Raw genomic sequence first — 57,523 nt, 5'->3', positions numbered from 1 at the left:
AATTGCGTATACTCAACCTCATTATTCTCTATGAGGAATCTGTTATGGTTCAGCGTGTCACCATCGCTCCACAAGGCCCGGAGTTTTCGCGTTTTGTCATGGGTTACTGGCGTTTGATGGACTGGAATATGTCCGCGCGTCAGTTAGTGAGTTTTATCGAAGAACATCTGGATTTGGGCGTCACTACCGTTGACCATGCGGACATTTATGGCGGTTATCAATGCGAAGCGGCGTTTGGCGCGGCGCTAACGTTGGCGCCGCATTTGCGGGAAAAACTGCAAATCGTTACCAAATGCGGTATTGCGACCACCGCCAGAGCGGAAAATAGGCTCGGTCATTATATTACCGATCGCCGCCATATTATTCTGAGCGCCGAACAGTCATTAAAAAATCTGGCGACAGATTATCTGGATATGTTGTTAATTCACCGTCCCGATCCGTTAATGGATGCGGATGACGTCGCCGAGGCGTTTCAACATCTACATCAAAGCGGCAAAGTGCGCCATTTTGGCGTTTCTAATTTTACGCCAGCGCAATTTACGTTGCTGCAATCGCGCCTGCCGTTCACCCTGGCGACCAATCAGGTGGAGATCTCGCCGGTTCATCAGCCTTTGTTGCTGGACGGCACATTAGATCAATTACAGCAACTGCGTATTCGTCCGATGGCCTGGTCATGTCTTGGCGGCGGTCGGCTGTTTAATGATGAGGCTTATCAGCCGTTGCGCCAGGAACTTTCCGTTATCGCGCAAGAACTCAACGCCAGTTCTATTGAACAGGTGGTCTATGCCTGGATTTTACGTTTGCCGTCGCAGCCGCTGCCGATTATTGGCTCGGGTAAAATCGAACGCGTACGCGCCGCACTAGAAGCGGAAACGCTGTCATTGTCGCGTCAACAGTGGTTCCGAATCCGCAAGGCGGCACTGGGTTATGACGTGCCGTAATCGCCAACTCGTTGACTTTCCGTTCATGTTTTCGCCAGTGGTTTACACTTAACAGACGACCACATGTAACGGAGGTTTTATGAAGCGATTAAGTTTAGCGATGGTGACGCTGCTGGCCTGTGCGGGTGCGCAGGCCGCCAGCGAGAAAGTAGAGATGAACCTGGTGACGGCGCAAGGCGTAGGACAGTCTATCGGCACCGTCGTCATCGATGAAACCGAAGGCGGCTTAAAATTTACCCCACACCTTAAAGCGTTACCGCCGGGCGAGCATGGTTTTCACATTCATGCCAACGGTAGCTGCCAGCCCGCGATTAAAGACGGCAAAGCAGTTGCCGCAGAGGCCGCTGGTGGTCATCTGGACCCACAAAATACCGGCAAGCATGAAGGACCGGAAGGCCAGGGGCATCTGGGCGACCTCCCGGTGTTAGTCGTTAATAATGATGGTATCGCCACCGAACCGGTTACTGCGCCGCGTCTGAAGTCTCTTGATGAAGTGAAAGATAAAGCGCTCATGATCCATGTGGGCGGCGATAACATGTCCGATCAGCCGAAACCGCTCGGCGGCGGCGGAATGCGTTACGCCTGCGGCGTCATTAAATAACCCGGAGACAGTGTTCCCTGCGCTGGAGCCTGTTCCAGCTGCGACAGCGAACAGTGTAAACGCCAGATAATCGCCGCCAGCTCATGCGCGGCGGGCTGATGATGATGTGCGAGCGTGTCGCAGATACGCTGTAATTCCTGTAGCGAGACGGCAAGCGGGCGTTGCTGCACGCCGCGCTCGCTCATCACATCACGCAGCAGGGATATACAAATATCCCGCACCCGGGAAAGCGGATCGGAACGCGACTCCCAGGCGCGCAGCTGCCACACCACATGCGAGCAGTTCAGCAGTACCACTCCCCAACGTAATAACCACCGGCGCGCCAGCGCATCCTGGCTATTGCTGAGCTGACTGACGTGATGATAGGTCAGCGATTCAAACTCGCTTTCGCTATGGGAAGGATGACGGCTAAGCTGATCGACGAAATCCCGGCGTAGCGCGCGGATATGGCGGCGACTTTTTACGGCATCGGAACCGGGGCGCAAAATCGCAAACGCCAGCCAGGAAATCGCGACGCCGACAATCTTGGCGGTATTATCGTTAAGGAAGTCGGCGAAGTCGTACACCGGCGGATTGGTCACGGCGATGAATGAGCCCATAAAAACGATAAGCTGCCCCCACAGTCCCGCCAGCTTAGGCATCTGCAGTTTAAGCAGTTGCATCGTGACGAACAGCGGAAAAAGGAAAAGCAAGAATTGCCACAGATCGGTGATTTGCACCATCAGGCCAAATTTCACCACGAAGCTGAATAAGGACAGCAGCACTAAAGTTCGCATCAATAAGGTGAGCGACTTAAACGGCGTGGCGACGATGGAGTAGAGGACACAACTGATCGCCGCCAGGGTTAATGCGCCGGGCCCGGATTCCCATTGCGCGCCAATACTCCAGGCGCCAATCACCGTGAGCGTGCAAAAGGTACGCACGCCGCTCCAGATGGCCTCTGCGTTATCCGTATGCCGCGCAAGGCCGGGAGTGCGGCGGATATGGATTTGATCCACCGGCGCGCCGCTTTCGATCAGATATAACTGGCGGCTGCTGCGCAGATATAAGTGGCAAAAATAGCGTAATCGCTGCCAGAACGCGAGGTGACGATAATCCTGTTCATCCTGCGGGCGTAGCGGCGCAATAATCCGCGCCACGGTGTAGCTGTCCGCGCGCGGTTTCGCCAGCGCAGCTAAGAGTTGTTCAATAACTTCGCGGCTGTTTTCCGGCGGCGTCGGCCAGTTTAAAAGCATTCTACGCAGACTGGAGATCACGCTGGTTAGCCGTAATTGCTGGTGTAACAATGCATTTAGCAATGCATTCTGGCGGCGAAAACGGTAGTGACTCCAGAAGGCCTGAATACGCAGCAGGTTCATGGTCAGGATTTGCCCAATGACGCCCTCATGCGCGGAGCGGATGGCGTCGGTAGTCTCCGGCTGCCAAAGTAGACTGGCATGTTCCAGCAAGCGCGCATGCATGTTTTTCAACGCGGTGAGCAGGGCTGTGCCATCCGATGTGCTGGGCAGGATCATCATCATCATGCCGCCACAGAGGATGCCGACGATAACTTCACATACACGTGCCTGGGCGATATCCCACAACTGCGTGATTTCTACAATATTAACCATCGGGAACGCGATGATTGCCGCCGTGTAGCCGGACAACTGGAAAGCATAAGCGGCATTATTGGTAAAATGCGCGCAGGCCCAGGTACAAAAACCGATCCAGGCGGCCATGCTAAATAAGAATAACCAGGGTTCATTCAGCGTATGGCCGGCAATAATTAACGCGGCGGTCGCGCCGAGTAAACTCCCGGCAATACGCCCCAGACTTTTACTGATTACGCCGCCTACGGTCGGAAAGCTCACCACTGCGGCCGAAGTCATCGCCCAGTAGGGCTCATCCAGATTGAGATAATAAGCGAATGTCAGCGCGAGACACATAGCAATGGTATTGCGCAACGCGTAACGCCACTGGCCGGAGGTCGCTTTAAACCAGGGCGTATTTCGCAGGGCCGGCAGGGAGAGTTTCATTACCGCTGTCCAATGGCTACGCTGCAGGTAGTGCCGGAGACGAGCGTGATATCCTGCGGCAAAGCGTCAAATTCGATACGTACCGGTACGCGTTGCGCCAGACGTACCCACGGTACGTTGGGTTTGATATCGGGCACTAAACCGGAGTCGCTTTCCACGCTTTGGTCGTAAATAGCGCGCCCGATACTGCCAACGTGACCCTGTAACTTAATATTGCCACTATACAGTGTTATTAATGCAGGCTCACCTTCGCGGATATGGCGTAGTTTGGTTTCTTCGAAATATCCCATTACATAAAATGAATGGCTATCTACCAGGGCGAAAAGTGGCTTACCGGTACTGGCATAATCACCGGTACGCGTGGAAAGGTTGGTCACCCAGCCGGATACCGGCGCTTTTACTTCCGTCTGGCTAAGCTGCCACTGCGCCTGTTTTAACGTTGCCAGTGCGACATCTACGTTGGCCTGCATCGCTTTAACATTCAGATTGGCGCTATCCAGATCTTCAGCAGAGATGTAGTTACGCGATAAATGTCGACGTCGGTCGGCTTCATTATTCGCTTTTGCCAGATCGGACTGCGCTTTGGCCAACTGCGCCTGCGCGTTAAGTTCTGCAATATGGAAGGGCGTTTTATCAATGACAAAAAGAACGTCCCCGGCGTTGACGAACTGATTATCTTTGATATTGAGTTGGGTAATGCTGCCAGAAACCTGCGGCGTTACGCTGACCTGTTCCGCGCGGATTTTACCATCGCGTGTCCATGGCGATTGCATATAGTAATTCCATAACCACCACGCGGCCAGAACGGCGACGACGGCGACAATGAGAGTAGAAAAATATTTTATTGTTTTTAACGACATATTTACCACACGATCAGTAAAACGAGGCCCAGACATACGCAAAGCGTAAAGAGGGAGAGATCCATTAACAGGGGATGCCAGATTTCATCAGAGTATATCCGGTCACGCAGGAGTCGGTGAATAAACAACCAGATAACGAACCCAAGCGCAAAGGCTTTAAAGAATGGCGGAAAGTAAACAGATGCTCCCAACATGAGATCTTGTAAGGGCAATCCTGTGGCGTTGAGTATACACTTCACAAGCAATGTTCCTTTGCGTCAGACATCGATGCTTTAGTTTTAGCCAAAACTGAAGCTACAGGTGCCAGGTGCGCACTATGTCTGAAAAAATGTCTATTGGTAAGCAAATTTAGCAATACATTTGTTTTGGGAATACAAATACTGCACACTATTCTAAAATCAGCATAATAACTTAGCAAGCTAATTATAAGGAGATGAAATTGGAATCGCCACTAGGTTCTGATCTGGCACGGTTGGTGCGCATTTGGCGTGCTCTGATTGACCATCGCCTCAAGCCTCTGGAATTGACGCAGACACATTGGGTCACGTTGCACAATATTCATCAATTGCCGCCTGACCAGTCGCAGATTCAATTGGCTAAAGCGATAGGCATTGAGCAGCCATCGCTGGTACGCACGTTGGATCAACTTGAAGATAAGGGGCTAATTTCGCGGCAAACCTGCGCCAGCGATCGTCGCGCTAAGCGCATTAAACTGACCGAAAAAGCGGAGCCGCTGATCGCTGAGATGGAAGCGGTCATTCATAAAACGCGCGGTGAAATTTTGGCTGGGATTTCTTCAGAGGAGATTGAGCTTCTGATTAAACTTATCGCCAAACTTGAACACAACATTATGGAATTGCACTCTCACGATTGAGGTGCAGGGGCATACGTGTGGCCATGTGACCACACGTAAAGCCTGGTTTAGCGTGGAGAGACAGTAACCTGGCTGCCATTGCTGGCCAGCACGACACGCTGACCTGCCGAGAAACGCGTATTTCCTTGTTTCTGCACAACCATAATGGTGTTGCCATCGTCTTTACGAATTTCCAGTTCCACACCCTGGGTTTTATTCATTGCGCTCTGGACGCCCTGGCCCGCTACGCCGCCAGCCACCGCGCCTGCCGCGGTCGCCAGTGAACGACCCGTACCGCCGCCGATAGTGTTGCCGAGGAATCCGCCCAACACCGCGCCGCCGATAGCGCCAATCACGTTAGAATCATCACCGCCCTGAATTTGAACCGGACGAACGTTAACGATAGTACCGTACGTTACATTCTGAACTTGTTTAGCCTCGGATGCGGTATAAACATCACCCGAAAGGCTATCATTGTTAACACACCCCGCTAAGGATAACCCCATCAGTGAAACGGCCAGTACACGTTTAATCATTTACCCATCTCCTGTTCTTCACGAAACGCTATTTCAGCATCCCTATAGCTAAATTATATGGCATTTATGCAGTTAAGGTCATATCTTCTGCCAAAAGAATGTAAAAATCATAATCAGAAGTTAATTAACTAATCTTAAACGAAGTGGGAAGCAAGAAAAGATAGGTCATTGATATCCGTGGACGGCACGGCAAAAAACGTGACGCGGGCATCGCATTGCAAAATACGTTATGCCGAGTGTTAAGGCTTAACCCAGCTTAATAAGGAAGAGGTATGAAATCGGGCCGTTTTATTGGCGTTATGTCCGGGACCAGCCTTGATGGCGTGGATGTTGTACTGGCGGCAATTGATGAAACAATGGTAGCGCAACAGGCAAGTCTCACCTGGCCCATTCCCGTTCATCTGAAAAAAGGCATTCTCGATATTTGCCAGGGACAGCCGCTTACGCTTTCGCAACTCGGCCAGCTGGATACCCAGTTAGGCCGGCTTTTTGCACAGGCGGTTAATGCGCTGTTAGCGCAACAACGTTTGCAGCCGCGGGATATCGTCGCCATTGGTTGTCATGGGCAAACGGTCTGGCATGAGCCGACCGGCGAGGCCCCGCATACGCTGCAAATTGGCGATAATAATCACATCGTCGCCCATACGGGGATTACAGTGGTCGGCGATTTTCGGCGGCGGGATATTGCGCTGGGCGGACAAGGCGCGCCGCTGGTGCCCGCTTTCCATCACGCGCTGTTGGGACATCCGACGGAAAAACGTATGGTCCTGAATATCGGCGGCATCGCCAATTTATCTCTGCTTTTCCCCGGACAGGCGGTGCGCGGGTACGACACGGGGCCGGGTAATATGTTGATGGATGCGTGGATTTGGCGACAATGCGCGCAGCCCTACGACAAAGATGCGGCATGGGCGAAAGAAGGTCAGGTTATTCTTCCCTTGCTGCAAAAGATGTTGCGCGATCCGTACTTTGCTGCGTCGGCGCCCAAAAGTACAGGACGCGAATATTTCAACTATGGCTGGTTAGAACGTCATCTTACGGCTTTCCCTGGTGCAGACGCGCGCGATGTGCAGGCCACGCTGGCTGAGCTGACGGCGGTCTCCATCGCCCAACAGGTGCTGCTCAATGGCGGCTGCGAGCGGCTGATGGTCTGTGGCGGCGGAAGCCGGAATCCGTTAGTGATGGCCCGTCTGGCGGCGTTGTTGCCCGGTATCGAGGTTTCGACCACCGATAAGGCGGGGATTAGCGGCGATGATATGGAAGCGCTGGCCTTTGCATGGCTTGCCTGGCGAACGCTCGCGGGCCTGCCGGGAAATTTACCTTCCGTGACGGGGGCTACAGAAGCCAGTGTTTTAGGCGCTATTTACCCGGCTAACCCAATAACTCAGAGTTAACTGAATTTTTCCCGGACCCTATATCGGTAAACTAGCAAGGTCAGGAAGGGGCGTTTGCCCTTCCAGAAGCAGGAGAGCTTTCGGGATATGCCTATGAAAAAGATCGCAATAATGTGTTTACCTGTGCTGCTGACCGGCTGTAGCGTTTATCAACAATTTGTTGAACGTATGCAAACGGATACGCTGGAATACCAGTGTGATGAGAAGCCGCTTACCGTTAAAGTCAATAACCCGCGTGAAGAGGTCAGTTTTGTTTATGACAATAAGCTGCTGACCCTGAAGCAAGGAATCTCGGCCTCGGGCGCGCGTTATACCGACGGGATTTATGTTTTCTGGTCGCAAGGCGAGAGCGCCACGGTCTATAAACGAGACAGAATTGTGCTTAATAACTGTCAGTTACAAAATCCGAAGCGTTGAGATTTTCAGTATGGGGGCGCACAATAGCGCCACCCACTGATTATTTCTGATCAACGCCATGTCTGATAACGACCAATTGCAGCAGATCGCGCATCTGCGCCGTGAATACACGAAAGGCGGCTTGCGTCGCCGCGATTTACCCGCTGAACCGTTAACCTTATTTGAGCGCTGGCTTGGGCAAGCGTGCGACGCCAGACTGGCCGATCCGACGGCAATGGTCGTGGCGACCGTAGATGACAAGGGGCAACCGTACCAGCGTATTGTATTGCTCAAGCATTATGATGAAAAAGGCCTGGTCTTTTATACCAACCTGGGAAGCCGCAAGGCGCATCAAATTGAGCACAATCCGCGTATTAGTCTGTTATTTCCCTGGCATATGCTTGAACGCCAGGTGATGGTGACAGGCAAAGCCGAGCGTCTCTCCACACTTGAGGTGGTGAGGTATTTCCACAGCCGTCCGCGCGACAGCCAGATCGGCGCATGGGTCTCTAAACAATCCAGCCGCATTTCCGCGCGCGGTATCCTCGAAAGCAAATTTCTGGAGCTTAAGCAGAAGTTTCAACAGGGCGAAGTGCCGCTACCCAGCTTCTGGGGCGGTTTTCGCGTGAGTATCGAACAGATGGAGTTCTGGCAGGGCGGCGAACATCGTCTGCACGATCGCTTTTTATACCAACGCGACGACGGCGCGTGGAAAATCGACCGTCTTGCGCCCTAAAGATGCAAAAATCTTGTTTTAAGCACTGGTGCGGATGAATCCGCCGTTTTATGCTATGTCTCTTTCGCGTCTGGCGAAAAGTCGTGTACCGGCAAAGGTGCAGTCGTTTTATACATGGAGATTTTGATGGCAAGCAGTAACTTGATTAAACAATTGCAAGAGCGGGGGCTGGTAGCCCAGGTGACGGACGAAGACGCGTTGGCAGAGCGACTGGCGCAAGGCCCGATCGCGCTCTATTGCGGCTTCGATCCTACCGCTGACAGCTTGCATTTGGGGCATCTGGTTCCATTGTTATGCCTGAAACGCTTCCAGCAGGCAGGGCACAAACCTGTTGCGCTGGTAGGCGGCGCGACCGGTCTGATTGGCGACCCGAGCTTCAAAGCCGCCGAGCGTAAACTGAACACTGAAGAGACCGTTCAGGAGTGGGTGGCGAAAATTCGTAAACAGGTTGCCCCATTCCTGGACTTTGATTGCGGCGAAAACTCCGCCATCGCGGCCAATAACTATGACTGGTTCGGCAGCATGAATGTGCTGACTTTCCTGCGCGATATCGGTAAACATTTTTCCGTTAATCAGATGATCAACAAAGAAGCGGTGAAGCAGCGTCTGAACCGTGACGATCAGGGTATCTCTTTCACGGAGTTCTCTTATAACCTGCTACAGGGGTACGACTTCGCTTGTCTGAATAAACTGCACGGCGTTGCCTTACAGATTGGCGGTTCTGACCAGTGGGGGAACATCACTTCCGGTATCGACCTGACCCGTCGCCTGCACCAGAATCAGGTATTTGGTTTGACCGTTCCACTGATCACCAAAGCTGACGGCACGAAATTCGGTAAAACCGAAGGCGGCGCTGTCTGGCTGGATCCGAAGAAAACCAGTCCGTACAAATTCTACCAGTTCTGGATTAACACCGCAGATGCCGATGTTTATCGCTTCCTGAAATTCTTCACTTTTATGGACATTGAAGAGATCAATGCCCTGGAAGAAGAAGATAAAAACAGCGGGAAAGCGCCGCGCGCGCAGTATGTGCTGGCCGAGCAGGTGACGCGCCTGGTTCATGGTGAAGAAGGGCTGGTCGCGGCGAAACGGATCACTGAATGTCTGTTCAGCGGTTCACTGAGCGCGCTGAGCGAAGCTGACTTTGAGCAGTTGGCGCAGGACGGCGTACCGATGGTTGAAATGGAAAAAGGCGCCGATCTGATGCAGGCGCTGGTAGACGCCGAGCTCCAGCCGTCACGTGGTCAGGCGCGTAAGACTATCGCCTCCAACGCTGTCACTATCAATGGTGAAAAACAATCCGATCCTGAATACATCTTTAACGATGAGGACCGTCTGTTTGGCCGCTATACCTTATTACGTCGCGGCAAAAAGAACTATTGTCTGATTTGCTGGAAATAAGGCATTAAGTAACAGGGAGTGAGAAATCACTCCCTTATTTTTGATGTTCAGGTAAAAAAATGAAGAATATCCTCGCTATCCAGTCCCATGTTGTTTTCGGACATGCGGGCAACAGCGCCGCCGAATTTCCCATGCGCCGTCTTGGCGCGAATGTTTGGCCGCTGAATACCGTTCAGTTTTCTAACCACACGCAATATGGTAAATGGACCGGCTGTGTCATGCCGCCCAGCCATCTGACTGAGATTGTCCAGGGGATTGCGGACATTGGCCAATTAGCGCACTGCGACGCCGTACTTAGCGGTTACCTGGGATCTGCCGAGCAGGGAGAACACATTCTCGGTATTGTGCGCCAGGTTAAAGCGGCAAATCCGCAGGCAAAATATTTCTGCGATCCCGTGATGGGGCATCCGGAAAAGGGCTGTATCGTGGCGCCTGGCGTCGCAGAGTTCCATGTGCGTTATGCGCTACCCGCCAGCGATATTATCGCGCCTAACCTGATTGAACTGGAAATTCTCAGCAAACATAGCGTGAATAATGTGGATGACGCCGTGCAGGCGGCGCGTGAACTGATTGCTCAGGGGCCAGAAATTGTACTGGTAAAACATCTCGCCCGCGCCGGTTACAGTTCAGAACGCTTTGAAATGCTGCTGGTGACAGCGCAGGAAGCCTGGCATATTAGCCGTCCGCTGGTGGATTTCGGTTCACGTCAGCCGGTTGGCGTTGGCGATGTCACCAGTGGTTTATTGCTGGTCAAACTTTTGCAGGGCGCGACGTTGCAGCAGGCGCTGGAGCACGTTACGGCGGCAGTCTATGAGATTATGATCGCCACCAAAACGATGCAGGAGTACGAACTGCAGGTCGTGGCGGCCCAGGACAGGATCGCTAACCCTGAACATTACTTCAGCGCAACGCGGCTGTAATTATTGCTGTTAAAAAGAGGCCGGATGGCGGTACAGCGAGCTATCCGGCAACATGACATTAATTCAGTCCTTCCGCTTTAAGCGCTGCCGCAACGGTCGGTCTTTTTGCGACACGCTGCATATAACTTTCAATATGCGTTAACCCGTCCATATTCAGTTTTACGCCATAGGCCCAACGCAATACGGTAAACAGATAAGCGTCTGCAATGGTAAAACGCTGGCCGCAAATCCACTGGTCGTCTGAAAGCGACTCATCCACATACTGCAATTTCTTTTCCAGACCGGCGCGAACGGCGGGTTTGAGTGTTTCTGGCGTGTCAGGGCGGAACAGAGGGGTAAAGCCTTTATGCAGTTCCGTTGCAATATAGTTGAGCCATTCCAGCGTATGATAGCGAGCAAGACTACTTACCGGCGCCAGAAGCTGGCGGTCGGGAACGCTGTCGGCGAGATACTGCATAATGGCGACGCCTTCAGTCAACAGTGTGCCGTCATCCAGCAGCAGAGCTGGAACCTGTCCTTTAGGGTTGACTGCCAGGTAATCATCACCATTTTCCAGGCGTTTTTTTGCGAGATCGACGCCATCAAGCGTAAAGTCTTTGCCAATTTCGCGCAGGGTAATATGGGAAGCAAGAGAGCAGGCACCCGGTTTGTAGAACAGTTTCATCGGTAACTCCTTTTTGCTGAGGTTTAAAGTATGGTAGTGCGGGGACGAGCAAAAAAAAAGCCGCTAACGCACAGTTAGCGGCCTGAATGTTGTTTCCCGGAAAATTAAACTGTAGCGGCTTTAGAGCCTTTTTCAGCGTTATCATCGTCCTGGGTCATACGGTTCAGCTTAGGCGCTGTCAGCAGCATCAGGATGGCGATAACGGCGGTTGCTATGCCAATCTGCATAAATACGCGACCATAGACTTCCAGGGACATCAGTGGGTCAGTCACGTCGCTCGGCACAGCCATCAGGTTGGCGACATAACCGCCGATGATGTTAGCGCCTGCCGTTGTCAGGAACCAGCTACCCATGATGAAGCCCATCAGACGCTGCGGAACCAACTGTGCGACCATTGCCAGTCCCAGACCGGAGATCATCAGCTCACCGATACTTTGCAGGCCGTAGCTTGCGATCAGCCAGTTTACGGATACGATGCCGGCATCGTTCGCAAATTTGGCGCCCAGCGGCAGAATCAGGAACGCGCCGGAACACAGCACCATACCAATGGCGAATTTCATCGGCATCGGCAGCGTATCGCCCATCCTGTTATAGATAGCGGCCAGAATCGGGCTGCCGATAATGATCCAGAATGGGTTCAGCGCCTGATACTGTTCCGGTTCGAACGCGATACCGAGAATAGAGTGCTCGACGTTACGAATGGCAAAGAAGTTCAGCGACGTCGGCATCTGGCTGTACAGTACGAAGAAGATAATCGCCTGCAGCATCAAAATAAAGGCGACGATCATTTTACGGCGAGCCGCGCCGTGCATGGAAAACGCTTCTTTACCGAAGATAATGACGATGCCAAGAGCGATTACGCCCAGCACCATACGCGCGATGTCCTGGTTGTGCAGCAGCCAGGTGGCGACCGCAATCAGAACGACAATACCCACGATTGTCAGCAGCAGATTACGGAAGTTGATCGGTTCAAAGTCGGGTTTGGAACCGTAGCTTTTCACCCAACGCTGGCAGAAAGCAAAGTTAACGACGGTTATCAGCATACCGACGACGCTAAGCGCAAACGCGGTGCTCCAGCCATAACGCGCCGCCAGCCACGGCGTCGCCAGCATAGAGAAGAAGGAGCCGATGTTGACGGACATATAATACATCGTAAATGCGCCGTCGAGACGCGGATCGTCCTTCGCGTAACAGGTAGACAGCAGGGAAGACGGGTTAGCTTTAAACAGACCGTTACCCACAGCGATAGCCGCCATGCCCATATAGACGATGCCAGCGTCATGACCAGACCATGCGACCAGCGCATAACCGATAGCCAGCACCACGGCACCCAGCATAATAACGCGTTTGGTGCCCAGAATTTTATCACCTAACCAACCGCCAATGGCGACCAAGCCGTACACCAGCGCACTGAAGGAAGAGAAAAGGGTGATGGAATCCGCTTCTGACATACCCAGTTGTTTTACCAGGTAGACGGCCATAATGCCTTGCAGGCCGTAATAACCAAAACGCTCCCATAACTCTATCGAGAAGATGAGATAGAACGCCTTCGGTTGTTTGAAAGCGTTCAAACTGACGCTTTCAGTTGGTTTTTTGTTTGCAGTAGACACTTTTACCTCTTTTTTACGCCCCGTATTAACAGGGATTGTCTGGCGCGTGATGAGTCAGACTCATCCGTCCGATTGTTATATTGGAGGGGAAACGGCAGGTAATGTTCACTATCTTTCCTCTCCAGACAAGAGCTTTGTAATAATCTGTTACATATAACTCTTCTGGTTGAATCGTCCGATGTCAGAAATGTTATCCAGCGTTAAATTTCTTCATTTGAAGAATGGCAGATTTTTACACTGCAAAAAGGCCATTGGTTTGGGTGAAAGGCGATATCTTCTGCTATTTAAGGTGAAAAGCAGTGATATAGGCCATTATCTGAAAAAATGGCAGAGTAATATTTTGTAGTGAAAACGGGGCGTCAGTCTATCCGGTTGTAAATGTAACCTTAGATGTCATTAAATTTCACATGAAGTTATCAAAGTGATCCTGATCACGGATAGATAGAAATTTTTGCGATTAAAAAAATGATTAACCTGACGTGGAGGGAAAACGAAAGCACATTACATCAGAAAAAGGACAGAGACTGGAATGATTGATGGCTAAAATAGATCCAGGCCGAAGGTGGGAGCGCGCTGGCGTGACGGACGCACTCCGACCATATCAAATATCGACTTTTTCTTTGTATTCGCAAAGGTCTTCAATGAGGCAGGAGCCGCAGCGGGGTTTTCGAGCGATACAGGTATAGCGGCCATGCAAAATTAACCAGTGATGGCAGTCCACTTTGAACTCATTCGGCACTACTTTCAGTAACTTCTCTTCTACCTGCTCGACATTTTTACCCGGCGCGAACTGTGTTCGGTTGCATACACGAAATATATGCGTATCAACGGCGATGGTCGGCCAGCCGAAGGCGGTATTTAGCACCACGTTAGCGGTTTTACGGCCCACGCCGGGAAGCGCTTCCAGCGCCGCCCGATCCTCCGGCACTTCGCCATTATGCTTGTCCAGTAAAATACGGCAGGTCTTAATCACGTTTTCCGCTTTACTGTTAAATAAACCGATGGTTTTGATATAGGATTTCACGCCTTCTACGCCCAGTTCCAGCATCGCGGCTGGCGTATTGGCGACCGGGTAAAGTTTGGCGGTAGCCTTGTTCACGCTGACGTCGGTTGCCTGCGCGGAAAGCAACACGGCAATCAGCAACTCAAACGGCGACGTGAAATTGAGTTCCGTTGTGGGGTGCGGATTGTTGTCGCGCAGGCGCGTCAGAATTTCCAGCCTTTTTGCTTTGTTCATCAGACTTTCCCTGTTTCACCTGCCGGAACAGCGGAAGGCGCGGTTTCGGCGCGGCGTTTCTTCATTTTTTCATCAATAAGATATTTTACCGCCAGCATGAGCCCCAGGCCGATAAACGCGCCTGGCGGCAGCATCGCCAGCAGGAAAGGCGAGTCGGTGTGAAATATCTCGACCCGTAATACTTTTGCCCAGCCTCCCAGCAGGCTATCCGCGCCATCGAAAAGCGTACCATTCCCGAGGATCTCGCGCAGCGAACCCAGCACGAACATCGCGCCTGTCGCGCCCATGCCGATGGAAAAACCGTCCAACGCGGAAAGCCACGGTCCTTTTTTCGCGGCAAACGCTTCGGCGCGACCGACAACAATGCAGTTCGTTACAATCAGCGGAATAAAAATCCCTAAAGACTGATATAAACCGAACGCATACGCATTGATCAGCATCTGTACTGCGCTTACCACCGAGGCAATGATCATAACGTAAATCGGGATACGGATTTCTGCCGGCGTCCAGCGACGTAGTGCGGATACCGTAAGGTTGGTCAGCGTTAATACCAGCGTTGTGGCCAGACCCAGCCCCAGAGCGTTGGTTGCCGTAGACGTCACCGCCAGTAAAGGGCACAGGCCAAGTAGCTGCACCAGAGCAGAGTTATTTTTCCATAACCCCTGAACAACAATGTCTTTTATTTCGCTCATGGCTATTCTCCACAGGCGGTTAAATGGGGGAGCTGAGCGGGCAGTGATTCGGCGTACAGCCCGGCGCGTTTAACCGCATTCACCACGGCGCGCGGCGTTATTGTCGCCCCGGTAAATTGATCAAAATCACCGCCATCCTTTTTCACCGCCCAGTGCGTATCATTTTCACCGCTGATGGTTTTACCGCTAAAGTGGGTAATCCAGTCAGACAAACGGCGCTCAATTTTATCACCTAACCCTGGCGTCTCATGATGTTCCGTCACACGCGTCCCCAGGACGGTACCGTTGAAATCTGCGCCAACAATAAGCTGGATAGCGCCGGAATAGCCATCTGGCGCGGTGGCCTCAATGATGGCTGCTACGGGTTTATCATCCTTGCGAGCGATAAAAACACGATGTGTGCCTTTGCCGAGGGCGGGCGCATCGACCAGATAACAGCTATCTTGCAGATTATTATTGTAACGATCTGGCGGCAATACCTGATCGAACAGGGCATGCTGTTGTTGCAGCGCTTGTTCGTGGATGGTTGATTTTGTCATCTGATTAATCACCGCAGTCAATCCCGTAGAACCTGCGGCAAAAAGCGCCAGCGTAATACCGTGTTTACGAATCGTTTTCAGCATGGTTTATCCTTTGCGATGTCCATAGACGCGGGGGCGCGTGTAGTAGTCGATCAGAGGAACCGTGATATTCGCCAACAGGACAGCAAAAGCAACGCCGTCCGGATAGCCGCCGAAGCTACGAATCAGCCACACTAATACCCCAGCCAGCGCGCCGAAAATTAAACGTCCACGGTTGGTCGTGGAGGCGGTAACCGGATCCGTCAAGATAAAAAATGCGCCCAGCATGGTGGCGCCTGACAGCAGATGAAGCTGCGGCGAGGCCAGCGTAGCGGGCGAAAAAAGCCAACCTAACGCGGCGCATAGCGCCAGCGTCAGTAGAAAACTGACCGGGATATGCCAGCGGATAGCTTTTTGCCACAGCAGGAATACGCCGCCGACAAGCCAGGCGAGGTTAACCCACTGCCAGCCCACGCCAGCCAGCGCGCCGCTGTATATCGGGTACTGCATGATTTGCTCAACGGAGTGCCCGGCGCGCAAGGACGTTTTAAACGTATCCAGCGGCGTCGCCTGGCTGATACCGTCAATACCAATACGTAGCAGTGTCATATCGCCGCCGCTGGCGGTATGCCCGGTAAAAATCATCCGCAACGTGTCCAGCATATCGGGCGTTGTTGCGGCTATTTCATAAGGCGGCAACCAGCTTGTCATTTGCACCGGAAAGGAGATTAAGAGCACCACGTAACCGATCATTGCCGGATTAAAGGGGTTTTGTCCCAGCCCGCCATATAACTGTTTAGCGATAATAATGGCGAATCCGGTTCCCAGCACGACCATCCACCAGGGCGCGAGCGGAGGGATGCTGACCGCCAGCAAAAGCCCCGTCAATAACGCGGAATAATCCTGTAGGTGACTGGCGACCGATTGTTTGCGCAGTCTAAGGACAATGGCTTCCGCGACGAGCGCCGTGATGGCAGCCAGAACGATCTGGAAAAGCGTTCCCCAACCAAAAAACCACGTCTGCGCGGCAATCCCCGGCAGAGCGGCGATTAATACCAGCAACATGATTCGCGATGTCTGGCGCTGGTTATGGGTATAAGGCGAGCTTGCGATTCTGAATACCATTTAATCCTCGTTAACTACCTGCTGCTGTGCTGCTTTTTTTGCCTGAACGCGGGCGATCGCCGCAGCAACCGCGGCTTTACGCGGGTCGGCCGGTTCGACAGGTTCGCTTCCGGCCTGCTGCTCCTGCTTGCGGGCTTTGGCGCGGGCGATAGCCGCCTCCACCGCGGCTTTGCGCGGATCGACCGGTTCGCTTCCGGCCTGCTGCTCCTGCTTGCGGGCTTTGGCGCGGTCGATAGCCGCTTCCACTGCGGCTTTACGCGGATCGACCGGTTCGGCAGGTTCGCTTCCGGCCTGCTTCTCCTGCTTGCGGGCTTTGGCGCGGGCGATAGCCGCTTCCACCGCGGCTTTGCGCGGATCGACCGGTTCGGCAGGTTCGCTTCCGGCCTGCTGCTCCTGCTTACGGGCTTTGGCGCGAGCGATAGCCGCCTCCACCGCGGCTTTACGCGGATCGACCGGTTCGGCAGGTTCGCTTCCGGCCTGCTGCTCCTGCTTACGGGCTTTGGCGCGGGCGATGGCTGCCTCCACTGCAGCTTTACGCGGGTCGTCGCCGGGTATCGCGCTGTCAGCCATCGGATGAGCGGCTTGTTTAGCGCGCGCTTGCGCTTTACGCGCTTCACGGGCCGCGATGACGGCGCTATTGTCTGGCAGACTACCCGCCTGAATAACCACCGGTTGCGTGGCCTGCGCCTGTTTCTCTTTTACCCGCGCCAGCGCAGCGGCAATGGCATCCTGATCTTTTGCCGCTGGTTGTACCGCTGCGCTCTTATGACGTGCAAGGCGGGCGGCTTTTTCGCGCTCCAGTCTTGCCTGACGAGCCTCAAAACGTGCTTTGGCTTCGGCGGCGCGTTTTTCTTCAAGCCTGATCGCATTAATCTCCGCTTTTTCCTGACGGAAATATTGGACGAGCGGAATATTACTGGGGCAGACCCAGGCGCAGGCGCCGCATTCTATACAATCAGCAATATGGTGAGCGGTAGCCTTGTCATGCTGCTGCCCTTTGCTGAACCAATAAAGCTGCTGCGGTAAAAGGTCGGCAGGGCAAGCGTCAGCGCAAGCACTGCAACGAATACAGCTTTTCTCTTCCTGAGGCGCTCCCATTTCAGTCACGGATGGCGCCAGCAAGCAGTTGGTGATTTTTACGACCGGTACGTCAAGCCAGGGAAGGGTGAATCCCATCAACGGGCCGCCCATGATGACCATCTGGTCAGCAGAAGGGCAGAACCCGGCATCGTTAAGCAAATGACGAACGGGAGTGCCGAGCCGCGCCCAGACGTTACCCGGACGGCTTACCGCTTCACCCGTTAAGGTGACAACGCGTTCTGTGATCGGTTCGCCGTCAACCACGGCGCGTTTAACGGCATAAGCCGTACCGACGTTTTGCATCAGCACGCCAATATCAGAGGAGCGCCCGCCGTGGGGAACCTGTTTTCCCGTCAGTATTTGGGTGAGCTGTTTTGCGCCGCCGGAAGGGTATTTGGTTGGGATCACACGTAACGAAATATCGTGGGCGTCAGCCAGTACGGCGCGCAGCATGGAAATAGCCTGCGGTTTGTTATCTTCAATGCCGATTAAAACCTCACGCGGTTGCAGAATATGCGCCAGGATGCGAATACCTTCCACAATCTGCGCGGCGCAGTCCTGCATCAGACGATCGTCCGCCGTAATGTAAGGTTCGCACTCTGCGGCATTGATAATAAGCGTGGTGATTTTATCGCCGCCGCCCTGCAATTTAACGCCGGTGGGAAACCCCGCGCCGCCAAGCCCGGCAACGCCATACTGATGAATGCGTTCAATGAGCGCTTCACGGCTGTGGGCGCGGTAATCAGACCAGCCCTCGCGTTCAATCCAGCGGTCCTCGCCGTCGGCATCAATGATGACGCTTAACTCCGCCAGCGCCGAAGGATGCGCCGTCGAGTGGGGCGCAATAGCGATAACCGTCCCGGAGGTGGGCGCGTGTACCGGCAGCATTCTCCCACGTCCACGGGTAAGCGCCTGGCCGCGCAGCACGCGATCGCCGACGCTAACGCACAGCTCTCCCTCAGCGCCAATGTGCTGTTTTAAGGGGATAACGAAGCGCGGCGCTAAAGGCACCTGGCGCAGCGGCGTGCCGTTTGACTGGGTCTTCATTTCGGGCGGATGAATACCACCGTCGAAATCCCAGATTTTATCTTTTCTGAAAGCGGAAAATAGTTTAAGCATGTTGTTCCACGGGAATGATGCGAACGGGAATGGTGTTCAAATCCCATTTCCAACTGTCGGGCGTCTCATTCACCGGACGTAATTCGATGCAGTGCGTCGGACACGGATCGACGCACAGATTACAGCCAGTACAGAGATCGCTCATGACCGTGTGCATGGCGCGCGTTGCGCCAACGATGGCGTCAACCGGGCAGGCCTGAATGCATTTTGTGCAGCCAATGCAGTTATTTTCATCAATAACTGCCAGCATACGTACTGGCGCAGCCTGCTGTTCTTCACCATCGCATGGTTGCGGCTCTACGTTTAGCAGCTCTGCCATTTTCAGCATGACGGCTTCGCCGCCGGGCGCGCAACGATTGATTTTCTCGCCCTGGAGACCCACGGCTTCGGCGTAGGGGCGGCAGCCGGGATAGCCGCACTGACCACACTGGCTCTGCGGCAAAATCGCATCGATTTTTTCAACAACCGGATCATCTTCAACCGCGAATCGGCGGGAGGCATAACCCAGAATGGCGCCGAACACCAGGCCCAGAAGGGTCAGGGCGCCAACGGCAATCCAGATAGTATTCATTACAACTTCACCAAACCACTAAAGCCCATAAAGGCCAAAGACATTAATCCTGCGGTAATCAATGCTATCGCGTTACCACGAAAAGGGGCGGGCACATCCGCTACGGCAAGGCGTTCGCGGATGGCGGCAAACAGAACCATCACTAATGAAAAACCGACGGCGGCGGAAAATCCGTACAGCGCCGACTGAAGAAAGTGATGACCGAGATTAATATTCAGTAATGCTACGCCCAGAACCGCACAGTTAGTGGTAATCAGTGGTAAGAAGATGCCTAACAAGCGGTATAACGCCGGGCTGGTTTTCCGTACAACCATTTCGGTAAATTGCACGACCACAGCAATGACGAGGATAAAGGCCAGCGTCCGCAGATAAATCAGATCCAGCGGAATAAGTATCCAGGTGTCGATAAGCCAGGCGCATATCGACGCCAGCGTCATGACAAAGGTCGTCGCGAGGCCCATCCCCATGGCGGTTTCCAGTTTTTTGGATACGCCCATAAAGGGACAAAGGCCCAGGAATTTGACCAGTACAAAGTTATTGACCAGTACAGTTCCGACAAAGAGCAGCAGGTAATCAGTCATGTTTCGGCCTGAAATAAAAAAGCCGCCTATTATCTGTCAAACTACCACAGGCGACAACAGGTTAACTGTAGGGTTATTACGGATTAACAAACGTTGTTTTAACGCGCGCTGAACGTTTGAGATAAGGCACAATGAGCGCCGTCGCCAACAGTGGGAAGAGTAACTGACGCACGGCAAAGGCATCTGAGACGGGCGAAAAGGCAAATGCTTTAACCGCCAGTAACACCGACACCAGCAGCCAGATAATGTAATGCTTCGGCACGCAGCGTCTGCGCTTGAAGAATGCGATCGTCAACCACAGGGTATAGTACCACATGGCGATAGCGGTAATAAATGAAATGCCCCATAGCAGTAAATTACCGGTTTCCTGTCCGCTAAGCGTCTTGAACGTTTGCGGTGTGGCAAGCGCCATAACGTAGAGTAATAACGCCAGCGAGGCGCTCAACAACGCGACTAACAGCCAGGCTAACGGGCCAAGAAGCCAGCCTCCAATTCGTTGTGGCGGTGTTGTAGTCATATCTTCTCCGGGGTTACGCGCGTTAACGGTCATGCCGCTCATTTTGGGGCAAATATTATAAGGTTTTTGATGTTAAACGCTACTCTCTTTATTGCACATAGCGCCAGACGGATTGCGGAACCTGACCTACATCAAACAGGCGTCCTCCGGAAACCAGTTCGGCACGGCGGTGATCTGCAGCGCGATACATATTAACAATGTCCATGTCATCAGTAAGGGTATAGTTAAGGTGGTCGAACAGTTTTTCCAGACTTTCGAGCGAACTAATTTTGCGGAATTTTAATAGATAATCCTGAACAGTCATATAAAGTTGATCCATATTAAATATAATGCCAACGGAGTAGTCACTGATAAAAAATAAACAAAACCGCACCAGTGAGAGGTCAGGGGTGCAGGTAAAAAGGGAATATTCTTACCGGTAAAGAGTCAGGCGCCACATGGCGCCTGGGGCGAAAGGTTAACGCGCTTTCCTACAACAGGCAATAAACGTCAGACCAGATAGGACATATTTCGTTTTTTTTTGCCGGTTTTTGACTTTTCTTTGCACCCCCCGGGGCGCCGCTTACCGTACCACGCGAAAATGCCTTTACATTATCTGACGCTTACTTCTTCTGAACGGAAGCCGTGGGCTCTGGTGGTTGGTAATTGTCAATATGGTTGGCAATACCTAAAAGAATGACTGAGATAACGAGAACTATCCACCCAGTTAATTCAATAAGACGATTCATTATTGACGACATTTGCTTTGATTTATCCATAAACACAGGGGGTAAATGTTACTTTCCTGGCGAACGGTCGGCAAGAGGGAGGGAAACGTTTTCAGCCTCTGTTCTGTAACAAGTTAATCATTTGATGCTACGTTGATGGTCAGGACGCTATTGCGGCTAATCGCACGATGGTGTGGAATAGCGATATCTAAAACCGGAGGCAGTGAGATGAATGACAAAATCCGCGTTGGGTTAATCGGTTATGGCTACGCCAGTAAAACCTTTCATGCGCCCTTAATTATGGGAACGCCAGGGCTAGAGCTTGCGGCGGTATCCAGCAGCGATGAAACAAAAGTGAAAGCAGACTGGCCGGCGGTTTCCGTGGTCTCTGAGCCCCGACATTTATTTAACGATCCGCATATCGACCTGATCGTGATCCCGACGCCCAACGATACCCATTTCCCGCTGGCGAAAGCTGCGCTGGAAGCCGGTAAGCATGTGGTGGTTGATAAACCCTTTACCGTGACACTGTCACAGGCGCGAGAATTGGATGCGCTTGCGCGGAGCACTGGTCGGGTACTTTCCGTCTTCCACAACCGACGCTGGGACAGCGATTTTTTGACGCTGAAGGCCTTGCTGGCGGATGGCGTGCTCGGCGAGGTGTCCTTGTTTGAATCCCACTTTGATCGCTTCCGTCCCCAGGTGCGCGACCGCTGGCGCGAGCAAGGCGGGCCAGGAAGTGGTATCTGGTACGATCTGGCGCCGCACTTGTTGGATCAGGCCATTCAACTTTTTGGCCTGCCGGTCAGCATGACGGTGGATTTAGCGCAGCTGCGTCCGGGTGCGCAATCTACAGATTATTTCCACGCGATTTTATCCTACCCCCAGCGCCGCGTGATTTTGCACGGTACGATGCTGGCCGCGGCGGAATCCGCGCGATACATCGTTCATGGTTCGCGCGGTAGCTATGTAAAATATGGCCTCGATCCCCAGGAAGAACGGTTAAAAAACGGCGAGCGTTTACCGCAGGAAGACTGGGGATACGACATGCGTGACGGCGTATTGACCCTGGTTGAGGGAGAGACGCGCAAAGAAGAGAACTGGCTTACGTTGCCGGGTAACTATCCGGCATATTATGCCGCCATCCGCGATGCGTTAAACGGTAACGGTGAAAATCCCGTGCCGGCAAGCCAGGCGATTCAAATTATGGAGTTGATTGAACTGGGCATGGAATCGGCAAAACATCGCGCGACGCTGTGTCTTGCCTGAGATGTCGCATTTCTCCGCCTGTGATAGCATTAAACCGCAGGCGGAGAGAGGACGTCAGCATCAATAAAGCAATCTTACGCCGCGGCCACTTTTTCGCGCAGCGCACGTTTTTCGTCATCGCTCAGAAAGGCGATTTCCAGACCGTTAATCTGCGCCTGGCGAATCTGTTCGCGGCTCAATCCTGCCGCTGGCGCGGCGACGTGATATTCATGGATAATATCTACGCCCTGAACAGCCGGATCGTCCGTATTAAGACTGGCGAGAACGCCATGCTCAAGGAAGGTTTTGAGCGGATGATCTGCCAGCGATGCGACGGTACTGGTCTGAATATTCGAGGTCAGACAGGATTCAATACCGATACGCTGCTGTGCAAGAAAATCCATTAACGCGCGATCTTCGACAGCTTTTACGCCATGTCCGATACGTTCGGCCCCCAGTTCGCGAATCGCCTGCCAGATACTTTCCGGCCCTGCGGCTTCGCCAGCGTGAACGGTAATATGCCAGCCCGCATCGCGCGCCCGATTAAAGTGCGACAAAAACAGACTGCCGGGAAAGCCCAGCTCATCACCGGCTAAATCCAGCGCGGTGATTTTCTCTCTGTGCGCCAACAGCGCATCAAGCTCCTGTAAACATGCCGCCTCGCCGAAGGTACGGCTCATAATGCCAATGAGTCGCGCCTCGACGCCAAACGTGTTACAGCCGTCGCGTACTCCGTCGATAACGGCTTCAACCACGCCTGCGATCGGTAACTGATGCGCCATCGCCATATAGCCGGGCGAAAAGCGAAGCTCGACGTAATGCAGGCCGTTACGTGCGGCATCTTCAATATTTTCAAAGGCCACACGGCGGCAGGCGTCAAGCGATGCCAGGACTTTTACCCCCCAATCGAGCTTCGTGAGAAAGCTCACTAAATCGGGTTCGGTTGAGGTGACCTGGACATGCGGAATCAACGTTTCCAGCGTTTGGGCGGGAAGGGCGATGTTGAACTGCCGACCAAGATCCAGAATTGTTTGGGCGCGAATGTTGCCATCAAGGTGGCGGTGGATGTCAGTCAAAGGAAGCGTAATATCAATCATGGGCGCACTCAATTTTTAATAAAAGTGCGCACCATTATACTACAGATTGATAATCCTCTGGAAATTTTGCAAAAACGGAGTCATTACGTTGCAACTTCGCGAGAGCGCGGGAGAAATTTTGTATCATTCTCTTTAACGCGCCCCCGGTCAGCTCACGGGGGGGCTCTGTTATCGCATCTTAGGATAAAGGGTCAACCCCCCGCTTGTAGACAGTATCAGCGAACGGTGCGGATAGCATTAATCAATCCGTTGACGCCTTTTTCAAGTTTCAGGCGAGGGCATCCGGCATTCAGACGCACAAATCCCCGGCCTTCTGTGCCATAGGTATCGCCGGGCATAATGGCGACTTTCTCCTGATGAATGAGCGTGTGCTGTAATTTTTGATCGTCAATGCCGAGTGGACGGAGATCAATCCAGGCCAGATAGGTCGATGGCGGCGCTTGCCAGTTCAACGTCGGAAAGGCGCCATTCAGCGCCTGCTCAATATAGCGCATATTAGCCGCCAGCGAGGCGCGTAACGCATCCAGCCACGGCGCGCCGTGCTGATACGCGGCAATATGCGCCGTGAGCGAGAGCACCGCTGGCGAAGAGAGGCCGTCGCGCCCTTTTAAGGCGGCCAGGTAGCGTTCACGGCTTTCACTATTTTCAATGATTCCATAAGCGCCGGTTAATGCCGGAATGTTGAAGCTTTTCGAGCCGGAGGAGAGCAGCGCCCAGTCTCCGCGCGCGACATTGCTCCAGGGAATATGCGGCTGGTTTCCCCATACCATATCCATGTGAATTTCATCGGAAATCACCCGTACGCCATGGCGCTCGCACAGCGTTGACATCGTTTCCAGCTCGTCACGCGTCCACACTTTACCGGTGGGATTTTGCGGACTGCACAGCAGCAGGATTTTGCTTTCCGGACGCGCCAGCGCCGCCTCCAGTTTGGCCATATCGCAATACCAGGCGTTGCCTTCTTTCTCCAGCGGGACGGGAGTGACGATGCGATGGTTGCCTTCAATCGCTTTATAAAAAGCATCGTAAGCGGGGGTATGAACTACCACGCCATCGCCTTCGTTGGACCACTGGCGGATAAGCTCGGACGCCATATAGATAACGGAGGGGCCGTATACGAGGGAGTGGGCATCTATCGTGGTCTGATGGCGTGTCGCAAACCAGTGGGTAATCGCCCCTAAAAACGCCTCATTTTTCCAGCGGCTATAGCCCAGCACACCGTGGGAAAGGCGCTGGTTTAGCGCCTCCAGGATACACGGCGCGGTGGCAAAATCCATATCCGAGATCGTAAAGGGGAGCAGATCGGCTTCGCCAAAACGATCGGCGACATAATCCCACTGCGTACACCATGTCCCGCGACGGTCAACTTCCTGTGAAAAATCGAACATATCTCTTCCTTATGCCTGAACGGTATTCATCAGACCAACCATTTCATCTTTTACCGACTGAACCTGCGGGCCGATAACCACCTGCAAATTATGCTGATTGAGCTGTACGACGCCTATCGCACGATTGTCCTTCAATGCCTGGACATCGACAAGCGACATATCTTTCACGGACAGACGTAGGCGGGTGATGCAGTTGTCCAGACTCACGATGTTTTCCGTGCCGCCTAATGCCGCCAGGATAGCAGGCACGTTGTAGCCGGATTTTCCTGGCGCGCCAGCGATCGCTTTTTCAATGCTGGTGGCGATCTCCGCTTCGCGCCCCGGTGTTTTGAGGTTAAAGCGTGTAATGGCGAAGCGGAAAATGAGGTAGTAAACCGCAAACCAAATCGCCGCCACTACCGGTACCAGATACCATTTTGTTGACAGACCATGCAGGATGCCAAACACCACAAAGTCAATAATATTGCCATCCGTATTGCCGATAGTGACGCCGAGAATAGCCATGATGGTAAAGCCCAGCCCGGTCAGCAGAGCATGAATAACGTACAGCACCGGCGCTACGAACAGGAACAGGAATTCCAGCGGCTCCGTTGTACCGCCGACAACGCAGGCGATTAAACCGGAAATCAATAATCCTTTAATTTTAGGGCGGTTTTCTGGACGGGCACAGTGGTACATTGCCAGCGCGGCGCCCGGCAACCCACCGAGAAACGCTGGCATTTTGCCTTGCGATAAGAAGCGAGTGGCGCTTTCAGAGAAGCCGTGCGTCGTTGGGCAACTGAGTTGGGCCTGGAAAATAGTCAATGCGCCGCTCACGGTATGCCCGCATACCTCTTGCGTACCGCCCGCCTCGGTGAAGCGAATCAGCGCTACCAGAATATGGTGCAGACCAAAAGGCAACAGCAGGCGCTCGCCGGTGCCGAAAATCATCGGTCCAAAGTCGCCGGCGCTATTGATGATATGACCCAGTCCACTAATTCCCATCGCAAAAACCGGCCAGACGAGCGGGATAACCAGGCCGACGAGCCCCATCACAACGGCGGAAACGATAGGTACAAAACGCGTACCGCCGAAAAAAGCCAGCGCATCCGGCAAACGAATGGTATGAAACCGTTCATGCAGCATCCAGACAATAATACCAGCGATAACGGCGCCGAGGATGCCGGTATCGATAGAGGGGATGCCCAGAATATTTTGTACGTTATTGGCTTTCAGCACCGCCGCATCGGTGGTCGGCAGAATGCCTTTTGCCGTGAGCCAGAAGTTGACTGCCAGATTCATGACCGCATAACCGACAAACCCGGCAAACGCGGCGACGCCTTTGTTTTCCCGCGCCAGACCGAGCGGAATCGCGATACAAAACATCACCGGCAGGAAGCTAAAGGCAAAAGAACCTACTTTACTCATCCAGGTGAAGATAGCCTGTAGCAAGGGATTACCCAGCACGGGGAGCAGGGTGATAACGTCGTGGCTACTGAGCGAGCTGCCGATACCGAGCATAATGCCGCAGAACGAGAGCAAGGCGACGGGCAACATAAACGTTTTGCCCAGTTGCTGGAAAAATTCCCATAGCGTTATTTTTGGCGTGGTTTTCGTCGTCATCTAACGACTCCTTGTTAATAAAGGCCGGTGTCAGGTTATGATGGCGAAAAGATAAAACGTTTTATCAAATTTTAGTGCGGCATTAATCACATTACTGACCGATAATAACGCGTATAAAGATAATGGATAGGTAAAACGTTTTATCTGTCAGATTCTGGAGCGATTTGTTGACATGGCTATCGCCAAAAAAATCACTATCCACGATGTTGCGCTGGCGGCTGGCGTGTCGGTGAGCACCGTTTCCTTAGTGCTGAGCGGCAAGGGGCGAATATCGGCCGCGACCGGCGAGCGCGTGAACGCGGCAATTGAACAACTGGGTTTTGTGCGTAACCGCCAGGCGTCCTCGCTGCGTGGCGGGCAAAGCGGCGTTATCGGTTTGATCGTGCGTGATTTATCGGCACCCTTTTATGCCGAATTGACCGCCGGGTTAACGGAAGCGCTGGAAGCGCAAGGCCGTATGGTTTTTCTCCTGCACGGGGGGAAAGATGGCGAACAGCTAAATCAGCGTTTTACCATGTTGCTCAATCAGGGTGTGGATGGCATGGTGATCGCCGGTGCGGCGGGCAGTAGCGAAGCGCTGAGAGCGCAGGCCGACGCACAAGGAATTCCGGTCGTGTTTGCGTCACGCGCCAGCTATCTTGATGATGCCGATACCGTTCGGCCTGACAACATGCAGGCGGCGCAGCTCCTGACGGAGTACCTTATTCGTCAGGGCCATCAGCGCATCGCCTGGCTGGGTGGACAAAGCGCATCTTTAACCCGCGCGGAGCGCGTGGGCGGCTATTGCGCGACGTTGTTAAAATACGGTCTACCGTTTCACAGCGAGTGGGTCGTGGAATGCGCTTCCAGTCAGAAGCAGGCAGCAGAAAGCATTACCGCGCTGTTGCGATACAATCCGACCATTAGCGCGGTCGTTTGTTACAACGAAACCATTGCGATGGGGGCGTGGTTTGGCCTGCTGAGAGCCGGACGACAGAGTGGCGAGAGCGGTGTCGATCGTTATTTCGAGCAGCAGGTGTCGCTGGCGGCGTTTGCTGATGTGGCGGAGAACGCCCTCGACGACCTGCCGATTATCTGGGCCAGTACGCCGGCGCGAGAAATAGGCTATACCCTGGCCGAACGAATATTGCAGCGTATTGCTCACGACGAGCACCATGTGCGGAGTCAAACGATAGCCGCTCGCCTGGTAACGCAAAAGTAGAGGCTGCGCGTCGTTCGGCGCAGACCGGGTGCAGCGTCGCGACACCCGGCAAGGCGATTATTGTTGAGGCAGCGCCGGAACGTCCGGAACGGAAAGCGCCGGCATTCCAAACAGGCCGACAAAGTCTTCCAACGGCATTTTTTGTCCGTTGAGCGTGATCTGGCCATTGGCGTACTGCAAACTGGAGGCGATAGTATTATCCTTCAGCGTTGTCAGTCGGAACATCTGACCCATTGCGGACAGCCCCTGCACCTGCTGTTTTGCCAGTTTTTCCGCATCATCCTGCTGATAGCCTTCCAGTTTTGCTATCTGCGTCATAAATTCGACCGCCATGTCCATCGGAATTGCCAGTTTCGCATCCAGCGATTTCACGGAGCGGTCGACTTCCTGCGCCAGCGTTTGCGGTTGTGCCGTTGTGGTTGCCGGATCTTTGAGGAACAGCGACAGATTCAGCGTGGTTTCCCCTTTGGCGTTTTTCCAGCTAAGCGGCGCCAGGGTCAGTACCGGATCGCCTTTTAACAGCACGGGGAGAGCGCTAAAGAACGCTTCAGTGACTTTTTGCTGATAAAGCTCAGGATTCTGCGCCACGTCCGGCTGATTCAACAGCGCCTGCGTTTGCGCATGATATTGCTGACTAAACTGGTGCCAGGCTTCGCCGTCGATTTGACCGACTTTCAGCGTTAATTTACCGCTGCCCAAATCCTGATTCTGCACTTTCAGGCTGTTAAGCGAGTAATCCAACTGGCTGTTAATGGTTTTTCCGTCGTTGACGAGATCGGACTTGCCGGCAATTTCCATCCCTTCCAGCACCGCCATCTCTTTACCCTCAATGGCGATGGACAGTTTATCCAGCGTTAACTTTTGGTCGCCTACACGCTCGCCAAAGCTTGCCAGCTTACTGGTACCGTCTGTTTTCAAATTATTAAAGGTGAGTTGGACCTTCTGATTATATTCGTTAACGGCATCGACCAGGCCGCTCTGCGCTTCGCCCGACAGCGAAACCACATTACCGTCTTTATCGGCGTTAAGCTGGAACTCGCCGCCGCTAAAGGCGACCTTTTCACCGGCATTCTCGTAGTTTAACGGCTTGAGAGAGATATCGGAGCGGGTATCGCCGCCATAACCAATGCGGGTATTGATAACAAAGGGCGTGTCGCCTTTCGCGATATCAAAGAGGGGTTTTGCCGCATCGTTATTCACCAGGGTGGTTTTTACCGACGCCATAGAAGGGATCAGATTGAGCGTTTTGAGCTGGGCGAGCGGGAAGGGGCCATGTGAAACGGACTCGTCCAGCACAATGCTTTGCCCGGGCTTCAACCAGGTATTGTCTGCGCCGGCAACCGGTTTGACAACCAGTTGCAGATGGCTACTGAACACGCCACGCTGGTAGTTTTGATAACTTAATTCGACACCGGCCTCCGGCGCAGTACGCTTGAGCTGTTCATTGGCCTGAGTCACCATTTCTGCAAGATGGTTCTCCAGCTTTTTCCCCGTATACCAGGCGCCGCCTGTCCAGACGATGCCAAGTGCAATCACTACACCTGCAGCTACCAGTGTTTTTTTCATATCAATTGTCCATAAAAATGAAACCAGGCGGATTAAACCGCCTGGAGGAGTTTTACGTCTGTTATAAGCTTAGCAAGAGTTGTTAAAAAATTCAGTACGTTGCTACAGCTTGTTATAAACACGCGCTAAACGGCCTGTGCCGCTGGCGTTAACCGGAGACTCATCCGCGCCGATAAAGGCCGATTCACCCGGCTTCAGTACCAGACGCTGTTCATCTTTACGTAACACCGCCTCACCCTCAACGCAGAACAGAATCGCGGCGCTGTGTTGGCCGATGCTCGTCTCCTGAAGCGCCAGGTCGTGCAGTGAAAAAGCAAAATCGTCAACCGGAATTGGGAAGTCCAGCTCCGCGCCGCTTTTCACCGGGGCCGTCAGCAACTCGCCGGCAGGTTTAGGTTCGAACTTCACGTTCGCGACCAGCTCAGGGATGTCGATATATTTTGGCGTAAGGCCAGCGCGCAGAACGTTATCGGAGTTTGCCATGACTTCCAGCGCAACGCCCTGCAGATAAGCATGAGGCGTTTCGGCAAACAGGAACATCGCTTCGCCGGGATTCAGTTTGACCACATTCAGCAACAAAGGAGAGAAAAGCCCGCTGTCGTCAGGATAATACTCTGAAATCACGCGGATCGTTTGCCACGGTTCGCCTTGCTGGCTGTTAAGCGCCGCTTTGAGTACGGCTAACGCGCGGGATTTTTCTTCGCCTTGCATATTCAACAGGCTGGCGAAAAGCTGGCTCAGACGTTCAGCGTTCGGCGCCTGCAAAAAGTGGGCGATAGCGGAATGCGCGCCGGCGACAGGTTGCAGTAAAGAGACAATGTCAGAAAATTCGCGGAACGCGTTCATCGCCAGGAAAGGCGTCAGGGCAAAAACCAGCTCTGGTTTATGGTTAGGATCTTTATAGTTCCGCTCTGCGGCATCCATGGGGATACCCGCCGCATTTTCTTTCGCGAAACCGATTTCGGAGTTGCGTTTATTCGGGTGTACCTGAATAGAGAGCGGCTGCGCGGCGCACAGTACTTTAAACAGAAACGGCAGTTCGCCGAAACGGTTGGCTACCGCTTCGCCCAGCATGGCGGTTTTATTCTTTTCGATGGCGTCACGCAGGGAGACGGTTTCGCCGTTGGCGGTGGTGATTCGCGAGCTGCTTTTGGGATGCGCGCCCATCCAGAGTTCAGCCATTGGCTGCTGCTGCGGATTGGCGATGCCATAAAGTTCCGTTAACGCAGTTTTACTTCCCCAGGCATAGTTTTGCACTGAGTTAATGAGTTTTTGCATTATCAAGCCCTGTTTCAATGTGGAGATCAATGGGAGTATTAAACCAAGAAACCCGCATGAAGTAACCTCCACGCGTAAAAAGTCGTACTTGTCTCAGTTTTTGTTAAAAAATTGTGTAGGATAGTGTTACTCGCTTTTAGTCGGGCAATGGAACACCTGCCCAGAGAATAACCATACCGAGCGGTAAGTGAGAGCACAATGTCAAACAAACCCTTCTTTTATCAAGACCCTTTTCCCCTCAAAAAGGACGATACCGAGTACTACTTGTTGACCAGCGAACATGTTTCCGTCGCCGAATTCGAAGGACAAGAGATCCTGAAAGTCGCGCCGGAAGCGCTAACGTTGTTGGCGCGTCAGGCCTTCCACGATGCGTCTTTTATGTTACGTCCCGCGCATCAGCAGCAGGTGGCGGATATTCTGCGCGATCCGCAGGCCAGTGAAAACGACAAATATGTCGCGCTGCAATTCCTGCGAAACTCCGATATCGCGGCCAAGGGCGTGTTGCCTACCTGCCAGGATACCGGTACGGCCATTATTGTCGGCAAAAAAGGCCAACGCGTCTGGACTGGTGGAGGTGATGAAGCGGCGCTGGCTCGCGGCGTATATAACACCTATATCGAAGATAACCTGCGCTATTCGCAGAACGCGGCGCTGGATATGTACAAAGAGGTCAATACCGGTACTAACCTGCCGGCGCAGATCGATCTCTACAGCGTCGATGGCGATGAATATAAATTCCTCTGTATCGCTAAAGGCGGCGGATCGGCGAATAAAACCTACCTCTATCAGGAGACAAAAGCGCTTCTGACGCCGGGTAAGCTCAAAAATTATCTCGTCGATAAGATGCGTACGCTGGGCACCGCCGCCTGTCCGCCGTATCACATTGCGTTTGTCATTGGCGGCACCTCGGCGGAAGCGAACCTGAAGACCGTTAAGCTGGCCTCGGCAAAATACTATGATGCGCTACCGACCGAAGGCAATGAACACGGGCAGGCCTTCCGCGATATTGAGCTGGAAAAAGAATTGTTGCTTGAGGCGCAAAATCTTGGCTTAGGCGCGCAGTTCGGCGGCAAGTATTTCGCTCACGATATTCGTGTCATCCGATTGCCGCGCCACGGGGCATCGTGTCCGGTAGGTATGGGCGTGTCCTGCTCCGCGGATCGAAACATTAAAGCGAAGATCAACCGGGAAGGGATCTGGATCGAGAAGCTGGAGCGCAATCCAGGTAAATATATTCCTGAGGCGCTGCGCCAGGCGGGAGAGGGCGAGGCGGTGCGCGTTGATCTTAACCGTCCCATGAGCGAGATACTGCAACAACTGTCGCAGTATCCGGTATCAACGCGCCTGTCGCTGAACGGCACGATTATTGTGGGCCGCGACATCGCGCACGCTAAACTGAAAGAACGTATGGACAGAGGCGAAGGTTTGCCGCAGTACATCAAAGATCATCCTATCTATTATGCGGGGCCGGCAAAAACGCCGGAAGGGTACGCCTCCGGGTCGCTTGGGCCGACTACCGCAGGACGGATGGACTCTTATGTTGATCAGCTCCAGTCGCAGGGCGGCAGTATGATCATGCTGGCGAAAGGCAACCGCAGCCAGCAGGTGACCGATGCCTGTAAGAAACATGGCGGCTTCTACCTGGGCAGTATCGGCGGCCCGGCAGCCGTTCTGGCGCAGGGCAGTATCAAGCGCCTGGAGTGCGTGGAATATCCTGAACTGGGTATGGAGGCTATCTGGAAAATTGAAGTGGAGGATTTTCCTGCCTTCATTCTGGTGGATGATAAAGGTAACGATTTCTTCCAGCAGATTCAGTCATCGCAGTGCGCGCGCTGCGTTAAGTAATGTCGCCGCCCTGCGGGGCGGTAACATGATTCGCTATTTTGCCGGAGAACGGCGCAAGCGCCTTATCCGGTCTACACCGTTGTGTTGTTATCGTTAATACTCATAAGACCGCAAACATGTGAGCAATGTCGACACATGATCTCATCAACTTGAGTAAGGAGCAGGTAATGGTAACGGTACGCCGCGAGAAAGATTCAATGGGCGCGATTGAAGTCCCGGCAGATAAACTGTGGGGGGCGCAGACTCAACGTTCGCTGGAGCATTTTCGGATTTCCACGGAGAAAATGCCCGTCTCGCTCATTCATGCTCTGGCGTTGACCAAGCGCGCCGCTGCGAAGGTCAACCAGGACTTAGGGTTGTTGGCGGCGGAAAAAGCCAGCGCGATTATCCAGGCGGCTGATGAAGTGCTGGCGGGAAAACATGCTGATGAGTTTCCGCTGGCGATTTGGCAGACCGGGTCCGGTACGCAAAGCAACATGAATATGAATGAAGTGTTAGCGAACCGCGCCAGTGAAATTTTGGGCGGCGTTCGCGGTATGGAACGCAAGGTGCATCCCAATGATGACGTCAATAAGAGTCAAAGCTCAAACGATGTGTTCCCAACCGCCATGCACGTGGCGGCGTTACTGGCGTTGCGCGAACACCTTATCCCGCAATTATCCGCATTAACGGATACGCTTCGCGATAAATCCCACGCTTTCGCCGATATTGTCAAAATTGGCCGTACTCACCTGCAGGACGCGACGCCGCTCACCTTAGGCCAGGAGATTTCCGGTTGGGTAGCCATGCTGGAACATAACCTCAGACACATTGAGCACAGTTTACCGCACGTCGCGGAACTGGCGCTCGGCGGAACCGCAGTAGGGACAGGGCTTAATACCCACCCGGAATATGCCCGGCGCGTGGCCGAGGAACTGGCGACGATTACCGCGGCGCCGTTTGTTACCGCCCCGAATAAATTCGAAGCGCTGGCGACCTGTGACGCGTTGGTACAGGCGCATGGCGCATTAAAAGGGCTGGCGGCCTCGCTGATGAAAATCGCCAACGATGTTCGCTGGCTGGCATCCGGCCCGCGCTGCGGCATTGGCGAGATTGCTATCCCTGAGAATGAGCCGGGCAGTTCCATTATGCCTGGTAAAGTGAACCCGACCCAGTGTGAAGCGGTAACGATGCTATGTTGCCAGGTGATGGGTAACGATGTGGCCATCAATATGGGGGGCGCATCGGGCAACTTTGAGCTCAACGTCTATCGTCCGATGGTTATTCATAATTTTCTGCAAACGGTGCGCCTGCTGGCCGATGGCATGGCGAGTTTCAATCAACACTGTGCATCAGGAATCGAGCCAAACCGCGAGCGTATTACGCAGTTGCTGAATGAGTCGCTGATGCTGGTCACTGCGCTGAATACGCACATCGGTTACGATAAAGCGGCGGAGATTGCGAAGAAGGCGCATAAAGAAGGGCTGACGCTCAAAGCCTCAGCCGTGGCATTAGGATATCTTAGCGATGAGGAGTTCGACGCCTGGGTACGTCCGGAATTGATGGTTGGCAGTATGACGCCGGGACGTTAATCCGCCACATACAGGTGCAGTCGCGGAATAGTCAGTCGCAGCGGTTGCGCCTGTGGTTTAAAACGGTGCTGAATATTATCGGCGTCATAGTTTTCCAGCCCGCCAATATCCGGCACGCCAGCGCCGTTGTCCGTGTTGATTAATGCGATAATCGGCGTGGGGCAGGCGTGTTGCACCTGTTTCTGCTGGCCTTTATACCAGATGCGGGCGATCGGCTGTACTTTAACCGGACGCTTAATCTTGAGTCGGGCCTGCTGCGGTAAGGCAGCGATATCCTGATATTCCCGTTCCAGCTTGAATTGCCATTGTTCGCGCGTCCACGGCGGGACGCTGCGCGGCGACGCGAGGCTTTTTTTCAACTGGCTCAGAACCTCATCCCGGCTTAAATTTTTAATAATATGTTTATTTGCCCAGCCGAAACGTATAGTGGCGGGGTTATTGATAAGCGTCAGCGTGCGGTAAGCGTTCAGCGTAATTAAGCCGGGTAGATGCCGATGCACCCACTCAAAACGTGCCGCTGAGGGAAGACCGGACTCTACCGTAACCATCTGCTCGAAGGTGGTTTTCAACTGGTTAATGCGCTGTACCTGATTTTCCAGATCTAACTGTGTCGCATTATCCACTTGATAGCATAAGACGCCAGGCAGGCGGACGGCGGCTTTACTGCTGCGGTTTTCGGACTGCTGTTGAATAAACAAATGGCGATAGTGACGTAGCGCCAGCGCTTCGGCCTCTTTCCCCAGATGTTGCGTTACCTCGATAGTATCCAGCGGCGCATGTTCCGCCTCTTTGGTCACCTGCGGCAGTGAAAAGACACGGGCGATAAGTAGCGAATGCTGCTGTAGATTATCCGTCAGCGCCGCCAGGTGTTGTTCTATCTGGCGAAAAGTGCCATTCAGGCGTTCAACGAGATCGTAGCGGGACATGGTATCACTCACTTTAGTTACAACATACTATCTGTATAGCACAGTTCCCGCCGCTCAACCAGCGTGCAAAATACGTCAGGCAGCGGTCATGTCGGGCATCGCGTGCCAGACCGGCCAGTGAAAGCTAAATTTTGCGCCGCCCAGTTCGCTCTCGTCACAGACGACGCTACCGCCCATCGCCAGGGCGATAGAGTGTACGATGGCGAGTCCAAGCCCGCAGCCGCCTGTCGCCCGGTCTCTACTGGGGTCGAGTCTGACAAAAGGTTCAAATACGCGCTCTCGCGCATCCGCTTCAATGCCGGGGCCGTCATCTTCGACTATCAGCGTTGCCTGACTGCCGTCGAGTAACAGACTGACCTGAACGGTGGTACGACTGTAGCGCAACGCATTATTCAGCAGGTTATCCAGCACTCGCGACATTAACCGCATATCAAGCGCGCCATAATCGCCAATTACAGATGTGAGAAGGTTTACGGCACGTTCCGGGTTCACGCTCTGCACATCCTGCAAATGCGCGAGCAACCAGGCGGGGAGGTCGGGTTCGGTCAACATCAGTTCATTTTGCGGTCGGTCAAGGCGCGCATAGGTGAGCAGTTCTTCAATCAGCGCTTCCAGTTGACCAATATCGCGATTGAGCGCCTGTGATTCCGGCGGTGTCAGATTTTCACTCATTTCAAGCCGATAGCGTAAACGTACCAGCGGCGTGCGAAGCTCGTGGGCGATACCGTCAATCAGCTGTTTTTTACTGGCGATCAGAGCATTAATGTTATCCGCCATCTGGTTGAACGCGACACCCAGACGTTCGAAACTGGAGCCATTATCGAAGTGCAGGCGTTCAGTCAAGTGACCCTCGCCAAAGCGCTGTGCGGCGGATTCGAGCCTGAGCATTTCTTGCCAGTGCGGGCGCATCCAGATAAACACAGGAAAGGCGAGAGAAAAGGCAATGAGCGCCATTAAGGCGATATCCAGCAGTCGCATTTGATGCAGGAAATAGAGATAGGGAACCGGGCCAACCGCCAGGACGTAATGGCTGCGCGGGATACGCTGAATAAAGGTGTATTGATCGTCAAGCGCGACAATATCGCCTTCACGCAGTCGCTGCGTGGTGGCGGCATCAAGCTTATAGTGATTTAACGGTTCAACGCGTAAATCGAAAGAGAGGTTCAGGTCCATCTCTTTTAACGTTTTCCCCCATTCACGCGGCGGAATTTCCCGCAGTTCGCTGCGCATCAGATAGAGCGAACTTTTCATCAGATCGTCGAGCGATTGCCTGCCCGCGCGTTCGGCAGTGAATTTGTACACCAGTCCGACCAATAAGGTCATGACCAGAAAACAGACGAACAGCAAAAGATAAAACTGCACAAACAGCTTTTTCATCAACGCCCACCGGATCTCAATACATTAGCTCTATCGCGCGCTGACGAAAAAGATTTCCCGTCAGCGCCGCTGGTGGGTTATAAAAGCAGGCTTTGCGTCAACTGACAACCTCATTGTCCGGCGTTAAGGTCCGGACTTTCGTGAACAATGCGTCCATCGACAAGCGTCAAAACAGCGCGAATGGTATCAATTCTGTCTTCCGGCATCGTCATAAATGGCTGATTGAGTACCGCCAGATCGGCCTGTTTTCCGACGCTAAGCTGGCCCCGGTGTTGTTCGGCAAAGGCGAGCCAGGCGGCATGACGTGTATATAACGCTAGCGCTTCCAGACGCGTGAGCCGCTCGCTGGCGGGTTTACGCACGGAACCGCCTGACGCTATACCGGTGATATGATATTCGATAGCGTGCCAGACACCGGCAATGCCAATACGCGTCGAATCGGTGCCGCCAGCTACGACAAGCCCTTTATCCAGCGCCAGTCGAACCGGCGGCGAATTGTCCGTCGCGCCGGGTGGATTGGCGTCACGGATGGCAAGCCACTCAAAGTAAGGCCCCATTTGCACAGTGTATGCCAGGCCCAGCTTACGCATTCGCTCAAGCGTCTGTGGCGAACCGGTATTCAGATGCGCAATAGACCAGCGGAGAGGGCGCAGATCGTACTGCTGCGCTACCTGCTCAAAAATCGTCAATATCGCGTCGGCGCTGTCATCGGTATAGGCGTGGATCTCAAGCGGTATTCCCCGTTTTGCCGCAAGCGTCGCGACCTGGCGAAGCGCGGTTTTGTCCTGCTCTGAGGAAGAAAACCCTGGGGCCATCCGCACGCCGTCATTCATTCCGGCCACCAGGCTTTCCCCCAGGCCAAGAAAAGCCAGTTGCCCGTCATCGGCACGCGCCGGGCGAAAGGCCATCAGGTTGCTGAACCACTGCGCTTCATGACCTTTCGCTTCCGGCTGTACCGGAATGCGATACCCCACGCGCAGCGGTAAATCCCCCTGGTTTCGCATTGTAAATAAAGGCTCATAAGCGGCGGCAGGCCCGGCAGAGGGGTCAATGATGCCGGTCACGCCGCGAGCGTTCATATCAGCGAAAAATTGCCGCAGACCACCCTCGCGATCGGCGTTACGACTTATGCTGGCAAAAAGCTGGTTAAACGCGGCGATGTCACCAAATAATTTCCCCGTGGCGCTACCTTTTGCGTCGCGCTCTACGCGGATTCCCGCTAAATCAGGAGGAGGGGTGTCGTTAAGGCCAAGTACGTCTATACCGCGCTGATTCACTAACGCATAGTCGTAAAGATACTGAATATAAGCCGGATGATCGGGAAGGGCGTGGCTCAGTTCGGCTACCGTCGGCGCCCGGTTTTCTGCAAATTGCGCCGGTATCCACGATCCCACTACGGCTACCCATTGATCGTGGGGACGACGGTTAGCGTCGGCGCGTAATTTATCCAGCGCGTCTTTAAGCGAAGGGCTGTCGTACCAGTAGGTTTCGAATGTCCAGGTTTGTCCGCCGCGAATGGCGTGGATATGGGTATCGGTCAGACCGGGTATCACGGTTTTACCCTGTAAATCGATGGTACGGGTATGGTCGCCGCGCCATTCATCTGTCGCCGTATCATCGCCAATCGCCACAATCCGCGAGCCGAAAATCGCCAGCGCGCTGGCCTGCGGCTGGGCATCATTCAGAGTGATGATATTACCGTTATGCAAAATAATATCCGCTGCCGGGCGGGCGGCGGTGGCTGCGCCTGTGGCCGTGAGCAGAAAGAGAAGCGCGGTTCTGGAAAGCAGAGGCGGGACGAGACTGATCATTAGCATGTTCCTTTTGTCGGGCGATAAGCAAACCATAGAGAGCGAACAAGAATTGTTCAATCTGTGCCCAGGGAACAGTGCGTTCTGTTTTTAGAACGGTGGTGATAGAAAAAGAAAAGCCCGCCGAAACGGCGGGCTTGAGAAGAATTAATGAATAATTAGAACTGGTAAACCATACCCAGCGCGACGATATCATCAGTGCTGATACCGGCATCTTTATAGAACTGGTCGTCATCATCCAGCAGGTTGATTTTATAATCAACATAGGTGGAGAAGTTTTTGTTGAAATAGTAGGTAGCACCTACATCAGCATATTTAACCAGGTCTTTATCATCGCCATTAACGTTGTTATAGGTCAGATCTTTACCTTTAGACATCAGGAAAGAAACCGCCGGGCGCAGACCGAAATCAAATTGATATTGGGCTGTAACTTCGAAGTTTTGCGTTTTGTTTGCTACGCCGCCAGCATAACCCGTGTCCGTTTTACCATAAGGCGTCATATTACGGGTTTCAGAATACATAGTCGCTAAATAGATGTTGTTGGCATCATATTTCAAACCAGCTGTCCAGGCATCCGCTTTGTCGCCGCCAGCAATCGTGCCGCCAGCATTGACTTGCTCATTAGTACGATCGGAAGTGGTATACGCAGCGCCTGCGCTGAAGCCCATGCCAATATCATAGGTAGTAGAAATACCGAAGCCATCACCGTTATCGTAACGAATATCGTCGCCATTATTACGGTTATTGGTACCGATATTTACATCGTCAGCGCTTTGGCTTTCATTTTTACCCTGATATTGCAACGCGAAGTTCAGACCGTCTACCAGACCGAAGAAATCAGTGTTACGGTAGGTGGCCACGCCGTTAGCACGACCGGTCATGTAGTTGTCAGCGTAAGTATAGGAGTCGCCGCCGAACTCAGGCAGCATATCGGTCCAGCCTTCCACGTCGTACAGGACGCCGTAGTTACGACCATAGTCGAATGAGCCGTAGTCGCCGAATTTCAGGCCGGCGAATGCCAGACGAGTCCAGGAATTAGCGCCTTCGCCTTCGGTAGTGTTAGCCTGAACGTTATATTCCCACTGGCCGTAACCGGTCAGTTGGTCGTTAATCTGTGTTTCGCCTTTAAAGCCGAAACGCATATAGGTCTGATCGCCATCTTTAGAAGAGTCATCAGAGAAATAGTGCAGGCCGTCTACTTTCCCGTAAAGGTCCAGTTTGTTGCCGTCTTTGTTATAAATTTCAGCGGCGTGTGCTGCGCCAGCAGCCAGCAGAGCCGGAATGACAAGTGCCAATACTTTTCTTTTCATTTTTTATCCTTAAAAACTTAACTTATTTGCAAAAGATTGAACTTCTACAGATTCGTTGAATCAAAGGCATCCTAATCTGAATAATATTATTTCAGCAAATGCTAACTTTTCTTATATGTTATTAATTAATACAAAAGTTACTATCGGAAACGCACATATTTATGGTGAATATATTTGTTATTATATATTCATGATTATGATTTGTTTGGTTTCACAATTTGCGAAAAAAGACGGCAATATAGCGCCGGGCAGACATTCTGTTATCAATTTTGTGAACTGGATTCGAGTTTTTTTAATTTAATTTTCTTGAGCGAAAAAGACGTAATGATGAGCCGCAACGCAGAGAAAACGGTAATAAAGGGGCCGTTTCGACTAATAAAAATAGCATTCATGTATACAATGTCTGTTTTTTGAACAGTGGCGGTGATGAGCATCGCCACTATGATTTGATAAAGGCAGGTAAAATCTGCAGCTAACTTATCCCGACGTTTCGTCCCAGGCATGAGGGGCAAAAAGATAGCCTTTATTGCGAATGGTCTTTATACGATAGGGCTCAGCAGCGCTATCCAGCAGTTTCTTACGCAGGCGGGAAATCGCCACATCCACGCTGCGATCCAGACCATCATAATTGACGCCGCGCAGCGTTTTTAGCAACGCGTCGCGATCCATAATTTGTCCGGCGTGTGTCGCCAATTCCCAGAGCAATTCAAAATCGGCGGTGGAGAGCGATATGAAATCGCCATTGAGCTGGACCGCCCGGTTAAGGGGATCGATGGTTAACGCGCCAAAACGCAGCGCTTTATGCGGCGTAAGCGCGCTCTCCTGAAGACTTTTTGCCTGTTGCGTTTGTTCGCTTTGCCGCAGGTGTAAGCGCAGACGCGCCAGCAAAACGGCCGGAGGCGTGGTTTTGAGGATGTAGTCGCAGGCGCCCATCTCCAGCGCCAGAATATGATTCATATCACTGTCCAGCGAGGTGAGCAGGACAATCGGGCCTTGCCAGCGGTGGCGTAAATCGCGGCATATCGTCATGCCATCTTTACCTGGAAGCATAATATCCAGTAAAACCAGATCGGGCTGAGTGGTGAGGATAAGATCCTCCGCCCGGTCACCACGCGGCTCAACAATGACATCAATATCATGTTTCGCCAGATAAGCGGCAATGAGAGAACCCACTTCAGCGTCGTCTTCAACAAATACAATGCGGTTCATATTATAAATGGAGAATAGAAAACGCCAACATACACCGCCTCTGTTTTCCCTTCCATAAATCTTTTCTAAACGAGAGCGGTTCCGTTATGCTACACGCTGTTGTTATTAGCGTGTTAAGGCAAGGTAATGGGACTCGTGATTAAAGCTGCCCTGGGGGCGCTGGTCGTCGTATTGATTGGTCTGCTGTCAAAAACGAAAAATTATTATATCGCCGGATTAATTCCTCTGTTTCCAACGTTTGCGCTTATCGCGCACTATATCGTGGCCAGCGAGCGGGGCATCGACGCGATGCGTACCACCATCGTCTTTAGCATGTGGTCGATCATTCCTTATTTCATTTATCTTGCAACGCTATGGTATTTCAGTGGTGTGATGCGCCTGCACGTCGCGCTTGGCGGTGCGGTGGTCTGCTGGGGGCTAAGCGCGTGGCTGCTGATTTTTTGCTGGATTAAATGGCATTAATATTGGCACAGACCGTGGTTTCCCCATCGTAATACATACGGATATTACGATGGGGAGGTTGTTAACCCACCAGCATCCACGTAGCCGGAACCGCCGCGACCAGCAATAAACCAATCAGCACGACTTCCTGACGATTTAATACGTTGTCATGCTTGTGCGTTCGACGCGCATACAGGAAAACCAGTAATCCAGGCGCGTACAGTACGACGGACAGCAGCAGGTGCATGGGACCCGACGCATATAATAACCATAAGCCATAAATACAGGCTCCGATACCGACCGCCCGATGGAGGGGACGCGTTGCAATCTTCAGCAGAAATGCGCCGACCAGAAAGTAGGGCACCAGAATCATTTCTGACGCAATCGTCAATAGCGTGTTGTAGTCTGAACCGGTAAGCCAGATCAGTACCAGACAGATTTGCACACAGATATTGGTGAGCCATAACGACGCAGAAGGCGCGCCTTGCGCATTTTGTCGCGCGAAGATGCCCGGGAAGGATTTATAGGCTGCCGCCAGAAACGGCACCTCCGCCGCCATGATAGTCCAGCTTAGATAAGCCCCGCAGACAGACACAATCAGTCCCGCCGCAATAATAATTTCTCCCCACGGCCCCATCATTTTTACCATCAGTCCGGCCATCGACGGGTTACGCATCTCCGCCAGTTCCGGACGCGCAAGAACGCCAAGAGAAAGCAGCGTGACCAGGAGATATATTCCCAGCGCTGCGAGTACCGCCAGTAGCGTGGCGCGGCCTACATCGCGTTTATTTTTCGCTCGGGCCGAGACGACGACGGCGCCTTCAACGCCAATAAACACCCACAGCGTAATAAGCATGGTGTTCTTGACCTGTTCCCATACGGGAATACCGAGCTCAACACCGGTGAAGTCCAGTGTGAAGGTATCCAGTTTGAACATCATGATAGCCAGCACAATAAACGCGCCGAGCGGTAACAGTTTCGCCAGAGTCGCGACCAGATTGATGCTGGCTGCCGTTTGTACGCCGCGCAGGATGAGGAAATGGACAATCCAGAGCAGGACTGAAGCGCCGACAATAGCCTGCCAGGTATTACCGTCGCCAAACAGACGCAGCGCAGGCGTATCGGTAAAGAAACTCAGCGCTGAAAAAACGATAACCAAATAGGATACGTTGGCGATGACCGCGCACAGCCAATAGCCCCAGGCAGAACAAAAGCCAATCAGTTCGCCGAAGCCTTCGCGGGCGTAAGTAAAGATACCGCCGTCAAGCTCGGAGCGAATGCGCGTGAGGATTAACATGGCGAATGCCAGTAAGAGTATCCCCACGCCGGTAATGGCCCAGCCAATTAACAACGCAGCCGGACTGGCAACGGCGGCCATATTCTGGGGCAGACTGAAAACACCTGCGCCAAGCATTGAGCTTAAAACCAGCGCGGTCAGCGCGCTCAGTCCCAGTTTTTTTTCCATTGGTATCCAGCTATAAAAATGAAATTGGAAGAATAATTATTATGGCAAAACGCATAAAAATGGTGAAAGCCACTAAGGCGCGGGATTTTACGGAGAGAAGGGACCGCATGCAACGGCCTGGATAAGATTTATCGCCAAAAAAGCGAAAAGTGAGATTCATCGCGATATTTGACGGAACTGGCATCCCGCGAGAAAGTGCCTGATGGTGGCTTATCAGGCCTGCCGTTGAACGATCGTGTAGGCCTGATAAGCTAGGTATGCCGCCATCCGGCGAGAAAGCCTGATGGCGACGCGCGCCTTATTTGTAGAGGTCGGCGCTGATGGTGATGTTATTGCCGCGCTCCTGCCACTGACGCGTAATATGATAATACTTAGCGCCTTTCTTCGCCGCGCGTTTGGCGACCTGGTAGGAGATTTCTGTCATATTGCCGTAGTTGCCGGTGAACTTAACGCTGTCGAAAGGCACCATCATCGCAGCCGTCGCTTTATTCAGCTCCTCAACTTTAGTGCCATCCGGAAGTGTGACAGTGTAACGCCCACCTTTGGTGGATTGCGTTTCGAAGAAACGGCCTACTTCGGCGCTCGGCGAGGCTGACGTAGCGACGCCTGGAATTTCGACTTTCTTCGCAGCTTCGCCGCCCTGAGCCAGCGCGGCGCGGCCAGCTTCAGAGTCTGCCGGAATAGCGTCCGGGCTCTGGACGATGCGTTTTTTCGCATCTTGTTTATAGATAAATGCAGTGATGCGCTGGTTTCCGCCCTGATTCGCATCCACCTGACGAACAATATAGAAAGCGTATGCGTCTTTCTGTTTCGCCGCTTTCGTAATGGCATCGTTAACTTCCGGCTGGCTACGGTAGAAGCCCTGAACGGTGACGGTGTCATACGGTTCTAATTGTACGGCCTGGTCTTTCGGTAATTCCACGATGCCATTAATGACACGATTTTTGGGCGCGTCGGCTTTCGGCGCGTCGGCTTTATACACGTCCGCCACAACACGCCAGTTACCACTGTTGCCGAACTCCGAGGTGTCGACAACATAGAAGGAGGCTGCGCCTTCTTTATCTGCGCGGCGGGACACGGCGGAGACCGCATCGCCAATAGCATTAAAACGACCGGTAATAACGATGCGGTCATAAGGTTTTAGTGCAGCCGCTTGCTCCGGCGTCAGTTCTGTTGCTGCATGGACAGAAAAAGCAGCCGCAGAAAGCAGTGCCGACGCCAGGAGAGTGTTCTTAAGCTTCATAAAAATAATCCTTCGCCTTGCGCAAACCAGGTACTGGTATTGTTATTGACTAGAAACGTGGCTGATTATTGCATTTAAACCATATGGATGTCTGCGGGATTTTTCACGCATCGTGTCATGTATCCTATCTTTGATGATAACATTTACCGATATGTCGAAAAAAACGGCGTCCGGGCGGCTAAGCTAATGAAGCGCATGAATTTAATAAGTTAATTTAATGTTAATTTCTTGATATCGACAGAGGTTTAATGATGTTTTACTGTCAAATTTGAGCGAATTATCAGCCCTCGCAGGCCATTTTCAAGGCATTATGGCTGCTTAGCGGCTGAATCGTTCATGTTTTGCAAATTTGATAAAAAATTCTGTTTTTTGGCGCTAGATCACAGGCGTTATTTTCAGTAGGTTATAGAGAGTTTGTAACGGTTTTATTCTGCAGGGGTAACATTTACCTCAAACGCGGGCAGGCGTACGCTTCTCGCGCTTACTGACAAACCATCATCAAAAATACCGATGGAAGGGAACATTTATGCGAATTGGCATACCAAAAGAGCGGTTACCCAATGAAACCCGTGTCGCTGCGACGCCGAAAACGGTAGAGCAGCTACTGAAGCTGGGGTTTAGCGTCGCTATCGAAAGCGGGGCGGGTCAACTGGCAAGTTTTGACGACAAAGCGTTTGCGCAGGCTGGCGCGGATATTGTAGACGGCAATGCTATCTGGCAGTCGGAAATTATTCTCAAGGTTAATGCGCCTGAAGAAGAGGAAATCGCTTTACTGAACCCCGGGACTACGCTGGTCAGTTTTATATGGCCTGCGCAAAATCCTGGGTTAATGGAGAAACTTGCCGAACGTAAGGTCACGGTGATGGCGATGGACTCCGTGCCGCGTATTTCCCGCGCGCAGTCGCTCGACGCGTTAAGCTCAATGGCGAATATCGCGGGTTATCGCGCCATTGTAGAGGCCGCGCATGAATTTGGGCGCTTCTTTACCGGGCAAATCACCGCCGCCGGGAAAGTGCCGCCGGCGAAGGTGATGGTGATTGGCGCGGGTGTAGCTGGTCTTGCGGCTATCGGCGCGGCAAACAGCCTGGGGGCGATTGTCCGCGCGTTTGACACTCGTCCTGAAGTCAAAGAGCAGGTTCAGAGTATGGGGGCTGAGTTCCTCGAACTGGATTTTAAAGAGGAAGCCGGTAGCGGCGATGGTTACGCCAAAGTCATGTCCGAGGCGTTTATCAAAGCGGAAATGGCGCTCTTTGCCGCCCAGGCCAAAGAGGTCGACATCATTGTTACCACCGCGTTGATTCCGGGCAAACCAGCGCCGAAGCTGATTACCCGCGATATGGTCGATTCTATGAAAGCCGGCAGCGTGATTGTCGACCTGGCCGCGCAGAATGGCGGTAACTGCGAATATACCGTCGCCAATCAGGTTGTGACGACGGACAATGGCGTGAAAGTGATTGGCTACACCGATTTACCGGGGCGTTTGCCGACGCAGTCATCCCAACTTTATGGCACCAACCTGGTTAACCTGCTGAAGCTGCTGTGCAAAGAGAAAGACGGCAATATTGACGTGGATTTTGACGATGTCGTGATCCGTGGCGTGACGGTGATTCGCGACGGCGACATTACCTGGCCTGCGCCGCCAATCCAGGTTTCCGCACAGCCACAGTCCGCGCCTAAAGCAGCACCTGCGCCAAAAGAGCCGGAAAAGCCCGCTTCACCCTGGCGGAAGTATGCGTTAATGGCGCTGGCGATCATTCTTTTTGGCTGGCTGGCCGATGTCGCGCCAAAAGAGTTCCTCGGCCATTTTACCGTGTTTGCGCTCGCCTGCGTGGTTGGTTATTACGTGGTGTGGAACGTGTCTCATGCGCTTCATACGCCATTAATGTCGGTGACCAACGCAATTTCAGGGATTATTGTTGTCGGGGCATTATTGCAAATTGGTCAGGGCGGCTGGGTCAGCTTCCTGAGCTTTATCGCGGTGCTTATCGCCAGCATTAATATTTTCGGTGGCTTCACCGTGACTCAGCGTATGCTGAAAATGTTCCGGAAAAACTAAGGGGTAACACATGTCTGGAGGATTAGTTACAGCTGCATACATTGTTGCCGCGATCCTATTTATTTTCAGTCTTGCCGGGCTTTCAAAGCATGAAACGTCCCGCCAGGGGAATAACTTCGGTATTGCCGGGATGGCGATCGCGTTGCTGGCGACCATTTTCGGGCCGGATACCGGCAACGTGGCATGGATTCTGGTCGCCATGATTATTGGCGGCGCGATTGGCATCCGCATGGCGAAAAAAGTTGAGATGACCGAGATGCCGGAGCTGGTCGCGATTCTGCACAGTTTCGTGGGCCTGGCGGCGGTACTGGTTGGCTTTAACAGCTATCTGTACCATGACGCCAGTCTGGCGCCGGTGCTGGTGAATATCCATCTGACCGAAGTCTTCCTCGGTATCTTTATTGGCGCAGTCACTTTCACTGGATCGATCGTAGCGTTTGGTAAACTGCGCGGCAAAATTTCTTCTAAGCCGTTGATGTTGCCTAACCGTCACAAAATGAACCTGGCGGCGCTGGTTGTTTCTTTCCTGTTGCTGCTGGTTTTTGTCCGCACCGAAAGCGTGGGTCTACAGGTTCTGGCGCTGCTGCTGATGACCATTATCGCGCTGGCGTTTGGTTGGCATCTGGTCGCCTCTATCGGCGGGGCGGACATGCCGGTGGTTGTTTCAATGCTGAACTCCTATTCCGGTTGGGCTGCCGCGGCGGCTGGCTTTATGTTAAGCAACGATTTGCTGATTGTGACCGGCGCGCTGGTCGGTTCGTCAGGCGCGATCCTGTCTTACATTATGTGTAAAGCGATGAACCGCTCTTTCATCAGCGTTATTGCCGGTGGGTTCGGTACTGACGGCTCCTCAACAGGCGACGATCAGGAAGCTGGCGAACATCGCGAAATCACAGCGGAAGAGACTGCTGAGATGCTGAAAAACTCCCACTCCGTCATTATTACGCCGGGGTACGGGATGGCGGTGGCGCAGGCGCAGTATCCGGTGGCGGAAATCACCGAAAAACTGCGTGCGCGCGGTATCAACGTGCGTTTCGGCATTCATCCGGTGGCGGGGCGCTTGCCGGGGCATATGAACGTGCTGTTGGCGGAGGCGAAAGTGCCTTATGACATCGTGCTGGAGATGGACGAGATCAATGATGATTTCGCCGATACCGATACCGTGCTGGTAATTGGCGCGAACGATACGGTGAACCCGGCGGCGCAAGACGATCCCCGCAGCCCGATCGCCGGTATGCCGGTTCTCGAAGTGTGGAAAGCACAGAATGTCGTGGTCTTTAAGCGTTCAATGAATACTGGTTATGCTGGTGTGCAGAACCCGCTGTTCTTTAAAGAGAATACGCAAATGCTGTTTGGCGATGCCAAAGCCAGCGTGGATGCAATTCTGAAAGCGCTTTAATCTTTTAAACGTGCGGCGGCCTCTTCGGAGGCCGTTTTTATAAACTTCACCCTTTAAGCTGCCTCTTTGTTGGCTGCGCTCAGAAACCCCGGTCACATCGTTATCTATGCTCCCGGGGATTTCTTCCCTTGCCGCCGCGATGCATCTTGAATGATTTTGTGTATGTATTGCATTTTATCTTTTGTTTAAATCGCTAAGCAGAACGGCGATACTCTGCCCGCCGGTGGTCTGTTCGAGGGCGATTTTGACAATGATGGTTAACGGAACGGAGAGCAACATGCCCACCGGACCTAATAGCCAGCCCCAGAAAATTAACGACAAAAATACCACTAAGGTTGAAAGGCCTAAACCACGTCCCATGATACGTGGCTCAAGGATATTGCCGAAGACCAGATTAATCAGCAGATAGCCTGCCAGCACCAGCAGCGCATCATAAAACCCGTTAAATACCAGCACCTGAATAATGGGCGGCAGGGCAGCGAGCACCGATCCAATATTAGGAATATAGTTCAGCGCGAAGGCCAGTAGACCCCAGACAAAGGCGAAGCGGACATCCAGCGCGGCCAGCATTCCCCATGCGACCAGCCCCGTCACGATACTGATCGCTGTTTTTAACACCAGATAATGGGAAACGCTATCAAGCGCGCGTTGAATTGCCGCCATGCCTTCCACCGGACGGCTCATCATCTGCTGCAGTTTTTCAGGCAATTGTGGAACCTCCAGCAGCATAAATACCACGGTCAATAACAATAAAAAGATGGACGACATGGCATTGGACAGCTGGGTGAGCAGGTTCGTTACCAGAGTCATGGCGGCGTTTGGATCGATATATTTCGCCAGCTCATCAACCGACACGCCAATGCCTGCTCGCTGTAACCACGGTTCAATACGTTGCAACGGTATCACCAATGAGGAGCGATATTGTGGTAGGGTACGAGCCAGTTCATTTAATGATGTCCCCAAATAGGCCAGTAGCAGTACCATTAACATAACAATAATCACAATGAGCAATGATACGGCGATAACGCGCGGAATTCGGCATCGGGTCATCCGTTGCGCAACGGGATTGAGAACGACTGCAATAAATAACGCCAAAATAAAGGGAACAATGATATCTGCGGCGAAGCGGATACCGCTCAGAATAACCACCAGCATTCCCAGCATAATGACGATTTTTAGACCATTGAGCGTGATGATCGGTTTTGCCATATCAGTCCCTGTTTTCTGATGCCGACTCGAATAATAATGTGATGTCGGTCGACCTGTTCTGGTTAAAATCAAACACTTCAGGTAAAGAAGTGAAAATATTTTGAGTTAATTCCTGGCTTATGATACAAATCAGGCGTGTTCAACTACCGAGGACAATTATCATCCGCGATGACGAGAAGCAACACTGCGGATAATTGTAATATTATGGACAATATGTTCAGCACTTTTTTCTCCACGCAAACGCATCTTCACTCTACCTCCTTTTTCCTGCTTATTGGCGAGCAGCACTGGCGTAACGCACTTTAGTCTCTCACTTCTGCCTGAGCTGGCGCAACGCGCTGTGCTAACTGATTTTATTTTTTAGTTTGCTGCGTGCAGCAGACTCGAAAGAGTATATTCTCATGCAGGAGAAGTGTCATGTTTTACTGGATTTTATTAGCTCTGGCTATCGCGACTGAAATTACCGGCACGCTCTCAATGAAATGGGCTAGCGTGGGTAATGGCAATGCGGGTTTTATTTTAATGCTGGTGATGATCACGCTGTCATATATATTTCTTTCCTTTGCGGTAAAAAAGATTGCCCTGGGTGTGGCGTATGCCTTATGGGAAGGGATCGGCATTTTATTTATTACCATTTTTAGCGTGCTGCTATTTGATGAAGCATTATCAACCATGAAGATTGCCGGCTTGCTGACGCTGGTCGCCGGCATCGTATTGATCAAATCAGGGACGCGTAAACCCGGCAAACCGGTGAAGGGGGCGGCTCGTGCAACAATTTGAATGGATACACGGCGCCTGGCTTGGGCTGGCAATAATGCTGGAAATCGCGGCTAACGTACTGTTGAAATTTTCGGACGGCTTTCGCCGTAAATGCTATGGCATCTTATCGCTTGCCGCTGTTCTGGCCGCCTTCAGCGCGCTTTCCCAGGCGGTTAAAGGGATAGACCTGTCGGTGGCGTATGCATTATGGGGCGGTTTTGGTATTGCCGCCACGTTGGCGGCGGGCTGGGTGCTCTTCGGTCAGCGCTTAAACCCCAAAGGCTGGGTTGGCGTGATATTGCTGCTCGCCGGAATGGTCATGATCAAATTTGCCTGAGACGATCGCTGCCTGTCGGTTCAGGCAGCGATTCCCGCATTAATCCTGCGCCAGTGCTTTCAGCTTATCGCGAAAGCCGGTGACGGATATAGCGCGGTTATCGGCGCGCCAGCGATCTTTAGCCGCAGGGGCGGAGCTTTGTACGCCAATGAGCTGCCATCCGCTATCCGTGTGCAATAAGAGCGGCGAGCCGCTGTCGCCAGGTAAGGTGTCGCACTGGTGTGAGAGTACGGCATTCTGCGCCCAGCCGGTCACGACGCAATCCTGATGGGAATAGAGCGCATTCAGATGATCTTCCGGATAACCGGACTGCGTGACTTTTCGGTCTGCGGCTTTCAACGCCGCAGTGAGCGCCGCTTTATCGCCGGTAAATAAAGGCACTGGCGTGATACCGGAAGGTGGGTAGCGCAATATTACCAGACCAAAATCCCAGCTTGCCGCGGCAGGCGGCACAATCCAGCCATCGCCATCCGCTTTCAGACGTCGGCCCAGCGACGGTTCAACGCGGCCTTCAATGCCGTGGATTTCATAGCGCCATACTCCTTTTCGCGCCACAAAACGCAGCGCAACCGCCTTGTCTGGTTTTCCTTTCGGTGGCGTTAGCAGGCAGTGACCTGCTGTCAGGGCGATATGCGGGGAGATAAGCGTTGCCGTACACAAATTACCGCTGGCGGTCTCTAGTTGCCCGATGGCATCCCACGGTGATTGGGTAGGATCGGCGACGGGCACCCGATCGTCATGGTTAAAAAAAAGCGTTTTAACGTCGCTGGCATCCGTGGCGTCTGTTTCAGCCTCCCCGGCTTTCGCCATAACCGGTAAAAAACACACTATGCCCAGTAATACAGCAATGGTTTTATGCATATCACACTCTGGTGGGTAATTATGATTATTAACAACAAACCCTCAGTACTACTATAGACGTGACGGTAAGAAAGTGGGAGTAAAATCAGATAACTACACTCAGGAAAGATAGAAATGCGTGGCAATAACGGCGCATAAAATAAGCACGATAAGAATGAGCTCAAAGCGGTAGCGAGACACTTTTTTGCCCTCCCGGAAGGCGGCGCTAAACCAGAACAATTTAGCGCCGTAAAAACGGGCGCGGGGGCGCGCCGCAGCATGTTACGACTTACGCAGCCGGTTGAGTAGTTGGTTTTGACGTGGTTTTGGCTGGCGCTTTACCACCTTTTTTCTGGTGCTTTTTAGCCGCCTGCGCTTTTTGCTCAACGGTTTTCTTATGCTGCTTTTTGTGGTGCTGGGTGGTCTGGGTTGTTTTGGCAGGCGTTGCGGTTTTCGCAGGCGTTGCAGTCTCAGCCGCGAATGCTGCGGAAGAGAGACCCATTGCAGCGGCAACAACCAGAGCTAATACTTTTTTCATTTTGATACCCTCGATTTGGTTTTCATTCAACCCCACTGCGGGGCCGGTGAAATGACTATATCGCTGTTATCAAAAGGCTTCCGTGAGTGATTGGTTTCGGCATGTAACGCTATGTACAATCCCCCGGTAACGCGATGTCAGCCCCCACCATAATAGGTAGCTTTACGTTACCGGCCGTTATTTTTGGTCGCAGAGTCGGTAATATTCGCTCTCCAGAATAACAAGTACACCGTATATGAATCCGATAATCTGGGTGGTATTTACGCTTCTGGCGCTGGATGCAATCAGAGAAGTCATGGGAGTATCAAGCTTGACAGGTCTGTGGTAAACAGTGAGTCGTGGCGTGAAACCAGCCCGGCGATAGCGCACGTTGCTATCGCCGGATTATTTCTTTTCAGGCGTGAAGACGATGATGTAACCGCGTCCCGACCAGGATGGCCAGCACCAGCATTAGCGCGATAAAACCGCCTACGCCGTTCCAGCCGTAACTATGCCAGAATACGCCGCCTAGCGTCCCGGCGATACTGGACCCCAGATAATAGCTGAAAAGATAAAGTGACGAGGCCTGTCCCTTCGCCCGGCGCGCACGCGGGCCAATCCAACTACTGGCCACGGAGTGCGCGGCGAAAAAGCCGGCGGAAAAAAGCAGCATTCCGGCAAAAATCAGCCAAAGCGAGGTAAAAAGTGTCAGTAAAAGCCCGCCCAGCATTACTGCGATAGAGAACAGCATCACCGGCCCCCGGCCATAGCGTGAGGTCATTGCGCCAGCTTTCGGCGAGCTCCATGTGCCGGTGAGATAGGCTACGGATAACAGTCCGACCACGGCCTGGCTTAATTCCCAGGGGGAGAGCATCAGGCGATAGCCAATGTAGTTAAACAGGGTGACGAATGCGCCCATCAGTAAAAAGCCTTCCGCAAACAGCAGAGGTAACCCCCGATCGCGCCAGTGGAGACGGAAATTAATAAATAGCGTTTTAGGCCGTAGCGACGTGGGACGGAAATGTTGTGAGGCGGGTAAAATCTTCCAGAACATCAGCGCGGACGCCAGCGCAAAGCATCCGATGGCCGCCAGCGCGATGCGCCAGTTAAAAAAGTCGGTCATGACGCCGCTTAATAAACGCCCGCTCATCCCGCCGATGGAATTACCGCTAATATAGAGCCCCATGGAGAAAGCGACAAAGCTGGGATGGATTTCTTCGCTCAGGTAGGTCATTCCCACCGCGGCGACGCCGCTTAACGATAGACCGATCAGCGCACGCATAATCAGAATACCATGCCAGCTGGTCATCATGGTTGATAACAATGTGCAGCAGGAGGCTAATAACAAGGCGGTGACCATCACCGGTTTACGGCCTATCGCATCAGAAAGCGGGCCAGTAAAAAGTAAGCCGATAGCCAGCATGGCGGTAGAAATAGAAAGTGAAACGCTGCTGCTGGCGGGGGAGACGCCAAACTCCTGGGAAAGTACCGGTAGTATAGGCTGAACGCAATAAAGGAGCGCGAAAGTCGCCAGGCCCGCGGAAAAAAGGGCCAGCGTGACGCGCATGAAAGGCGCTGTACCGCGTTTTATAAATTGAACCGGCTGAGAATGGCATTGTTCATCGATATCGCTCGCCGTGGCGTCATCGAGAATAGTTGTACGACTCACGTTAAATCCTTGCTTTACATCTCCGTCAACAGGAGACGGGTATAACTGACATGTAAAGCATAGAAAAAGCAAAATATTCTGTCTAATATATTAATTGTCTCAAATAAGACGTTAAAAATATGAATATCGAATTACGTCATTTACGTTACTTTGTGGCGGTAGCAGAAGAGCTGCATTTTGGTCGCGCCGCCGCGCGCCTCAATATCTCGCAGCCGCCGCTGAGTCAGCAGATACAAATTCTGGAGCAGCAGGTCGGCGCGCGATTACTGGCGCGGACCAACCGCAGCGTAGCGTTAACCGCCGCCGGGCGACAGTTTCTGGTGGATAGCCGACACATCCTGAGTCTGGTAAACGACGCCGCCGCTCGCGCCGAGCGGTTGCATCAGGGCGAAGCGGGAGAAATCCGTATTGGCTTTACGTCTTCAGCGCCTTTTATTCGGGCGGTATCGCATACCTTTTCGCTGTTCCGCCAGTCCTATCCGGGGGTGCATATGCAAACGCGTGAAATGAATACGCGTGAGCAAATCGCGCCGCTCAACGAAGGCGTACTGGATATTGGCTTGCTGCGGAATACGCCGCTGCCCGACACACTTAATCGCGAGGTGATTTTGCATGAGCCGCTTATGGCCATGATCCCGCGCGAACATCGGCTGGCGCAAAAGCCGGTCGTCAGTCTGACAGAACTGGCGGAAGAACCTTTCGTCTTTTTCGATCCGCATGTCGGGACGGGCCTCTACGACGATATTCTCGGCCTGATGCGGCGCTATAACCTGTCGCCGACCATCACGCAGGAGGTTGGCGAGGCAATGACCATTATCGGTCTGGTGGCGGCGGGACTGGGTGTCTCGATTCTGCCGGCATCCTTTAAGCGTGTACAGATGAGCGAGATGCGCTGGGTTCCCCTGGCAGAAGAGGACGCCGTATCTGAAATGTGGCTGGTATGGCCAAAGCATCATGAACAGAGTCATGCCGTACAGCGGTTTTGCCAACTGCTATTACTGGCTGCCCGACGGGATTAATTACGCTTTAAAAGGGTGAAAATGTGCAGTTAATCACACGGCTAAGCAAAAAGTTGACGGCGAGTATTGAAGTGTTTCACCATAGCACACAGATTATTTCGGAGCGCGAAAATAAAGGGAGTGAGCGGTGGTTGCTGATAGTCAGCCTGGGCATATCGATCAAATTAAGCAGACCAATGCTGGCGCAGTGTATCGCCTGATTGATCAGCTCGGACCGGTATCGCGAATTGACCTGTCTCGTCTGGCGCAGTTGGCGCCTGCCAGTATTACGAAAATTGTTCGCGAAATGCTGGAAGCGCATTTGGTTCAGGAACTTGAAATTAAAGAGGCGGGCAGTCGTGGACGTCCCGCCGTCGGGCTGATGGTGGAAACGGAAGCCTGGCACTATTTATCTATTCGTATTAGCCGTGGCGAAATTTTCCTTGCGCTACGCGATCTTAGCAGCAAACTGGTGGTAGAAGAGTGTCTGCCGCTGCCGTTAACCGAAGCCACTCCGTTGCTTGAGCGAATTATTACGCACGTTGATCGGTTTTTTACCCGCCATCAGCAGAAACTGGAGCGTCTGACCTCCATTGCCATTACGTTACCGGGCATTATCGATACCGAAAACGGCGTTGTGCACCGGATGCCGTATTACGAAGATGTCAAAGAGATGCCTTTGGGAGATGCGCTGGAGCGGCACACCGGCGTACCGGTTTACATTCAGCATGATATTAGCGCCTGGACGATGGCAGAGGCGCTTTTTGGCGCCTCACGCGGCGCGCGCGACGTTATCCAGGTGGTGATTGATCATAATGTGGGGGCGGGCGTTATCACCGACGGTCATTTGCTTCATGCGGGCAGTAGCAGTCTGGTAGAGATTGGGCATACCCAGGTCGATCCTTATGGTAAGCGCTGTTATTGCGGTAATCATGGCTGTCTGGAGACCATCGCCAGCGTCGATAGCGTGCTGGAACTTACGCAGCTTCGGCTTAATCAGTCGATGAGTTCAATGTTGCACGGCCAGCCGTTAACGGTAGATTCACTGTGTCAGGCGGCGATGCAGGGAGATCTATTAGCAAAAGATATTATTAGCGGCGTTGGCGCGCATGTCGGACGCATTCTGGCTATCATGGTGAATTTATTTAATCCGCAAAAAATTCTTATTGGTTCGCCGCTAAGTAAAGCGGCTGATATCCTTTTTCCGGCCATTGCTGACAGTATCCGTCAGCAGGCGCTGCCTGCCTACAGCAGGAACACGGTTGTGGAAAGCACGCAGTTTACCAACCAGGGCACGATGGCCGGGGCGGCGTTGGTAAAAGACGCGATGTATAACGGCTCTTTGTTGATTCGTCTATTACAGGGTTAACATTTTTTAACTGTTGTACAAAAATTTGCGCTAACTCAAGCTGATTGCCCTTGCCATATCTTAGACTTTCTCCACTGTATTATTTTCCTGGCTTATATTTTCGAAGCATAACGGTGGAGTTAGTGATGCTGAAGCGTTTCTTTATTACAGGTACAGACACTTCTGTTGGGAAGACGGTGGTTTCCCGCGCATTACTACAAGCGTTAGCGTCGGGTGGTAAGAGCGTTGCAGGGTATAAACCTGTCGCTAAAGGGAGCAAAGAGACTGCAGAAGGGATGCGCAACAAAGACGCGCTGGTATTGCAAAGCGTCTCTTCGCTGGAGTTGCCGTATGAGGCGATTAATCCGATCGCGTTAAGCGAAGAAGAAAGCAGCGTCGCGCATAGCTGTCCTATAAATTACACCTTGCTGTCCAACGGTCTGGCGAGCCTGAGCGATAAAGTGGACCACGTGGTTGTGGAGGGTACTGGCGGCTGGCGTAGTTTGATGAATGATTTACGTCCATTGTCCGAATGGGTGGTACAGGAACAGTTACCGGTATTGATGGTGGTAGGGATTCAGGAGGGGTGCATTAATCATGCGCTACTGACTGCGCAAGCTGTCGCTAACGATGGACTGCCATTAATTGGCTGGGTGGCGAATCGTATCAATCCTGGCCTGGCGCATTATGCTGAAATTATTGATGTGCTTGGGAAAAAACTGCCAGCGCCGCTGATTGGCGAGTTGCCGTACCTGCCGCGCGCCGAGCAGCGTGAGCTGGGGCAGTATATTCGTTTGTCAATGCTCGGCAGCGTGCTGGCGGTAGATAGAATCATGGCGTAACGTTCGCGAGAGCACTGACGCGACTACACAGGCAATCAGCAGACCGGGGAGTAACTGATACTCGCCGGTCATTTCACAAATCATCAGGGTGGACATTATCGGCGCATGGGTTGTCGCCGCCAGTAGCGTCGCCATACCCGCCAGCCCCAATAAAATCGCTATTTCATCCGAGCCTGGCAGCCAGAATCCCCATATCCGACCCAGAAACATTCCAATTGATAATCCGACAAATAATGTTGGCGTAAAGACGCCGCCCGGCGCGCCAGACCCGCTGCTGGCGAGCACCGCCAGGATTTTGCACACAAAAATTCCGCCAATCAGCGAGAATAGCGGCGGGGAGAGCAAAAATGATTGTACGACGCTATAGCCGTTTCCCCATACCGTGGGCGTGAGTAACGACAGTAATCCGACAATAAGCCCGCCCAACGCCAGTTGCCAGGGCGGCGACAATTTTAAGCGTAAGAAACTATTATGGCTGGCCGTCATCAGCCACATCAGCAATGGGCCGCACAGACCGGCGACCAGACCGGTACTGACTATCATGACGTACTCCCGCGCGTGGAGATCAACGGTCAGATGTACGGTATAGAGTAGTGAATCGCTACCGTTTAATACATGGGTGGTTAGCAGGGCGACGACGGCGGAAACGACAACCGGGCCGAGGGAAGCCAGCATTAAGGTACCGAACAGGATTTCCGCGATAAACAGGCTGCCCGCCAGCGGCGCATGGTAAGCGCCCGCCATGCCCGCAGCGGCACCGCTGGCGATCCATAATTTCCATTCCTCACGCGGCGTGAAGCGTCTGGCAAAGCTGGATGCCGCCAGCGAGGCGAGGAGGATCATTGCGCCTTCGCGACCAATTGCGCTGCCGCTGACCACGACCAGCAGCGAGGCCAGCGATTTCACCAGACTGGCGCCAACGTCAAATTGCCCGTCGGTTTGCAATGCTTCCATATAGTCAGTGGGCGCATGGGGGCGCTGTTGGTTCATTTTTTGCCACCCCCACAGCAACAGACCAGCGGCCAGGCCGCCAAGCGCCGGCGTAATCAGCCGTCGCCAGGGCGAAAGCCCCTCAGCCGCATTCACCAGACTGCCGGTGTCATTACTCAGGAAAATCCACTCCAGCAATTGCATCGCATGACGGAAGGCGGCGACAGCCAGCGCCGCGAGAATACCAATGAGCGTAGCGATCAGCAGGCGACGAAACATCGCGCGCAGATCCGGGTAAGCGTGTAAACGATGCATGAGCAGGTAAACAGGGAGTTTCAGGATAGCCTATTCTGCGGGGAAATGGCGTCAGACGCAAAAGCACTATGTGCCATATAATATTGCGTACAATAATGATATTGCCGGATAGCGAGAGGCCATCCGGCGGCAACGTTAGCTGCTTTCGTGAATATTTAGCGCCCGACGCGTGCGGCCTGAGCTGAGATAATCGGCGATGTAATCCTGAGAGATTTCACCGTTATAGCGTCCGTCTTCATCAACGATCGGCATCCAGCTGGTATTACTTTCGTACAATCTGGACAGCACAATACGCAGATTATCTTCCGCTTTGCCCGTAATACGGAAAGGATGGGTGATATCGGCGCAGATTCCGCTGGCGTTCCGCGCTTCCCGGCGCTTCACAAATCCCAGTGGCTTACCGTCGTTGTCAATGACGGTAATGGCGCGAATATCGTGATCATCCATAATGCCGAACGCCTCGCTTAACGGCGTGGAAGGCCGCGCGGTAATGGTTGGCTGTTGGTCGGTCACATCGCCTGCGGAGACCAGTAGCAAACGCTTTAACGTTCTGTCCTGACCGACAAACGACCCGACAAACTCGTTAGCCGGTTTGGCCAGCAGTTCATCA

Annotated in this window: 55 protein-coding genes (1 of these 55 running past the window's edge); 21 read left to right on the top strand and 34 right to left on the bottom strand. The window is 52.9% G+C overall.

Annotated features, from left to right (window positions below):
• Positions 1-44 precede the first annotated feature (44 nt).
• Complete coding sequence (locus LDB27_RS11615; RefSeq protein WP_000250715.1) at positions 45-941, top strand: aldo/keto reductase; 897 nt, start codon at positions 45-47, stop codon at positions 939-941.
• 79 nt (positions 942-1,020) lie between these two features.
• Complete coding sequence (gene sodC2, locus LDB27_RS11610; RefSeq protein ID WP_000826820.1) at positions 1,021-1,542, top strand: superoxide dismutase [Cu-Zn] SodC2; 522 nt, start codon at positions 1,021-1,023, stop codon at positions 1,540-1,542.
• Here sodC2 and LDB27_RS11605 read toward each other — a convergent pair.
• Genes LDB27_RS11605 through LDB27_RS11595 form a run of 3 tightly spaced genes read right to left on the bottom strand, consistent with a single transcriptional unit; the run spans position 1,518 to position 4,656 of the window.
• Positions 1,518-3,557, bottom strand: coding sequence for an FUSC family protein (locus LDB27_RS11605; protein ID WP_000777611.1), 2,040 nt, complete (start codon positions 3,555-3,557; stop codon positions 1,518-1,520). The two genes, sodC2 and LDB27_RS11605, sit on opposite strands and share 25 nt — an antisense overlap.
• Positions 3,557-4,417, bottom strand: a complete 861-nt coding sequence (locus LDB27_RS11600; RefSeq protein ID WP_001527784.1) for an HlyD family secretion protein — start codon at positions 4,415-4,417, stop codon at positions 3,557-3,559. Before LDB27_RS11600 ends, LDB27_RS11605 begins: the two co-directional genes overlap by 1 nt.
• Positions 4,418-4,419: 2 nt before the next feature.
• Positions 4,420-4,656, bottom strand: coding sequence for a DUF1656 domain-containing protein (locus LDB27_RS11595; protein ID WP_000649756.1), 237 nt, complete (start codon positions 4,654-4,656; stop codon positions 4,420-4,422).
• A gap of 194 nt (positions 4,657-4,850) precedes the next feature.
• Between LDB27_RS11595 and slyA the strand changes: the two genes are divergently transcribed.
• Positions 4,851-5,291 carry a transcriptional regulator SlyA gene (gene slyA / locus LDB27_RS11590; RefSeq protein ID WP_000764551.1) on the top strand — a complete coding sequence of 147 codons (441 nt, stop codon included), beginning with the start codon at positions 4,851-4,853 and terminating at the stop codon, positions 5,289-5,291.
• A 47-nt stretch (positions 5,292-5,338) separates the two neighbouring features.
• On the opposite strand, the gene slyB is transcribed toward slyA, so the two are convergent.
• Positions 5,339-5,806 carry an outer membrane lipoprotein SlyB gene (gene slyB / locus LDB27_RS11585; protein ID WP_000597179.1) on the bottom strand — a complete coding sequence of 156 codons (468 nt, stop codon included), beginning with the start codon at positions 5,804-5,806 and terminating at the stop codon, positions 5,339-5,341.
• Between the two features lie 272 nt (positions 5,807-6,078).
• Here slyB and anmK point away from each other — a divergent pair, with 272 nt between their 5' ends.
• The 5 genes from anmK (at position 6,079) to pdxY (ending at position 10,653) form a co-directional block, all read left to right on the top strand.
• The gene (anmK, locus tag LDB27_RS11580; protein ID WP_000835021.1) at positions 6,079-7,200 is read left to right on the top strand and encodes an anhydro-N-acetylmuramic acid kinase; all 1,122 of its coding nucleotides are present in this window, start codon (positions 6,079-6,081) and stop codon (positions 7,198-7,200) included.
• Between the two features lie 87 nt (positions 7,201-7,287).
• The gene (gene mliC / locus LDB27_RS11575) at positions 7,288-7,617 is read left to right on the top strand and encodes a C-type lysozyme inhibitor (RefSeq protein WP_001132086.1); all 330 of its coding nucleotides are present in this window, start codon (positions 7,288-7,290) and stop codon (positions 7,615-7,617) included.
• Positions 7,618-7,675: 58 nt separating this feature from the next.
• Positions 7,676-8,332 (top strand): pyridoxamine 5'-phosphate oxidase, encoded by a 657-nt coding sequence (pdxH, locus tag LDB27_RS11570; RefSeq protein WP_001282334.1) that lies wholly within the window; start codon positions 7,676-7,678, stop codon positions 8,330-8,332.
• Positions 8,333-8,458: 126 nt separating this feature from the next.
• The gene (gene tyrS / locus LDB27_RS11565) at positions 8,459-9,733 is read left to right on the top strand and encodes a tyrosine--tRNA ligase (protein ID WP_000168626.1); all 1,275 of its coding nucleotides are present in this window, start codon (positions 8,459-8,461) and stop codon (positions 9,731-9,733) included.
• 59 nt (positions 9,734-9,792) lie between these two features.
• Complete coding sequence (gene pdxY / locus LDB27_RS11560) at positions 9,793-10,653, top strand: pyridoxal kinase PdxY (RefSeq protein ID WP_000789732.1); 861 nt, start codon at positions 9,793-9,795, stop codon at positions 10,651-10,653.
• Positions 10,654-10,711: 58 nt separating this feature from the next.
• On the opposite strand, the gene gstA is transcribed toward pdxY, so the two are convergent.
• The 12 genes from gstA to blr form a co-directional block, all read right to left on the bottom strand.
• Entirely contained in the window at positions 10,712-11,317 is a 606-nt protein-coding gene (gstA, locus tag LDB27_RS11555; protein WP_000765727.1) for a glutathione transferase GstA, read from the bottom strand.
• A gap of 104 nt (positions 11,318-11,421) precedes the next feature.
• A complete protein-coding gene (gene dtpA / locus LDB27_RS11550) occupies positions 11,422-12,927 on the bottom strand; it encodes a dipeptide/tripeptide permease DtpA (RefSeq protein ID WP_000100909.1) in 1,506 nt (501 codons plus the stop codon).
• Between the two features lie 601 nt (positions 12,928-13,528).
• Positions 13,529-14,164: an endonuclease III gene (nth, locus tag LDB27_RS11545; protein ID WP_001030318.1), complete on the bottom strand. Its 636-nt coding sequence runs from the start codon at positions 14,162-14,164 to the stop codon at positions 13,529-13,531.
• Complete coding sequence (locus LDB27_RS11540; protein WP_001289628.1) at positions 14,164-14,856, bottom strand: electron transport complex subunit E; 693 nt, start codon at positions 14,854-14,856, stop codon at positions 14,164-14,166. Before LDB27_RS11540 ends, nth begins: the two co-directional genes overlap by 1 nt.
• A 2-nt stretch (positions 14,857-14,858) precedes the next feature.
• A complete protein-coding gene (gene rsxG / locus LDB27_RS11535; protein ID WP_000920817.1) occupies positions 14,859-15,479 on the bottom strand; it encodes an electron transport complex subunit RsxG in 621 nt (206 codons plus the stop codon).
• Positions 15,480-15,482: 3 nt separating this feature from the next.
• Positions 15,483-16,541: an electron transport complex subunit RsxD gene (rsxD, locus tag LDB27_RS11530; protein WP_000231891.1), complete on the bottom strand. Its 1,059-nt coding sequence runs from the start codon at positions 16,539-16,541 to the stop codon at positions 15,483-15,485.
• Complete coding sequence (rsxC, locus tag LDB27_RS11525) at positions 16,542-18,740, bottom strand: electron transport complex subunit RsxC (RefSeq protein WP_000915654.1); 2,199 nt, start codon at positions 18,738-18,740, stop codon at positions 16,542-16,544.
• A complete protein-coding gene (gene rsxB, locus LDB27_RS11520) occupies positions 18,733-19,311 on the bottom strand; it encodes an electron transport complex subunit RsxB (RefSeq protein ID WP_001092600.1) in 579 nt (192 codons plus the stop codon). Before rsxB ends, rsxC begins: the two co-directional genes overlap by 8 nt.
• Positions 19,311-19,892: an electron transport complex subunit RsxA gene (gene rsxA / locus LDB27_RS11515; RefSeq protein ID WP_000133179.1), complete on the bottom strand. Its 582-nt coding sequence runs from the start codon at positions 19,890-19,892 to the stop codon at positions 19,311-19,313. The genes rsxB and rsxA overlap by 1 nt, the downstream gene beginning before the upstream one ends.
• Before the next feature lie 76 nt (positions 19,893-19,968).
• A complete protein-coding gene (locus tag LDB27_RS11510; protein WP_000214061.1) occupies positions 19,969-20,409 on the bottom strand; it encodes a DUF2569 domain-containing protein in 441 nt (146 codons plus the stop codon).
• 88 nt (positions 20,410-20,497) lie between these two features.
• Positions 20,498-20,713 carry a transcription modulator YdgT gene (gene ydgT, locus LDB27_RS11505; RefSeq protein ID WP_000217946.1) on the bottom strand — a complete coding sequence of 72 codons (216 nt, stop codon included), beginning with the start codon at positions 20,711-20,713 and terminating at the stop codon, positions 20,498-20,500.
• Between the two features lie 298 nt (positions 20,714-21,011).
• On the bottom strand, positions 21,012-21,137 hold the full coding sequence (blr, locus tag LDB27_RS11500; protein WP_001708800.1) for a division septum protein Blr: 126 nt from the start codon (positions 21,135-21,137) through the stop codon (positions 21,012-21,014).
• A 207-nt stretch (positions 21,138-21,344) separates the two neighbouring features.
• Between blr and LDB27_RS11495 the strand changes: the two genes are divergently transcribed.
• The gene (locus LDB27_RS11495; protein ID WP_000998242.1) at positions 21,345-22,385 is read left to right on the top strand and encodes an oxidoreductase; all 1,041 of its coding nucleotides are present in this window, start codon (positions 21,345-21,347) and stop codon (positions 22,383-22,385) included.
• Positions 22,386-22,459: 74 nt separating this feature from the next.
• On the opposite strand, the gene add is transcribed toward LDB27_RS11495, so the two are convergent.
• The 3 genes from add to malX form a co-directional block, all read right to left on the bottom strand.
• Entirely contained in the window at positions 22,460-23,461 is a 1,002-nt protein-coding gene (gene add, locus LDB27_RS11490) for an adenosine deaminase (protein WP_000565564.1), read from the bottom strand.
• 215 nt (positions 23,462-23,676) lie between these two features.
• Positions 23,677-24,849, bottom strand: coding sequence for a MalY/PatB family protein (locus LDB27_RS11485; RefSeq protein WP_111761507.1), 1,173 nt, complete (start codon positions 24,847-24,849; stop codon positions 23,677-23,679).
• A gap of 9 nt (positions 24,850-24,858) precedes the next feature.
• Positions 24,859-26,451 (bottom strand): maltose/glucose-specific PTS transporter subunit IIBC, encoded by a 1,593-nt coding sequence (gene malX / locus LDB27_RS11480; protein ID WP_000208903.1) that lies wholly within the window; start codon positions 26,449-26,451, stop codon positions 24,859-24,861.
• 172 nt (positions 26,452-26,623) lie between these two features.
• Between malX and LDB27_RS11475 the strand changes: the two genes are divergently transcribed.
• The gene (locus tag LDB27_RS11475; protein WP_109288097.1) at positions 26,624-27,652 is read left to right on the top strand and encodes a Mal regulon transcriptional regulator MalI; all 1,029 of its coding nucleotides are present in this window, start codon (positions 26,624-26,626) and stop codon (positions 27,650-27,652) included.
• A gap of 57 nt (positions 27,653-27,709) precedes the next feature.
• Here the strand turns inward: LDB27_RS11475 and LDB27_RS11470 are convergent, their stop codons facing one another.
• Complete coding sequence (locus LDB27_RS11470; protein ID WP_000753328.1) at positions 27,710-29,218, bottom strand: YdgA family protein; 1,509 nt, start codon at positions 29,216-29,218, stop codon at positions 27,710-27,712.
• A 102-nt stretch (positions 29,219-29,320) separates the two neighbouring features.
• A complete protein-coding gene (manA, locus tag LDB27_RS11465; RefSeq protein WP_001170622.1) occupies positions 29,321-30,496 on the bottom strand; it encodes a mannose-6-phosphate isomerase in 1,176 nt (391 codons plus the stop codon).
• A 198-nt stretch (positions 30,497-30,694) separates the two neighbouring features.
• Here manA and fumB point away from each other — a divergent pair, with 198 nt between their 5' ends.
• Positions 30,695-32,341 (top strand): class I fumarate hydratase, encoded by a 1,647-nt coding sequence (gene fumB, locus LDB27_RS11460; RefSeq protein ID WP_000066609.1) that lies wholly within the window; start codon positions 30,695-30,697, stop codon positions 32,339-32,341.
• A 167-nt stretch (positions 32,342-32,508) separates the two neighbouring features.
• Complete coding sequence (fumC, locus tag LDB27_RS11455) at positions 32,509-33,912, top strand: class II fumarate hydratase (RefSeq protein ID WP_000259117.1); 1,404 nt, start codon at positions 32,509-32,511, stop codon at positions 33,910-33,912.
• Here the strand turns inward: fumC and tus are convergent.
• From tus to rstA, 5 genes are all read right to left on the bottom strand, one after another.
• Positions 33,909-34,838: a DNA replication terminus site-binding protein gene (gene tus, locus LDB27_RS11450; RefSeq protein ID WP_225519847.1), complete on the bottom strand. Its 930-nt coding sequence runs from the start codon at positions 34,836-34,838 to the stop codon at positions 33,909-33,911. The genes fumC and tus overlap by 4 nt on opposite strands.
• A 75-nt stretch (positions 34,839-34,913) precedes the next feature.
• Complete coding sequence (gene rstB, locus LDB27_RS11445) at positions 34,914-36,215, bottom strand: two-component system sensor histidine kinase RstB (RefSeq protein WP_023137425.1); 1,302 nt, start codon at positions 36,213-36,215, stop codon at positions 34,914-34,916.
• Between the two features lie 110 nt (positions 36,216-36,325).
• Positions 36,326-38,032, bottom strand: coding sequence for an amidohydrolase (locus tag LDB27_RS11440; protein ID WP_225519846.1), 1,707 nt, complete (start codon positions 38,030-38,032; stop codon positions 36,326-36,328).
• A 152-nt stretch (positions 38,033-38,184) separates the two neighbouring features.
• Positions 38,185-39,336: a porin OmpS2 gene (ompS2, locus tag LDB27_RS11435; protein WP_000824303.1), complete on the bottom strand. Its 1,152-nt coding sequence runs from the start codon at positions 39,334-39,336 to the stop codon at positions 38,185-38,187.
• 477 nt (positions 39,337-39,813) lie between these two features.
• Positions 39,814-40,545, bottom strand: coding sequence for a two-component system response regulator RstA (rstA, locus tag LDB27_RS11430; RefSeq protein ID WP_023257868.1), 732 nt, complete (start codon positions 40,543-40,545; stop codon positions 39,814-39,816).
• Positions 40,546-40,671: 126 nt separating this feature from the next.
• Here rstA and LDB27_RS11425 point away from each other — a divergent pair, with 126 nt between their 5' ends.
• Positions 40,672-41,007, top strand: coding sequence for a GlpM family protein (locus LDB27_RS11425; protein WP_023137429.1), 336 nt, complete (start codon positions 40,672-40,674; stop codon positions 41,005-41,007).
• A 61-nt stretch (positions 41,008-41,068) separates the two neighbouring features.
• Here LDB27_RS11425 and LDB27_RS11420 read toward each other — a convergent pair whose 3' ends face one another.
• Positions 41,069-42,451: an amino acid permease gene (locus tag LDB27_RS11420; RefSeq protein WP_000412353.1), complete on the bottom strand. Its 1,383-nt coding sequence runs from the start codon at positions 42,449-42,451 to the stop codon at positions 41,069-41,071.
• Between the two features lie 298 nt (positions 42,452-42,749).
• Entirely contained in the window at positions 42,750-43,694 is a 945-nt protein-coding gene (ydgH, locus tag LDB27_RS11415; protein WP_000769292.1) for a DUF1471 family protein YdgH, read from the bottom strand.
• 526 nt (positions 43,695-44,220) lie between these two features.
• Between ydgH and pntA the strand changes: the two genes are divergently transcribed.
• Together pntA and pntB are read left to right on the top strand one after the other, a co-directional pair.
• On the top strand, positions 44,221-45,750 hold the full coding sequence (pntA, locus tag LDB27_RS11405) for a Re/Si-specific NAD(P)(+) transhydrogenase subunit alpha (protein ID WP_023212214.1): 1,530 nt from the start codon (positions 44,221-44,223) through the stop codon (positions 45,748-45,750).
• Positions 45,751-45,760: 10 nt separating this feature from the next.
• Positions 45,761-47,149 carry a Re/Si-specific NAD(P)(+) transhydrogenase subunit beta gene (gene pntB / locus LDB27_RS11400; protein ID WP_000014056.1) on the top strand — a complete coding sequence of 463 codons (1,389 nt, stop codon included), beginning with the start codon at positions 45,761-45,763 and terminating at the stop codon, positions 47,147-47,149.
• 174 nt (positions 47,150-47,323) lie between these two features.
• Here pntB and LDB27_RS11395 read toward each other — a convergent pair whose 3' ends face one another.
• Positions 47,324-48,358: an AI-2E family transporter gene (locus LDB27_RS11395; RefSeq protein WP_001118264.1), complete on the bottom strand. Its 1,035-nt coding sequence runs from the start codon at positions 48,356-48,358 to the stop codon at positions 47,324-47,326.
• A 417-nt stretch (positions 48,359-48,775) separates the two neighbouring features.
• Here LDB27_RS11395 and mdtJ point away from each other — a divergent pair, with 417 nt between their 5' ends.
• Both mdtJ and mdtI read left to right on the top strand, forming a co-directional pair.
• Entirely contained in the window at positions 48,776-49,138 is a 363-nt protein-coding gene (gene mdtJ / locus LDB27_RS11390; protein ID WP_000500279.1) for a multidrug/spermidine efflux SMR transporter subunit MdtJ, read from the top strand.
• Complete coding sequence (mdtI, locus tag LDB27_RS11385) at positions 49,125-49,454, top strand: multidrug/spermidine efflux SMR transporter subunit MdtI (RefSeq protein ID WP_001183821.1); 330 nt, start codon at positions 49,125-49,127, stop codon at positions 49,452-49,454. The genes mdtJ and mdtI overlap by 14 nt, the downstream gene beginning before the upstream one ends.
• Before the next feature lie 39 nt (positions 49,455-49,493).
• Here the strand turns inward: mdtI and LDB27_RS11380 are convergent, their stop codons facing one another.
• Positions 49,494-50,315, bottom strand: a complete 822-nt coding sequence (locus tag LDB27_RS11380) for a trypsin-like serine peptidase (protein WP_000549638.1) — start codon at positions 50,313-50,315, stop codon at positions 49,494-49,496.
• A 268-nt stretch (positions 50,316-50,583) separates the two neighbouring features.
• Positions 50,584-50,832 carry an acid resistance repetitive basic protein Asr gene (asr, locus tag LDB27_RS11375; protein ID WP_000756317.1) on the bottom strand — a complete coding sequence of 83 codons (249 nt, stop codon included), beginning with the start codon at positions 50,830-50,832 and terminating at the stop codon, positions 50,584-50,586.
• Between the two features lie 235 nt (positions 50,833-51,067).
• Between asr and LDB27_RS11370 the strand changes: the two genes are divergently transcribed.
• The gene (locus LDB27_RS11370) at positions 51,068-51,160 is read left to right on the top strand and encodes a KPN_01571 family protein (protein WP_001068154.1); all 93 of its coding nucleotides are present in this window, start codon (positions 51,068-51,070) and stop codon (positions 51,158-51,160) included.
• A gap of 66 nt (positions 51,161-51,226) precedes the next feature.
• On the opposite strand, the gene LDB27_RS11365 is transcribed toward LDB27_RS11370, so the two are convergent.
• Positions 51,227-52,480, bottom strand: coding sequence for an MFS transporter (locus LDB27_RS11365; RefSeq protein WP_000091786.1), 1,254 nt, complete (start codon positions 52,478-52,480; stop codon positions 51,227-51,229).
• Positions 52,481-52,599: 119 nt separating this feature from the next.
• Here LDB27_RS11365 and LDB27_RS11360 point away from each other — a divergent pair, with 119 nt between their 5' ends.
• The 3 genes from LDB27_RS11360 to bioD all read left to right on the top strand — a co-directional run bounded on the left by LDB27_RS11360 (position 52,600) and on the right by bioD (position 55,668).
• Entirely contained in the window at positions 52,600-53,499 is a 900-nt protein-coding gene (locus LDB27_RS11360) for a LysR family transcriptional regulator (RefSeq protein ID WP_001019577.1), read from the top strand.
• 127 nt (positions 53,500-53,626) lie between these two features.
• Entirely contained in the window at positions 53,627-54,847 is a 1,221-nt protein-coding gene (gene mlc / locus LDB27_RS11355) for a sugar metabolism global transcriptional regulator Mlc (RefSeq protein WP_000225094.1), read from the top strand.
• Between the two features lie 125 nt (positions 54,848-54,972).
• Positions 54,973-55,668, top strand: coding sequence for a dethiobiotin synthase (bioD, locus tag LDB27_RS11350; protein ID WP_000919206.1), 696 nt, complete (start codon positions 54,973-54,975; stop codon positions 55,666-55,668).
• On the opposite strand, the gene clcB is transcribed toward bioD, so the two are convergent.
• Positions 55,624-56,913 carry a voltage-gated ClC-type chloride channel ClcB gene (gene clcB, locus LDB27_RS11345; protein WP_000554918.1) on the bottom strand — a complete coding sequence of 430 codons (1,290 nt, stop codon included), beginning with the start codon at positions 56,911-56,913 and terminating at the stop codon, positions 55,624-55,626. The genes bioD and clcB overlap by 45 nt on opposite strands.
• 135 nt (positions 56,914-57,048) lie before the next feature.
• Positions 57,049-57,523, bottom strand: partial view of an osmoprotectant ABC transporter ATP-binding protein OsmV gene (gene osmV / locus LDB27_RS11340; protein WP_000593093.1) — the end only. The gene runs 674 nt beyond the window's last position; the window shows 475 of its 1,149 coding nt (coding positions 675-1,149); the start codon falls outside the window, past its right edge — the gene reads right to left on this strand; its stop codon occupies positions 57,049-57,051.

The organism is Salmonella sp. JXY0409-18, assembly GCF_020268625.1.
Classification (GTDB): Bacteria; Pseudomonadota; Gammaproteobacteria; order Enterobacterales; family Enterobacteriaceae; genus Salmonella; species Salmonella enterica.
This window is presented reverse-complemented; position numbering and strand designations above follow the sequence as displayed.

Excerpts from the sequence above, each read along its gene's own strand:
- LDB27_RS11615 (WP_000250715.1), top strand. The coding sequence starts at position 45 with ATGGTTCAGCGTGTCACCATCGCTCCACAAGGCCCGGAGTTTTCGCGT.
- sodC2 (WP_000826820.1), top strand. The coding sequence starts at position 1,021 with ATGAAGCGATTAAGTTTAGCGATGGTGACGCTGCTGGCCTGTGCGGGT.
- LDB27_RS11605 (WP_000777611.1), bottom strand. The coding sequence starts at position 3,557 with ATGAAACTCTCCCTGCCGGCCCTGCGAAATACGCCCTGGTTTAAAGCG.
- LDB27_RS11600 (WP_001527784.1), bottom strand. The coding sequence starts at position 4,417 with ATGTCGTTAAAAACAATAAAATATTTTTCTACTCTCATTGTCGCCGTC.
- slyA (WP_000764551.1), top strand. The coding sequence starts at position 4,851 with ATGAAATTGGAATCGCCACTAGGTTCTGATCTGGCACGGTTGGTGCGC.
- slyB (WP_000597179.1), bottom strand. The coding sequence starts at position 5,806 with ATGATTAAACGTGTACTGGCCGTTTCACTGATGGGGTTATCCTTAGCG.
- anmK (WP_000835021.1), top strand. The coding sequence starts at position 6,079 with ATGAAATCGGGCCGTTTTATTGGCGTTATGTCCGGGACCAGCCTTGAT.
- mliC (WP_001132086.1), top strand. The coding sequence starts at position 7,288 with ATGCCTATGAAAAAGATCGCAATAATGTGTTTACCTGTGCTGCTGACC.
- pdxH (WP_001282334.1), top strand. The coding sequence starts at position 7,676 with ATGTCTGATAACGACCAATTGCAGCAGATCGCGCATCTGCGCCGTGAA.
- tyrS (WP_000168626.1), top strand. The coding sequence starts at position 8,459 with ATGGCAAGCAGTAACTTGATTAAACAATTGCAAGAGCGGGGGCTGGTA.
- pdxY (WP_000789732.1), top strand. The coding sequence starts at position 9,793 with ATGAAGAATATCCTCGCTATCCAGTCCCATGTTGTTTTCGGACATGCG.
- gstA (WP_000765727.1), bottom strand. The coding sequence starts at position 11,317 with ATGAAACTGTTCTACAAACCGGGTGCCTGCTCTCTTGCTTCCCATATT.
- nth (WP_001030318.1), bottom strand. The coding sequence starts at position 14,164 with ATGAACAAAGCAAAAAGGCTGGAAATTCTGACGCGCCTGCGCGACAAC.
- LDB27_RS11540 (WP_001289628.1), bottom strand. The coding sequence starts at position 14,856 with ATGAGCGAAATAAAAGACATTGTTGTTCAGGGGTTATGGAAAAATAAC.
- rsxG (WP_000920817.1), bottom strand. The coding sequence starts at position 15,479 with ATGCTGAAAACGATTCGTAAACACGGTATTACGCTGGCGCTTTTTGCC.
- rsxD (WP_000231891.1), bottom strand. The coding sequence starts at position 16,541 with ATGGTATTCAGAATCGCAAGCTCGCCTTATACCCATAACCAGCGCCAG.
- rsxC (WP_000915654.1), bottom strand. The coding sequence starts at position 18,740 with ATGCTTAAACTATTTTCCGCTTTCAGAAAAGATAAAATCTGGGATTTC.
- rsxB (WP_001092600.1), bottom strand. The coding sequence starts at position 19,311 with ATGAATACTATCTGGATTGCCGTTGGCGCCCTGACCCTTCTGGGCCTG.
- rsxA (WP_000133179.1), bottom strand. The coding sequence starts at position 19,892 with ATGACTGATTACCTGCTGCTCTTTGTCGGAACTGTACTGGTCAATAAC.
- LDB27_RS11510 (WP_000214061.1), bottom strand. The coding sequence starts at position 20,409 with ATGACTACAACACCGCCACAACGAATTGGAGGCTGGCTTCTTGGCCCG.
- ydgT (WP_000217946.1), bottom strand. The coding sequence starts at position 20,713 with ATGACTGTTCAGGATTATCTATTAAAATTCCGCAAAATTAGTTCGCTC.
- blr (WP_001708800.1), bottom strand. The coding sequence starts at position 21,137 with ATGAATCGTCTTATTGAATTAACTGGGTGGATAGTTCTCGTTATCTCA.
- LDB27_RS11495 (WP_000998242.1), top strand. The coding sequence starts at position 21,345 with ATGAATGACAAAATCCGCGTTGGGTTAATCGGTTATGGCTACGCCAGT.
- add (WP_000565564.1), bottom strand. The coding sequence starts at position 23,461 with ATGATTGATATTACGCTTCCTTTGACTGACATCCACCGCCACCTTGAT.
- LDB27_RS11485 (WP_111761507.1), bottom strand. The coding sequence starts at position 24,849 with ATGTTCGATTTTTCACAGGAAGTTGACCGTCGCGGGACATGGTGTACG.
- malX (WP_000208903.1), bottom strand. The coding sequence starts at position 26,451 with ATGACGACGAAAACCACGCCAAAAATAACGCTATGGGAATTTTTCCAG.
- LDB27_RS11475 (WP_109288097.1), top strand. The coding sequence starts at position 26,624 with ATGGCTATCGCCAAAAAAATCACTATCCACGATGTTGCGCTGGCGGCT.
- LDB27_RS11470 (WP_000753328.1), bottom strand. The coding sequence starts at position 29,218 with ATGAAAAAAACACTGGTAGCTGCAGGTGTAGTGATTGCACTTGGCATC.
- manA (WP_001170622.1), bottom strand. The coding sequence starts at position 30,496 with ATGCAAAAACTCATTAACTCAGTGCAAAACTATGCCTGGGGAAGTAAA.
- fumB (WP_000066609.1), top strand. The coding sequence starts at position 30,695 with ATGTCAAACAAACCCTTCTTTTATCAAGACCCTTTTCCCCTCAAAAAG.
- fumC (WP_000259117.1), top strand. The coding sequence starts at position 32,509 with ATGGTAACGGTACGCCGCGAGAAAGATTCAATGGGCGCGATTGAAGTC.
- tus (WP_225519847.1), bottom strand. The coding sequence starts at position 34,838 with ATGTCCCGCTACGATCTCGTTGAACGCCTGAATGGCACTTTTCGCCAG.
- rstB (WP_023137425.1), bottom strand. The coding sequence starts at position 36,215 with ATGAAAAAGCTGTTTGTGCAGTTTTATCTTTTGCTGTTCGTCTGTTTT.
- LDB27_RS11440 (WP_225519846.1), bottom strand. The coding sequence starts at position 38,032 with ATGCTAATGATCAGTCTCGTCCCGCCTCTGCTTTCCAGAACCGCGCTT.
- ompS2 (WP_000824303.1), bottom strand. The coding sequence starts at position 39,336 with ATGAAAAGAAAAGTATTGGCACTTGTCATTCCGGCTCTGCTGGCTGCT.
- rstA (WP_023257868.1), bottom strand. The coding sequence starts at position 40,545 with ATGAACCGCATTGTATTTGTTGAAGACGACGCTGAAGTGGGTTCTCTC.
- LDB27_RS11425 (WP_023137429.1), top strand. The coding sequence starts at position 40,672 with ATGGGACTCGTGATTAAAGCTGCCCTGGGGGCGCTGGTCGTCGTATTG.
- LDB27_RS11420 (WP_000412353.1), bottom strand. The coding sequence starts at position 42,451 with ATGGAAAAAAAACTGGGACTGAGCGCGCTGACCGCGCTGGTTTTAAGC.
- ydgH (WP_000769292.1), bottom strand. The coding sequence starts at position 43,694 with ATGAAGCTTAAGAACACTCTCCTGGCGTCGGCACTGCTTTCTGCGGCT.
- pntA (WP_023212214.1), top strand. The coding sequence starts at position 44,221 with ATGCGAATTGGCATACCAAAAGAGCGGTTACCCAATGAAACCCGTGTC.
- pntB (WP_000014056.1), top strand. The coding sequence starts at position 45,761 with ATGTCTGGAGGATTAGTTACAGCTGCATACATTGTTGCCGCGATCCTA.
- LDB27_RS11395 (WP_001118264.1), bottom strand. The coding sequence starts at position 48,358 with ATGGCAAAACCGATCATCACGCTCAATGGTCTAAAAATCGTCATTATG.
- mdtJ (WP_000500279.1), top strand. The coding sequence starts at position 48,776 with ATGTTTTACTGGATTTTATTAGCTCTGGCTATCGCGACTGAAATTACC.
- LDB27_RS11380 (WP_000549638.1), bottom strand. The coding sequence starts at position 50,315 with ATGCATAAAACCATTGCTGTATTACTGGGCATAGTGTGTTTTTTACCG.
- asr (WP_000756317.1), bottom strand. The coding sequence starts at position 50,832 with ATGAAAAAAGTATTAGCTCTGGTTGTTGCCGCTGCAATGGGTCTCTCT.
- LDB27_RS11370 (WP_001068154.1), top strand. The coding sequence starts at position 51,068 with ATGAATCCGATAATCTGGGTGGTATTTACGCTTCTGGCGCTGGATGCA.
- LDB27_RS11360 (WP_001019577.1), top strand. The coding sequence starts at position 52,600 with ATGAATATCGAATTACGTCATTTACGTTACTTTGTGGCGGTAGCAGAA.
- bioD (WP_000919206.1), top strand. The coding sequence starts at position 54,973 with ATGCTGAAGCGTTTCTTTATTACAGGTACAGACACTTCTGTTGGGAAG.
- clcB (WP_000554918.1), bottom strand. The coding sequence starts at position 56,913 with ATGCATCGTTTACACGCTTACCCGGATCTGCGCGCGATGTTTCGTCGC.